Source organism: Pseudomonas fulva NBRC 16637 = DSM 17717 (assembly GCF_000730565.1).
Classification (GTDB): domain Bacteria; phylum Pseudomonadota; class Gammaproteobacteria; order Pseudomonadales; family Pseudomonadaceae; genus Aquipseudomonas; species Aquipseudomonas fulva.
Genome location: NZ_BBIQ01000007.1, coordinates 173,015 through 216,223, shown reverse-complemented (window position 1 = coordinate 216,223; position 43,209 = coordinate 173,015). Strand labels below are relative to the sequence as shown.

The following is a 43,209-nucleotide window of genomic DNA, read 5'->3' as shown; positions in this document are numbered from 1 at the left end:
GATCAAGATCAAGATCAAGATCAAGATCAAGATCAACAGCGTCTGTGGTGGGGATGATAACGTCTAAACTTGCCGCGATATATATCCCGTGTAGGAGCGACTTTGTGCCGCGATGGCCGCGAAGCGGCCCTAGTGTTTGAATCACAGCAAATAAACTGGGGCCGCTGCACGGCCATCGTGGCACCTCGCTCCTACAAGAAGTGGTGGCTCGCAAAGGTGTTCGAATGCAGCCACACCCTGATTAAAGAGACTGATCTATGGGGTGTAGAGTAATACCCATTGTCCACTCTCGCCAACACGTGACCCATCCAAGGGCACACCCCCCATCAATCCGCTAGCAACCCGCTCTGCCACAGGACGGCTGCTCCCCCGTATCGATACTGACCACCACCGACATACCCGGCCGCAGCCGCGCAGCCTCTGGCTGGCCGGCATCCACTGTGATACGCACCGGAATGCGCTGGGCGATCTTGACGAAGTTGCCGGTCGCATTGTCCGCCTGAAGTAACGCGAACTCCGAGCCAGTGGCAGGGGAAATCTGTTCGATGTGCCCGTACAGTTTGAGATGGTTCAAGGCATCCACCGTGAAACTGGCCGGCTGGCCGATGCGCACGTCGGCCATCTGCGTTTCCTTCATATTGGCGATGATCCACAAGGTATCGGGTACCAGCGCCATCAGCTGGGCACCGGAGTTGACATAGGCGCCCAGGCGCGTCCCGATCTGCCCCAACTGCCCGTCCCTTGGCGCGGTCACGCGGGTGTTGTCCAGGTCGATGCGGGCCAGGGCCACGGCGGCCTTGGCATTCTCGACCGCAGCCAGCAGCGCCGCGCGGTTGACGATCACCGACTCGCGATCCTGCCGGGCAATCTCCAGCGCAGCCTTGGCCTGCGCAAGGCTCGCCGCCGCCGCCGCCTCGCTGGCGCGGGTGACATCCAGTTCACGTCGTGACACAGATCCATCGGTGACCAGCGCCTGGTTGCGCGACAGATCGGCCTTCGCCTTGGTCAACTGCGCGGCAGCGTCATTGATGGCAGCCTGGCGCTGGGCGATGGTCGCCTCAGCGCTCTTGCGCTGCTGCGCATTGTTGGCCAGCGCCGCCTCTTGTTGCTGCTGCTGAGCGATGGCCTGAGCAAGGCGCTGGGTGTAGATCCGGTCATCGAGCTTGACCAGCAACTGGCCCGCCTTGACGTACTGGAAGTCCTGCACTGGCACCTCGACGATATAGCCGCTCAACTGCGGTCCGATGATCGTGACCTGCCCGCGCACCATGGCGTTTTCGGTACTTTCGATGGCGCTGCTGAAAGGGGGCAGGCGCCACGCATAAAGCACCACCAGTACGCCGACCAGGGCGACACAGCCGAAGGTGATGGCTGACAGTATGCGCACCTTGCGAGTGCGTCCGGGTGAAGTTGGCTCACTTGGTGGCGTAGTGCCCTCCGGCGCTTCGGCGATGGCAGTCGTGGTGGTGGTGCGGGATTGTTCGGTCATCGTGTCGGTGCGCCAAGGGATGAGTCGGTCAGGCGAGCCTGACGTTTGCTGTACCAGAGCCAGGTGCCGCGTATGCAGATCCAGATCATGGTGAGAATAGCGATAGCGCCAATGAGCATGAACACATCGTTGTAGGCCAGCACATTGGCTTCTCGGGTGGCCGCGCTAGCCAGTTGGCGCATGCCCACTTCAGTACGCAGGGCAGGGTCGGCGATCAGGCGCCCGACGCTTGCACCCCCACTTTGAACCCGGGCGGTGACCAGCGGTTCCACGCTGCTCAAGTGGTCCATCAGGTGACTTGAGTGAAATTTTTCCCGCCAGATCTGGAACGTGCCCAGCAGCGCTGCACCGATCAGACCACCGAGGTTGTTGCAGATGCCGAACAGCACCGAGAAGCTCACCAGGTTCTGCGGGTTGGCCCGCACATGGCCAATGCCCAGGGCCATGGAGGGGCCCAGGAAGAACGTACTGCCGAAGGCCAACAAAAACTGGCTCAGGTACATTTGCGCAGGCCGGGTCAGGTTGCTCGACGTGCTGTCCATGAAGGCGCCTACTGCCATGGCCAGCAGGGAGATCAGCAGCGGTAGGATCAAGTGGTTAGGGTTGATGGTCAAGGCGCTGGTCGCCAACCCGGCGACCGCACCGAGCAGCATGATCCAGTACAGCGAACGCATCTGTTCACTGGACATGTTGAGCATCTGCAGGAAGCCGACTGCGCCGGTGGATTGCTCGGAGGTGACCATACGGATGAGGATCACGCACAGCCCCAGGCGGATGATGGCGCCGCTGCCCAGCCACCGCGTCATCAGCAGGGGGTTCTCCCGGTTGTGCTCGATCGCCAGCCCGCTCAGGATCAGGACGATCGAGCCTGCCAGCGCCATGCCGATCCACGGCGCATCCAGCCACCAGTCGATGCGCCCAAGCGACAAGGCCGCGCAGAGCAGCGCCGTGCCGCTGGCCATCAGGGCGAAGGTGAGAAAATCCAGAGGCTCGAAGGTCTTGAAGCGGTCACCGGGCGGTAGTTTGAGCAGAAGTACACAGCCCAGGGCTGTCAGCGCCAGCCCCAGTTCGAACAAGTAAAGCCCCCGCCACTCGGCGATCAACAGCAGGTCTTCAGAAAATATCCGTGCCAGCGGCAAGGCCAGCTGGGAAGCGCCAAGGCCCAGGACCATTGCCTTGAGCCGCCACTGTGCCGGGAACGCCTGGATCATGTAGTACAGGCCAAGCGAGGTCAACGCGGCGCCCACCATGCCGTGGGCGGCCCGCACGGCAATGGCCGAATTGAGGTCGTTGACCAGCAGGTGGGCGAAGGTCACCAGGGCATAGAGCACCAGAAACACTTCGGTAAAGGCACGCAGGCCGAATTGCTGGCGAAACTTGACCAGCAACAGGTTCATGGACACGTTGGTCATCACGTAGGCAGCCGGCAACCAGGCCATTTCCGCAGTGGTCGCGCCCAGTGCACCTTGCAGGAACACAAGGTTTGCGGTCACCAGCGCGTTGCCCAGCCCGCCGGTGATGGCGACCAGCAAACCAACCAGACCATAGGCCAGGCGCTTGGCTGGGCTGTGCAGGGGCGTGGACGGCGAACCTGGCAGGGTCGGTTTCTCGTGAGGTAACCACTGGCGGGGTGCGTACTTGTCCATGAAACAGCCTGTCTAAGGTGTTGGATGCAGCCGTTGTGTGGCCGCTTGCGCCTGCGTCGATGTTATCCAGCGCTGCTACAAGGCCCGTGCCAGGAAGGCGGCTGTGCGGCTGTGCTTGGCCTTGGCCACCTGACCGGGGTTGCCGCTGGCGACCACCTTGCCGCCGGCATCGCCAGCCCCAGGGCCGATGTCGATCACCCAATCGCACTGGGCGACTACGCGCATGTCATGTTCGACCACCACCACGCTGTGGCCGTTATCCACCAGGCGGTTGAGCTGCACCAGCAACCGGTCGACATCTTGTGGGTGCAGGCCGTTGGTGGGCTCATCGAGCACATACAAGGTGGCGCCGCGGGCCTGGCGTTGCAGTTCGGTGGCCAACTTGATCCGTTGTGCTTCGCCCCCTGACAGCTCCGTTGCCGGCTGGCCCAGACGCAGATAGCCCAAGCCTATGTCTTGCAGCACTTGAAGCGAACGCCGCGCCGAGGGCTGATCCTCAAACACGCTCAGCGCTTGTTCCACGGTCAGTTGCAGCACCTGGGCGATATTCATGCCTTGCCAGCTTACCGAAAGGGTCTCTGGATTGTAGCGGGCCCCGTGACAGGTCGGGCAAGGAGCGAACACGCTTGGCATGAACAGCAACTCGACACTGACGAATCCTTCGCCTTCGCACGTAGGGCATCGACCTTTCGCGACGTTGAATGAGAAACGCCCGGCATCGAAGCCCTGGGCCTTGGCCTGTTCGGTACTGGCGAATAATTTGCGCACATGATCGAACAAGCCGGTGTAGGTGGCCAGGTTGGACCGAGGCGTTCGGCCGATCGGTTTCTGGTCTACCTGCACCAGCCGCTTGATGTGCTCAAGGCCTGCGCTGACGCGGCCCGTGCTCACCTGCTCTGGCTCGTCTTCCAGGTCAGGCACCTGGGCATCCTGTGAAGCCTCGGCGTGACCCAGGTGTGTGCCTACCAAGTCCAGCAGGGCCTGGCTGACCAGGCTCGACTTGCCGGAGCCCGAAATGCCGGTCACCGCCGTGAAGCAGCCCAGCGGGAACGCTGCACTGAGGTTGTCGAGGTTGTTGCGGGTTATGCCCTCCAGGCGTAGCCAGGCCTGGGGCTCGCGATGTTGGCGGTGTGTCTTGTCCTGTGCCTGGAATAGATAGCGGGCCGTACACGATTGCTCGACCTGGGCCAGGCCGGCCGGAGGGCCACTGTAGAGAACCTTGCCCCCGTGCTCTCCGGCGGCCGGCCCCACGTCCACCAGCCAGTCCGCACGGCGCATGGTGTCCAGGTCGTGTTCGACCACGTACACCGAATTGCCCGCCTGCTTGAGGCGCTGCAGGGCATCGAACAAGGCTTCGCTGTCGGCCGGGTGCAGGCCGGCGGAGGGTTCGTCCAGCACATAGACCACGCCAAACAGCTGCGAATTGAGCTGCGTAGCCAGGCGCAGGCGCTGCAGCTCGCCCGAAGACAGGGTAGGGGTGCTGCGTTCGAGTGCCAGGTAACCCAGGCCGAGCTCAAGCAGCGTGTCGATGCGCACCAGCAGCTCACTGGCAATGCGTTGCGCGGCCAGGCGTTTTTCAACTGTCAGGTCATCGTCCTGAATCAGGTACTCGGCTGCCGCCACCTTGCGCAATACCTCAGCCAAGGCCTGCAGGGGCAGTTGCGAAAGCGCTGCGATATCCAGGCCTGCGAAGGTGACACTCAATGCCTCGCGCTTGAGACGTTTGCCTTGGCACGTGGGGCAGGGGCTCGGGCGCATGTAACGGGAAACGCGCTTGCGCATCTGTGCACTTTGCGAGTGCATGAACGTATGCAGCACATAGCGCCGAGCGCCGGTGAACGTGCCTTGGTAGCTGGGTTCTGCCTTGCGTTTGAGGGCGGCACGTGCCTGGGCCGGCGTAAGGCCCGCGTAGACCGGCACGGTGGGTGTTTCTTCGGTGTAGAGAATCCAGTCACGCTGCTTCTGGGGCAGATCGCGCCAAGGCACATCCACGTCGTAGCCCAGGGTGACCAGAATGTCCCGCAGGTTTTGCCCTTGCCACGCCATGGGCCAGGCAGCCACTGCGCGCTCCCGGATGCTCAATGAGGGGTCCGGGACCATGGTCGCCTCGGTGACCTCGTAGACCCGGCCGAGCCCATGGCACGCGGGGCAGGCGCCTTGCGGCGTGTTGGCCGAGAAATCCTCGGCATACAGCATTGGCTGGTCCGCGGGGTAATGGCCTGCACGCGAGTACAGCATGCGGATGGAGCTCGATAGCGTGGTGACGCTGCCTACCGAAGACCGCGCACTGGGGCTGCCACGCTGCTGCTGCAGCGCCACCGCGGGAGGCAAGCCTTCGATGGCGTCCACGTCCGGTACACCCACTTGGTCGATCAGCCGCCGAGCGTAGGGCGCAACCGATTCGAAGTAGCGGCGCTGGGCCTCGGCGTACAGTGTCGAAAAAGCCAAGGAAGACTTGCCGGAACCCGACACTCCGGTAAACACCACCAATGCGTCGCGCGGTACCTCTACATCGACATTCTTGAGGTTGTGCTCGCGCGCACCCCGTACACGAATGAAACCGCTGAAGGCGGGTTTGTCGCTTGGCATGTTGCTGTCCTTGCTTGGCAGTCGGGTCGAGGAGACATAGCAGGCCAGCGATCACGTATGGCCTGCGGTCGAATAGGAATAGCTGTAGGACGCTCCAAGCGGCCAGGAGGTTCTACCGGGCAGCCTGCGAGCCGAGTGGAGCGTGGCCATCCACCTGGACGCACACCGTCCGGTCACCCACCGTTTTGCAGGGCCAATGATCATTGATGTAAGCATCCGGGGTAAAACACACCCGGTCATCATTGACCCAGAACATGTGCCCGCGCGATCCGGAAATGCGCAGTTTGGTGCAGGGCCGATAGTCCTTGATCAGGAGCGTGGCCGTGCTGACTGCAATCATCACCGGGGCCGCGATGCATATCGCCATGAGTGTGACCTGAAAAGAGCGAAGCTGGAATCGAGCAAGCCAGGACCCCCTCGGCGGGTCGAACTTGCGCCCGGTAAAAAAGCCGGTCATGGCAGCGGCGATTACAATGGGCGTCAACGAAATCACCCCGATCAAGAAGAAAGCTCCAAATGAAGTCTCGACCACCGGAGCACCGCGGTACAGGCGCCCGAAGACTGGTAGCACATCCACCCAGATGGCATACAACGCCAGGCTGCACACGGCGACCATGCCCAGCCCAATACCCAACGCTACGAAGCGAAACAGCAAGGGGCTGCGCAGGTGAAGCTCAGCGTGCTGTGTCATCGCTTCCCGCCGGTGCCCTGTCCGCGCCCAATAACGCCCACAGGCGCGCATCTTCGAAGTTGTCGATGACCAGGCGCGCACCTGCCTCGATCAAACGTTGTGGCGTCTGGGTAGTGGCAAGGCCGACCGTGAAGATCCCGGCAGCGCTGGCTGCCCGAACGCCCGGTAGCGAGTCTTCGAAAGCCAACGCCTGGTCAGCATGGGCATCCAGTCGCTGCAGGCCGGTCAGGTAGGGAAGCGGGTCGGGCTTGGGCTTGGCCAGTTCATCGGCAATCACCACGTGGTCGAACCTGTCGCTCAGCTTCAGGCCTGCGAGCATGTGTTCGGCATTGAGCCGCGGGGCGTTGGTCACTACGCACATGCCAAAGCCGTGGGTGCTGGCGTGATCGAGCAAACGGATCAGCCCAGGCAGGGGCTCGAGCTTTGGTGACATTTCACGAAAAAGCGCTTCCTTGCGTTCGGCAAGTGCCTGGCACTGCAAGGCAGTGGCACCCTCGAACAACTCGGCGAACAGTTCGCCATTGGCCCGGCCGCTGATCTGAGCATCGAACTGGCCCTGGCTCAATGCTCGGCCGTCGTATTCACGCAAGAGCTGGCGAAACGCCTGTAAATGGAGGGTATCGGTGTCGGTGAGGGTGCCATCTAGGTCGAACAGCAATGCATTGAGCATGGGGATTTCCAAAGCAGGTACAGGGTGGCCATAGGATCATAACCAATGACGACGACGAAGGGGGCTGGTCAGCGTGCTCCGGAAAGAGTACAAATGTGCTCCATGGATAATCTAACCCCCAAGCGCCGCGCCATTTTCGATTTCATTCGCGAGCGCATCACCGAACAAGGCCAGCCCCCCAGCCTGGCCGATATCGCCACGCGCTTTGGCTTTGCCTCACGCAGCGTGGCCCGCAAGCACATCACCGCGCTGTGCCAGGCAGGCTACATCGACGTCACCCCCAATCAGGCCCGCAGTATTCGCCTGGCAAGGCCGCTACGCCGGCCTGAAATGCTCGAACTGCCGGTGCTCGGACAGGTGGCCGCGGGTGCGCCGATCGGGCCGGACCTCGACATCCACGAGCAATTGATGCTCGACCCCAGCCTGTTTCGCCGTACCCCCGATTACCTGCTCAAGGTGCGCGGGGACTCGATGATAGGTGACGGCATCCTCGACGGTGACCTGGTCGGCATCCGCCAGCAGGGCGATGTACGGGAAGGGCAGATCGTGGTCGCTCGGCTGGACGGCGAGGTGACCATCAAGCGCCTCCAGCGCCACGGCGAGGGCTATCGGCTGGTGCCGCGCAATCCGGCGTACGCACCAATTGACGTAGGGCCGGATCAGGAGCTGTTCATCGAAGGCATCTTCTGTGGCCTGGTGCGGCGCGACTGATGGGCGCGGTCATTGATCTGGACAGGCTGCTCGACCAGCGTCGGGTATGGCGTGGCCGTCAAGCCCAGGCCCGGCCACAGGGTCTGCAACCGACCGGGCATGCCAGCCTGGACGAACGCCTGCCCGAAGGCGGCTGGCCGGCGGCGGCGCTCAGCGAATTGTTGCTCGTGCGGCCTGGTAGCGGCGAACTGCAATTGCTTTGGCCCACGCTGGCGCGCCTGAGCGGCGAGGGCGGACGCGTGGTGTTGGTATCACCTCCCTTCATTCCTTTTGCGCCAGCCTGGCAGGCGGCGGGTATCGACCTGCGCTGGCTGTTCCAGGTCGACGCGGGCACTACCGACACCCTGTGGGCCGCCGAACAGTGCCTGCGTTCGGGCAGTTGTGCCGCGGTGGTATGTTGGCCAGAACGCGCCGATGACCGCGCCTTGCGCCGCTTGCAGGTCGCGGCGGAAACCGGGCAGGCCCTGGCGTTCGCCTGCCGTGGGCAAGCGGCCATGCATAACCCGTCGCCTGCGGCATTGCGCATCGCCATCGACGCACGCCCACCCCAGTGGCGGGTACTCAAATGCCGTGGCGGCATGCCGCCGGCCTTACCGATCGCGTGTTCAAGGCAGGGATGATGGAACATGTTGTGGGCCTGCATTCTATTTCCGCAGTTGGCGCTGGACAGCCTGCTGCGCGAGCGCGACGACCGTGACGCACCGCTGGTGCTGCTGGGTGGTCCCAGTCAGCGCCGGGTCCTGCAATCGGTCAACCCTGCGGCAGCCGCTCTGGGGCTTCGCGCCGGCCAAACCCTGACGGCCGCCCGTGCGCTGGCCGATGGCTTCTCCTGCCTCGAAGTCGATCCCAAGCGCATCGATGCTTTGCAGCAGTTGCTGGCCGCCTGGGCATATCGCTTCAGTGCCCAGGTCAGCTTGCACTATCCGCGAACCTTGTTGCTGGAAGTAGGGTCGAGCCTGCAGCTGTTCGGGCCATGGCCGGTACTGGAGGCGCGCTTGCGCCAGGAACTGTCTGCGCTGGGCTTGCGTCAACGCATCGTCCTGGCCAGCAATCCGGTGGCTGCGCGCATGCTGGCCAATACTCACGACGGGTTGGCGTTGGAGGATGCCGCTTCGACTCGTGCGGCACTGGCCGAAATGCCCATCGACCGGATCGGCCTGCGCCCGGAGGATGCCCAGGCCTTCGGCCGCATGGGGTTGCGCCAGCTGAAACATGTACTGGCGCTACCGCGCGACGCATTGGCAAGGCGCTTTGCTGCCCAGGTGCAGTTGCACCTGGACCAGTTACTGGGCATGCGCAACCTGGGCCTTGCATTCTTCGAACCGCCGGACCGTTTCGAGGCGCGGTTGGAGCTGAACTTCGATGTGGAGTCGCACCAGGCGCTATTGTTCCCATTACGTCGCATGCTGACAGACCTGGCCGCTTTCCTGGCTGGGCGCGACTGTGGCGTCCAGCGATTCAAGGTGTACATGGAGCACGCGCAGGGCCATGACACCCAGCTTGACGTTGGATTGCTGGCCGCAGAACGCGACTCAGCCATGTTGCTTGAACTGGCCCGTGGCAGGCTGGAATTGGTGCGTCTGAAGGCGCCGGTGCGCAACCTGCGCCTGGTGGCCGAGGACTTGCCGCCGTTCGTGCCTCAGCACAAGGCGTTGTTCGATCCACGCGCCCAGCAGGCCCAACCGTGGGAACAACTGCGCGAACGCTTGCGTGCACGCCTGGGTGACCAGGCCGTGACGGGGCTCAGCGCCGTGGCCGATCACCGTCCTGAACAGGCATGGCAGGCCAATGAAGTCGGCCAGTGGTCCAGCCTGTGCGTCACACCGGGCAGCCGTCCTGGCTGGCTGCTGGCCACCCCCACGGTGCTCGACGAACAGGCCTATCAGGTTCACGGGCAGGCCGAGCGCATCGAGTCCGGTTGGTGGGACGGCGCGGACGTACGCCGTGATTACTACCGCATCGAAACCCGTGAGGGCCTGCGTGGGTGGGCCTACCGTGACCTCGGCCAAGGCGGGCCGCTATGGTTGCAGGGCTGGTTTTCATGAGCGGCTTTGGCTACGCGGAGTTGCATTGCCTGAGCAATTTCAGCTTCCAGCGCGGAGCGTCAAGCGCGGATGAGTTGTTCCGCCGGGCTCGCGAGCAAGGCTACCAAGCCCTGGCCATTACCGACGAATGCACCTTGGCTGGCATTGTGCGCGCCTGGCAAGCGGCGAAAGAGCAGGGTGTACGGCTGATCGTCGGCAGCGAAGTGCAACTGCAGGATGGGCCCAAGCTGGTGCTGCTGGTGCAAGACCTGCAGGGCTACCAGAACCTTTGCGCCCTGATCACCCGTGCGCGGCGTCGGGCGCCCAAAGGGGACTACCAGCTGTTGCGCGAGGACCTGCCTGCGCACAGCAAGGGCCTGTTGGCATTATGGGTGCCTGATGATGTTGCCGATCAAGCTGTGGGCGACTGGTTGAGGGAGGTCTTCGCGGCCCGCCTCTGGCTGGCCGTGCATTTGCACCGCGGTGTCGGTGACGACCAGCGCCTGGAGCGTCTGCGCGCATTGGCGGCAACCTTGGGTGTGAATGCGGTGGCGTGCGGGGATGTTCACATGCACGTGCGCGGTCGGCGCGCCCTGCAAGACTGCATGACGGCAATTGGCCGGCGCTGCCAAGTGGCTGAAGCAGGGCGCTTTCTGTACGCCAACGGCGAGCGTCATTTGCGTACCCCTGCCCAATTGGCCGAGTTGTATCCCGCCGACCTGCTAGCCCAGACCTTGGTGATTGCCGAGCATTGCCGTTTCGACCTTGGTGAGCTGCGCTATCGATACCCCGAAGAACTGGTGCCCGCTGGGCATACCGCTGCCAGTTGGTTGCGTGAGCTGTGCGAACAAGGGTTGCCGCTGCGCTGGCCCCAAGGCCCGAGCGATCAAGTTCGCCAAGCCCTTGATCGGGAGCTGGCCCTGATCAGCGAGCTAAGCTACGAGAGTTACTTCCTCACCGTTCACGACATCGTGGCCTTTGCCCGCGAGCAGCACATCCTGTGCCAGGGGCGCGGCTCTGCCGCCAACTCGGTGGTGTGCTTCGTGCTGGGGATCACCGAGCTGGACCCCATGAAACATCGGTTGCTGTTCGAGCGCTTTCTGTCACGCGAGCGCAACGAGCCGCCGGACATCGATGTGGACTTCGAGCACGACCGGCGCGAGGAAGTCATCCAGTACGTGTTCAGGCGCTATGGTCGACACCGCGCGGCGTTGACGGCGGTCGTCAACACCTATCACGCCAGCGGGGCGGTACGCGATGTCGCTCGCGCATTGGGCCTGCCGGCCGACCAGGTGGACGCCCTGGCCAAATGCTGCGGCCGTTGGAGCGACCGCATCCCCGATGCACAGCGTTTGGCCGAGGCGGGGTTCGATGCAGGCAACCTGATGTTGCGGCGTATCCTGGTGCTAGCCGGTGAGCTGATCGGTTTTCCCCGGCACCTGTCACAACACCCAGGTGGCTTCGTCATCTCGCAACAACCCCTCGACCAGCTGGTGCCCGTGGAAAACGCGGCCATGGCCGAACGCACCGTGATCCAATGGGACAAGGATGACCTGGACATGGTCGGCCTGCTCAAGGTCGATGTGCTGGCGCTGGGCATGCTTAGTGCACTGCGTCGCTGCTTCGCGCTGGTGCAGCAGCACCGTGGGCGACATTTGACGCTGGCCACCGTCCCTGCCGAAGACCCGGCCACCTATGCCATGATCAGCCGCGCCGAGACCATGGGCGTATTCCAGATCGAGTCCAGGGCGCAAATGGCCATGTTGCCGCGCCTGCAGCCCAGAACCTTCTACGACCTGGTCATCGAGGTCGCCATCGTGCGCCCTGGCCCCATCCAGGGCGACATGGTCCATCCCTATTTGCGCAGGCGGCTCAAGCAGGAACCGGTGACCTATCCATCGCCCAAGCTGAAAGCGGTGTTCGAGCGTACCCTTGGCGTTCCGCTGTTCCAGGAGCAGGTGATGGAGTTGGCCATGGTGGCGGCTGACTACAGCCCCGGTGAGGCCGACCAGCTGCGTCGCAGCATGGCCGCCTGGAAACGCCACGGCGGGCTGGAGCCGCACCGCAAGCGCTTGCTCGAAGGGATGCAGCGCAATGGCTACGAACTGGCGTTCGCCGAACGCATCTTCGAACAGATCAAGGGCTTTGGCAGCTACGGATTTCCCGAATCCCACGCCGCCAGTTTCGCACTGCTGTGTTATGCCAGCAGTTGGTTGAAATGCCACGAGCCGGCCATCTTCACCTGCGCGCTTGTCAATAGCTGGCCGATGGGGTTCTACAGCCCCGACCAACTGCTCCAGGAGGCCCGCCGCCAGGGTATCGAGGTAAGGCCGGTGGACGTGTGTCACAGCCAGTGGGACTGCACGCTCGAGCCTGGGCCCGGGGGAGAACTGGCCATTCGCATGGGCTTGCGCTTGGTCCGCGGCCTGGCCGAAGCCGATGTGCGCCGGCTCGAACAGGCAAGGGCGGTGCAGCCGTGGCGGGACGTCGAGGACCTGTGCCTGCGCTCGGCCCTGGATGAGCGCGCCCGGGCTCGTCTGGCGGACGCAGGGGCCCTGGTCGCGCTGGCCAGGCACCGGCACCAGGCGCGCTGGGAGGTGGCGGCGGTGCAGGCGCAATTGCCTTTGTTCGCCGACGTGCAGGCGCCCCCGGAGGAACGCGTCGACCTGCCGGCACCCACCGTCGGCGAAGACTTGGTGGCCGACTATCATGCCATGGGCACGACCTTGGGGCCCCACCCATTGACCTTGCTCCGATCCCGTCTGCGTGCCCTGGGCTGTCGCAGTTCCGGTGAACTGCACGGCGTCGAACATGGCGACGCCATTGCCATGGCAGGGCTGGTGGTGGGCAGGCAGCGGCCACAGACCGCCAGTGGCGTGACCTTCGTAACGCTCGAGGACGAGTTCGGCATGGTCAACGTGGTCGTATGGCGGGACCTCGCCGAACGGCAGCGGCGCGCGTTGGTCGGCGCTCGGCTGATGAAGGTCAGTGGCCGCCTGGAACAGGAAAATGGCGTACGCCATTTGGTGGCCAGGCGGCTGGAGGATGTCAGCGTGCTGCTGCAGGGGCTGGACGTACGCAGCCGGGATTTCCACTGAACCCCTGCAGCACGGCTTTGCTTACACCATCGCTAGGCGCTGCTTGCGGGTGGGTGCTTCGAATGCCTGGTCGATGGCGTTCAGGTCATCGGCGGTCAAGTTCAAACGCGCTGCCTCGGCATTGAGCCTGACATGCTCGGGTGTCACGGCTTTTGGAATCGCGATCATGCCATTGTGCCGCGTGACCCAAGCCAGGCAGACCTGGGCCGGGGTAGCACCATGGTCGTGGGCGATCTGCTTGAGCACTGGGTGTTGCAGCAAACGCCCTGCCTGAGCAAGGGGGCAGTAGGCCATGATGGGCAGTCCCTGCTGTATCGACCAGGGCAGCAGGTCGAATTCGATACCTCGTTGCGCAGGGTTGTAGAGCACCTGGTTGGTTGCACAATCGGGGTTGTCCAGTTCTTGAAGGTCATCCACGTCGAAGTTGGACACGCCCCAACGCTTGATCTTGCCTGCCTCGCGCAGGCGCTCGAAAGCGTCCACGGTTTCCTGCAATGGGTACTGACCGCGCCAGTGCAGCAGGTACAGATCAATGCAGTCGGTACCCAGGCGCTTGAGGCTGCGCTCGCAGGCGGCCTGCGTGCCGCGCTGGCTGGCGTTGTGCGGGTAGACCTTGCTCACCAAAAATACCTCGTCCCGACGCCCGGCGATGGCCTGGCCCACCACCTGTTCCGCACCGCCCTCGGCATACATCTCGGCGGTGTCGATCAGGCGCATGCCCAGGTCGATGCCTTGTTGCAAGGCAGCGACTTCGGCCGCCCGACGGCTCGGGTCTTCGCCCATGTACCATGTGCCCTGGCCGATGATCGGCACGTTGGCGCCTGCCAATTTCACGTCACGCATGTCACCTCCGGTGGATGGGTATTATTCAGTAGAACATCCAGCAGCGCCTGGGCTGCCGTTGACAACGTATGCTCGCGCAGGGCCATTACGCCAATGCGCCGCTCGACGGCAGGTTCGACCAGGGGGATGCAGCGGGCCCCCAGCTCCTGCATTTGCGTGATACACAGCGCCGGCACCGCGCTGACGCCCAGACCACTGGCGACCATGCGGCCTACGGTTGCAAGCTGATGGCTTTCGAAAGCCACCGCCAGCTTGCCGTGCTGCACCGCCACGTTCTGCTCGAGCAACAGGCGCACGGCAGAAGGACGCTGCAGTGCCACGAAATCCTCGGCCAGAAGCTGCGCCCAACTGATTTGCGCGAGCCGGGCCAAGGGCGAGTCAACCGGCACGACCGCAACGAACCGGTCAAGGTACAGCGGGTGAAAGTGCAAGCCCTCGACATTGTCTGGCTCAAAGCCGATGCCCAGTTCGACGCGCCTGTGCCTGACCAGTTCCTGCACCTGTTCATTGATGACGTCGTGCACGGTCACGTTGACCTTGGGGTAGCACTGGCGAAAAAGCTTGAGGGCACCTGGCAACAGGTTGCCAGCAAAAGAGGGCATTGCCGCAATGGCCACCCGGCCCAGTTGCAGGGTGAAGCGCTGGCGCAGCACTTCTTCGGTGTCGTCCCAGTCAGCCAACAGGCGACGTGCCAAGGGCAGCAGTACCTCACCTTCGGCAGTCAGGCTGACGCTACGCGTGGTACGGCTGAGCAGTGCGCCGCCCAAGTTCTCCTCCAGCGCCTTGATGGTCAGGCTCAGGGCGGGCTGCGAGATGTGCAGGTGCTCACCGGCCTGGGCAAAGCTCTGGAACTTGGCCACGGCGACGAAGGCGCGCAGTTGCTTCACATTCATGGGACCCGCCTATGCTTTGATTTGGAGTGCTTATCAATCGATCATAAAAACAAAATTAACAAATCAGTGAGCAAGCGAGAAGATACCCCCACACGCTCACCGACGCCCCGTCGGCTCAACAACTACAAAAGGCGAACCAGCATGGCCGGATTGGACAAACGCGTAGCTACGTACGAACAGGCCCTGGAAGGGCTGACCGACGGCATGACCGTACTGGCCGGAGGGTTCGGCCTGTGCGGCATACCTGAAAACCTGATCGCCGAGATCAAGCGTCGCGGCGTCAAGGGCCTGACCGTGGTCTCCAATAACTGCGGCGTCGATGGCTTCGGCCTTGGCGTACTGCTCGAGGACCATCAGATTCGCAAGATGGTCGCGTCCTACGTGGGGGAAAACGCTGAATTCGAACGCCAGCTGCTCAGCGGTGAGCTTGAGGTCGAACTCACGCCCCAGGGTACCCTGGCCGAAAAGATGCGCGCTGGCGGAGCGGGCATTCCCGCCTTCTTCACTGCCACCGGCTATGGCACCCCGGTGGCCGAGGGCAAGGAAGTGCGTGAATTCAAGGGTCGCAAGTACATCCTCGAAGAGGCCATTACCGGCGACTTTGCCATCGTCAAGGGCTGGAAGGCTGATCATTACGGCAATGTGATCTACCGCAACACTGCCCAGAACTTCAATCCGCTGGCCGCCACCGCCGGCAAGATCACCGTGGTCGAAGTCGAGGAAATCGTCGAACCTGGCGTGCTGCTGCCCAGCGAAATCCATACCCCTGGCATCTTCGTGGACCGCGTCATCGTCGGCACCTTCGAAAAGCGCATCGAAAAACGCACCGTCAAGGCCTGAGCGCCCCCACAGAACAACAAAGAGACTCTCACCATGGCACTGACCCGCGAACAGATGGCCCAACGCGTTGCACGTGAACTCAAGGACGGCTACTACGTCAACTTGGGTATCGGTATTCCCACCCTGGTGGCCAACTATGTGCCGGCCGACATGGACGTGATGCTCCAGTCGGAAAACGGCCTGTTGGGCATGGGGGAATTCCCCACCGAAGCGACCCTTGACGCTGACATGATCAACGCAGGCAAACAGACCGTTACCGCCCGCATCGGCGCATCGATCTTCGACTCGGCACAGTCGTTCGCCATGATCCGTGGCGGTCACGTCGACCTGACCGTGCTCGGTGCCTTCGAAGTGGACGTGCAGGGCAACATCGCCTCCTGGATGATCCCTGGCAAGCTGGTCAAGGGCATGGGGGGCGCCATGGACCTGGTGGCCGGTGCGGAAAACATCATCGTCACCATGACCCACGCCTCCAAGGACGGGGAGTCCAAGCTGCTGCCCCAGTGCAGCCTTCCTTTGACCGGCGCGGGCTGCATCCGCAAGGTACTAACCGACCTGGCTTATCTTGAGATCGAGGATGGCGCGTTCATCCTGCGCGAAACCGCCCCCGGTGTGAGCGTCGAAGAAATCATCGCCAAGACAGCCGGCAAGCTCATCGTGGCCGACGATGTGAAGGAAATGACCTTCTAACCCACATGCACTTTCGCCCTGCTGCGGCGAACCCGCCCGTTCAGGTAGCCGTTTTCACCACGGCATCTGGGCGGGCGGGTTCGTTGGCGCAGGGTTCGCGCATTTCTGCGCAGCCTTTCATCTACCTATAAAACCAATAAAAGGACGCTTCCGTGGCCGCTGAACTACAAGACAGCCGCTCTGCACGCTTTGCCCTGCGCTGCTCCAACTGGGCAGAGCGCTGGTTCCCCGATTCCTGGGTATTCGCCGCTTTGGCGGTGCTGCTGGTGTGCTTGGGCGCGTTGGCCATGGGCGCCAAGCCACTGGACACCGCAAAGGCCTTCGGGGATGGATTCTGGAGCTTGATCCCCTTCACCATGCAGATGGCGTTCGTGGTCATCGGCGGCTATGTGGTCGCCAGTTCGCCGCCTGCCGCGCGGCTGATCGATCGCCTGGCCCGCATTCCCCGCAACGGTCGCTCGGCCGTTGCATGGGTAGCCCTGATCTCGATGCTGGCGTCATTGCTCAACTGGGGCTTGTCCCTGGTCTTTGGTGGCCTGCTGGTGCGTGCATTGGCGCGTCGTACCGACCTCAAGATGGACTACAGGGCTGCCGGTGCGGCGGCCTACCTGGGCCTGGGCGCAGTGTGGGCGCTGGGGCTGTCCTCATCGGCGGCTCAGTTGCAGGCCAATCCGGCCAGCCTTCCACCCTCGATTCTGTCGATCACTGGCGTGATTCCTTTCACCGAAACCATCTTTCTCTGGCAGTCAGGCGTGATGTTGGCAGCCTTGGTCGTGGTATCGCTGGTCATCGCCTATGCTACAGCCCCCGGCCCCAACAGTGCGCGCAGCGCTCAAGCGTGTGGCGTGGACCCAAGCTTCAGCGCTCCGCCGGCACCTGCGCGTACACGCCCGGGGGAGTGGCTCGAGCACAGCCCTGTGCTGATCCTGCTGCTCGTTGCGCTGGCCGCAGGCTGGCTGTATCAGGAGTTCGCGAGTAAACCCGCCATCACGGCCATCTCTGGCCTGAACACCTACAACCTGCTGTTCATCATGCTCGGCGCGCTGCTGCACTGGCGGCCGCGCAGCTTCCTCGACGCTGTGGCCCGGGCCGTGCCCACTACCACTGGCGTGCTGATCCAGTTCCCGTTGTACGGCTCCATCGCCGCAATCCTCACCCAGGTCAAAGGGGTCGACGAACAGACGCTTGCCCATCACATCTCGCTGTTCTTCACCCAAATTGCCACCCACGATACCTATGCCCTGTTGATGGGTGTGTATTCGGCGGTACTGGGCTTCTTCATTCCGTCAGGTGGCGGCAAGTGGATCATCGAGGCGCCCTATGTGATGCTGGTGGCCAATGACCTGCAATACCACCTCGGCTGGGCTGTGCAGATCTACAACGCAGCCGAAGCGTTGCCCAACCTGATCAACCCGTTCTACATGTTGCCGCTGCTGGGCGTGCTGGGCCTGAAGGCGCGGGACCTGATCGGGTTTTCCTTCGTGCAGTTGCTCGTGCACGTTCCTCTGGTGCTGTTCCTGTTGTGGGCCTTGGGCACCACGTTGCAATACACGCCACCGGTCATGCCGTAGCGGCTGCTCCTGGCTACAGAACTGTGCCTTGCCTTGGGGTGAGGTGCAGGTCTGTGAGTCAGTGTGCTTTCTGCGCCGACCTCAGGGTGAAGAAGGCAACTTGCTCGTGACATCCAGACTCGCCCAGCCACGTAAATTTCCCTTCCGCATAATTTATGCGACGGTATTTTGACTTATTACGGCTAAGCCCATTGATATTTATTATGGTGTCGGTTCATTGACGTAGTGTCAGAGTGCCCATAAGCTCAAGTCAATACCGCAACACACCCCGCATCATCGCGCCACTTACTCATTGATTATCCTGGTTGAAAGGACGGCGTATGCGCTCGACTCTGATTGTGAAATCGATCTTTTTGTTGGTGCTGTTGAGCGGTGCTGCCCGTGCGGCTGACTCGTATATCAATCAGACCAGTATCATTCCCGTTGCAACCGCGGGTTGGTTCTTCGCATTTGCGGTCGTGGGTTTTGTCGCCGTGGCCAATCGCAGAAAGATTTGAAATACCGCAGTTACAGTCACTCAGGCTAGACCGCTTGAGTTGGCTTGTGAATTCGTCAACCGTTGCTATATTGCCATTACCTTCTCGAAGCCTGGTCAGCAGGGTTCGACGTGCCGCTCAGGCGGCCGGCAGAGCATGGCGCTCGCGGTGGTGACAGCGAAGTGGAGCGAGAGTTGGTGTGTTGTTCTCTTCAGTGCTCTAGTCGGGCCATCTGGCCGGAGGGACCCTCATGGTGCGTTCATTGTTCGCCGTCGTTGGCCTGGTTGCAATGTGGTCGGGTCATTGCGCTGCCGCGCCCTCGGAACCGGCCTACCGCCTCAATCCCGGCGATGTGGTGATGGTCTCGGTGTGGCAGGAAGACAGCCTCAAGCAGGAGGCCACCGTGCTCCCCGATGGCAGCATCACGTTCCCTCTGGCCGGTCGCATAGACGTGGCAGGGCTGGATGTTGCCTCGGTTGAAAAACAAGTGGCCAGCAAACTGGAAAAGTTTCTGCCTGACCCGAACGTCAGCGTGGTAGTCAAGAGTAACGCGGGCAACTTGGTGTATGTCCAAGGCAAGGTCATAAAGCCCGGCCCCGTACAAATGTCAGGCCCTACGGCGGTGCTGCAGGCGTTGAGCATGTCGGGTGGCCTGGACAAGTTTGCCGATGAAAGCGAAATAATGGTCGTGCGTGGCACCGGCACGTCCCAGAGAATCCTGCCCGTGCGATACAAGGACTTGGTGACGGGCCGCGACATGTCGACCAATATTCAACTTCAGGCCGGTGACACGCTGGTCGTTCCTTGATCATGCCTTTTAATAAGTAGACTTGATGCCTCTTCCAAGAACAACTCGCATTGCCGCGGCAATTGTGGCCTTGCCGCTTGCGCACTCAACCCAGGCCGCTACCTGGCAGTCGACGGTGGTGGTACCGACGTCGGTCGAACACGACAGCAACCCGCTGTTGCTATCGTCGGGCGAAAAAGGCGTGACACGTACCCTGATTGCACCTGACTACACCCTGATCGGCAGTTTCGGCCGAGATGAACTGCGGTTAGGTCTGGGCCTGGATATTCTGCGCTCCTCCGACACCAACGTCGTCGATGACCGCGAAGACCCAGACATCAGCCTGGGCTGGCAACGCACCACCGAACGCGGGCAGTTCGGGCTGCTGGCACGCTACAACGAAACCTCTACGCTGTCGGGTACCGTGCTCGATACCGGCGTTGTTACTACCGATGGGACGCAGAAGCTGTACACCTTGACGGGTAACTGGCGCCAGGCGATCACCGAACGCAGCACCCTGAGCAACGAAACCACCTACAACCGCGCCCGTTACGATATCAACAGCCTGACTGGCTACGACGAGCTGGCCAATACCCTGACCTGGACCTACGCCTTGAGCGAGCGCGCCGATGCCTATACCCGCTTTGGTGCTCGGCGTTATGAACCCGAGGACGACCTGACCGCCACGGCCTCCAACAGCTACAGCCCGGCGGTGGGGATCAAGTACCAGTTCTCAGAGTCATTCAGCGCCGATGCGCACCTGGGCGTCAACAAGGTATCGGGCAGCCAGGGAGGGCGGCGCGGGGAGGGCGGCGTGGCGCTGCTGTACACCGGCGCACGCAGCGATGCCAGCCTGACGGTCGAGCGCAGTACGGTAGCCAGTGCCCAAGGCGGGTTCGCCCAGCTCGATCAGGTGCGTGGGGTCTGGAGTTATGCGCTCGACCCCTTGACCCGGGTCGGCGCCGACGCCGCCTGGCAGGACAGCAAGGGCCAGATACCCAATACCTTGCAGATCTACAGCCTCTGGGCCAGCCGCCAATTGTCCCCCTACTGGGACCTGCGCCTGGCGCTGACGTACAAGGAGCGCAAGCAGGACCTCGACGGCGATGCGACCGCCACGATCGTTGGCTTGACCCTGACATACCGCTATCCCGACATCTGAACCGCTTGCAGGTGGCCCCATGAAGTCCGATTACGAGCTCTCTCTCAGAGATTACATCGCCATTATCAAGGACCGGGCCGTGGTGTTGGGGGTCAGCGCAGCCGTTATCCTGGCTGCCACCGTCGCCGTGGCGCTGACGGTGCCACCGATCTATCAGTCCACCGGCACGATCCTGGTGGAGTCGCAGCAGATATCTCCCGAGCTGGTGTCGACCAACACCACCAGCTTTGCCGACGAGCGCATCGAGGTCATTCGCCAGCGGGTGATGACGCGCGAGAACCTGCTGCGCATCATCGACAAGTACGGACTGTTTGCCGACAAGCGCTTGAGCGAAAGCGACAAGATCGACCAAATGCGCAACGCCATCGCGGTCCAGACGCTGACCACCTTCGTGCGTGGGCGCGGCGAGGCGACGGTCGCCTTCAACGTGTCTTTCGAGCATCGTCAGGCAGAGGTGGCCAAAGAAGTCGCCGATGAACTGGTCACGCTGTTTCTCAACGAAAACCTCAAGCAGCGCACCGAACGGGCCAACGAGACTACCGAGTTTCTGACCCAGGAGGCGAACAAGCTGGGGGCAGAACTGGCCAGCCTGGAGAACCAGTTGGCCGACTTCAAGCAGGCCCATGCCAATGCGTTGCCTGAGCATCAGACGCTGCGCATGAACATGCTTTCGCGGGCTGAGCTCGAGTTCCGGGAGGTCGACCGCGATTACAAGGCGGCCCAGGAGGAACTGCGCTACCTGGAGCTTGAACTGTCCGCCGCCAATGCCGGCCTAGGTACCAAAACCGGCGAGGGCGCGCGCCCAGCGGGCGCCGACCAGCCCCAGGACCTGGCGAGCCTGAAGGCCGAATATGCCCGCTTGCTGACCCGCTACAAAGAAGCGCACCCCGACGTGGCGGCGGTCAAACGCAAGATTCAAGCGCTGGAGGCCAGTGGCCAGACCGGTAGCGTGGCCTCGACGGTGAGCCTGGATGCGGCACGCGTACGGGCCAAGATGAGCGCGGCACAGGTACGCATTGCCTCGCTGGCCGAGCAGAAGCGCGAGCTGACCCGCAAGATGGAAGGTTACGAAGCCGAGATTCTCGAAGCGCCGCAGGTCGAGCGCGGCCTGGTTACGCTGATGCGCGACCATGACAACGCGCGCAAGAAGTACGAGGAAATCCGGGCCAAGGAAATGGGCGCCAAGATTACCGAGAGCCTTGAGCAGGAAAACAAGGCCGAGCGTTTCGTGCTGCTCGAACCGCCCTTGATGCCTGAGAAGCCGATCAAGCCCAACCGCAAGAAAATCGCGGCACTGGGCCTGGTGCTGGCGCCGGCAGGTGGTGGGGCACTGGTCATGTTGCTGGAGATGCTCAACCAGCGCGTGCGTGGCGTTGGCGCCCTGGAGAACCTGCTTGGCAGGCGCGTGCTGGTGGCGCTGCCTTATATCGACACCCGCGCCGACGTGGCCAGGCGCAAGCGCTGGCGCAACGGGCTGATCCTGGCAGCGTTGTGCCTGGTGGCTATCCTGGTAGGGCTGGTACACCTCTTCTACATGCCGCTGGATGTGCTGTTGCTCAAGCTCACCTCCAGGTTTGCATAGGAAAGCAGTGATGGACAGGAATACACCGGCTCATGGCAATACCCTTCACCCGGTCACTCCAGGTACGCCCCAGGCCGTGAACCCGGCACCGGGTACCGCGCTTGCGGAGGTCCCGGGGCAGTTCGACTACGTCAATACCAAGGTGGTGGCGCTCAAGGCCGATCATCTGGAACGTCACCGCATTGTCGCCTACAACAAGAACTCCAGCATGAACGGGCCCATTGACCTGTTGCGCACCCAGGTGCTCAGGACCATGGAGGAAAACGGCTGGCGTACCCTGGCCATTACCTCCCCCACGCCCGAAGCGGGCAAGACGGTACTGGCCATCAACCTGGCCATGAGCATTGCCCACTACACCACCCGCACCGCCTTGCTGGTGGACTTCGACCTGCGCCGTCCTCGCGTCGGCAGGAGCCTGGGGCTGCCCATGGACTGCTCGCTGAACGAGTTTCTCGATGATCAGGCGCCGCTGCAGGAATGCCTGGTGAACCCCACATTGCCTCGTTTCGTCGTACTGCCGACGCGGGTGCCGGTACCCATGTCGACCGAAGTGTTGTGCTCACCCAAGGTCACTCACCTGGTCAGCGACCTGCGTAATCGCTATGCCTCGCGCATCTGCATCTTCGACCTGCCACCGCTGCTTAGCTCCGACGATGCGATCACCGTGCTACCCACGTTCGACTGCGTGCTGTTGGTGGTGGCCAACGGCATGAACACCAAGAAAGAGATCGAGGACTGCCTGCACCACCTGGGCACGGCGAACCTGATTGGCACCGTACTGAATAAGGCCGACGAAAAACCGCAGCCCTATTATTGAGCGTTTTCAAGGGGCGCCGTCGGGCAGCCCCGATGGACGCTCAACGCCATGTCATTGCCGGCCATGGGTACTGCCGCTCCCATTGCCAAGCGTGCGCCACGATCACTTCCAGGTCTGCGTGCACAGGCCGCCAGCCCAGCACCTGCATGGCCTTGCTGGCGTCGGCCACCAATCGGGGCGGATCGCCTGCGCGGCGCGGTGCGTCCAGCACGGTGATGGGTTGGCCCGTCACGGACCTGGCCGCATCGATGACCTCCTGCACCGAGAAGCCCAGGCCATTGCCCAGGTTGAACACTGCACGCTCGCCGCCGTCGAGCAGGTAGTCCACGGCCAGCGCATGGGCGCAGGCCAGATCGGTCACATGTACGTAATCGCGGATGCACGTGCCGTCGGGGGTGGGGTAGTCCCGGCCGAATACCGTCACTGCCTCGCGCCGGCCAGAGGCGGCCTGGAGAATGAGCGGAATCAGATGTGTCTCCGGCTCATGACGCTCGCCGAGCAACCCCGCCGGGTCGGCGCCTGCGGCATTGAAATAGCGCAGGCATACCGACTTGAGCCCGTAAGCCCGATCGAAATCCTCAAGGATCTGTTCCACCATCCACTTGCTCAACCCATACGGGTTGATCGGCGCCTTGGGATGGGCCTCGTCGATAGGCACGTACTGCGGATCCCCATACACAGCCGCCGTGGAGGAGAAAATCAGGCACTTGATTCTTGCGCTGACCATCGCCTGGAGCAGCGACAGGGTAGCGGCGACGTTGTTCTGGTAATACTTGCCCGGAGCGCTGACCGATTCGCCCACCTGGATGAACGAGGCAAAATGAAATACCGCGTCGAACGTGCACATGCCGAACAGCACGTTGAGCGCGGCTTCATCGGCGATGTCCAACCTGGCCCACTGAATGCCCGGCCCTGGAGATACCAGGTCCGCTACCACCACTTCATGCCCGGCAGCCAACAGATAGCCGACCATGTGCGAGCCAATATAGCCCGAGCCCCCCACCACCAGGTACCTCATCCACACCTCCACGAAGCCGCTGTCGACAGACACCGTGAACCGTCCCTGGGACATGCAGGCGGGATGCTCGGCTAACAGGTGCCATGAGCGTAGATGGCCATCTGCCCTATTTCAAGAACAGCCAATTGGACATGTAGGTGCCATCCAGGGTGATGTGATAACGCCCATCACGGTAGCTGGCGGGCAGGGGCTTGAGCTGCGCCTGGGCATCGCGGGCGAACAGCTTCAACCCGGCAGGCGCCTTGATGCTCAGCTGGGCCTTGAGCGGTTCGACATGAAAGCGCGTGTTTTCCTCAGGCTGGGGCACCGCTCGCGTGCCCAGGGAGACCAGCAGGCTGCGCGACTGGCCCAGTACCACACCGTCGAGACTCTGCACGGCGATACTGGCGTAGGGTGTGCTCGCCTGAACCTGGACATCCCCCAGGGTGACCGTACGCCCGCCCAGCCAGCCCGTTGCCGCTTGGGTGAGGGGCGTGTCGATGGTGTAGAGGCCTGACTGCCAGTTGCGCTTGAGCTCGCCGGTATCGCTCACCGACTCGGTCGCGTCTGCCGGCAGCAACGCCTGGGCAGGGTCGCGCAGCACGGTAGCCCCGTCAGCAATGGCCGCAGGTTTGAGCCATGGCAGCTGGGGCGTGACAGGCAAGGCGATCTGAAGTTGGCCCAGGCCCACCGCCGTGCGCAGCAGCGCCGAGGTACGTGGGGTGATGTCCTGGTTGTACAGGGTTTCGGGGCTCGGCGCGAACACGTAGCGGGTACTGGCGGGTTGAACGTCCCCACGCCTGTACATCAGTGCGGCAGCCGGCATCGTGGCAAGCAATGCCGGATCATTGTAGGCATGCCAGTTGTCTGCCGTGCGCCAGCCGGGGTTGAACGCCTGTTGACTGTAGGCGTACTGCAGCATGGCGTCCCAACCTTGGTGGCTGGCGGTTCCGGCGATGTACAACGGCAGGGAATGCCGGTCAGGCAACGGGAAAGGCTCGGCGTTCCATTCGCTGACCGTCAACGGTTTGCCCACGACCTGAGCGGCGGCCAGCCAGTCGATCAAGCCGTCGCTGGTCAACGGGTTCTTCTCCAGCTGGCCACTGGCGCCGTAGCTGTGGGCATCGATGACATCACCCACCGTGAGGGCGGGCAGGGCACTCAGGCCGTTGCCGCCCCAGGTGCTGGTGGTGGCGATCGGCACCCGTACCCCCAGGGCGCGCAGGTGCGCGATCATGTCGGCATTGAAGCGCTGCTCCAGGTCGTTGAGAAACAGCTTGGAGGGCCCAGGTTGCCAGGCCCGCCAGGTCAGGTCCGCTGGCAGGTCGTGCTGGCTGGCGAACGCCTTGGCAGCGGCCATGTAACGCTGACTGTGACGGGGGACGTCCTTGTCCGGCAGCAGGGCGTTGCCGTAGTGCTGGGTGATGTCGTTCTCGTTGGTGAGCAGGATGGCCGCGATGGCGGGGTCATCTTTGTAGGCCAGGCCTGTCAGAGGGTTTACATGGCCCAGGTACTGAGCGGCGAAGTTTTTCATCGCCTGCTGGATGCTGGCGTTGACGTAGGCGTAACCCTTGAGGTCGACCCGCGCTTGGCCCTTGGCCAGTTCGCCAAAGTCATCGATACCGTCCTGGGCGGTCAGAGCGCGCTGCACATGCAAGTCCAGCCAGATGTAGATGCCCTCGTCCTTGAGCGCCTTGATCCAGAGGTCAAGCTTGCGCATGGACTCGGCGTCCAACTGCTGGGTGTCGCGAACCTGCGTGCCGTCACCAAACACATTGGGGCTCACCCAGGGGGAGTCGTGATGGTGCAGCCGTACAAGGTTGAAGCCCAGCGCCGACAGGCGTTTTGCCTGCTGGGCAATCTCCTCGTCAGGGCTCTTGAACAGGGCGTAAGCCGACAGGTTGGTGCCCCAGAAACGCACGGGGGTATTGTCCTCGAACACCAGTTGTTCCCCGCGCGCCTGCACAAAGCCGTGCTTGCCGGCGGGCTTTTGCCGCGCATTGAGAAACGAAAGGTCAACGGGGGATGTGCGCCAGTCCAACTGGTCCTCTGGCCAGGCAGTAGGGTCCACCAGACCGAAGCGCTCGGTAGGGGTGGGCGCGAGTGCGATGTCCCCGGTTACGTTCAGCACCGCCTTGACCTGTTGCTTGCCGGCAGCGATGGCGTCCTTGTAGAAGAAGGCGCGCAGCTCCGAAGGATTGCCGCGCTCGAAGTAGACCTTGGCCAAGGGTGGGTCGAAACGCATTTCTACACGCCTGCCCTGCTCGGTACCGCCCCAGGACCACCCGCGGTTGTCGGCCAACAGTTGCGGGGCACCCATGGCCCCCGCGATCTGCGCAGGATCGAACTGGAACACCATGCCGCCGCCAATCACATCGCGCTGGCGGCTATGGGCGTCAAGGTCGAAGTCCCACGCCAGGGTTTGCGGTTGCACCTGGGTGATCGCCGCCTTCAGCTCGAAATCCAGGGCCTTGTTCAGCCCCTGCAAGGTGTAGCGCCCGGGGCCATCGACGCTCAGGGCGGTCTGGAAACCCGTCCAGCTCCAGTCCTGCGCCCAGAAGTCGAACTTGGCGCTCATCACTGGCCCGCCGCCCTGCGTCACCACCGGCAGGCCGTTTTGCTCATCGATGCTGACCTGCCACGCCTCGGACCGAACGCTCGTGGGTAAGCCCAGGGAGCAAAGGGCGGTCAGGCACAGCACGGCACGCAAGGCAGACAGGGTCATGAAAGGCTCCTGGGTTGCGCAGAGGGGATGTCGTAAGAGGGCGTAGCGAGCGAGTGCTGCCGGCGGACCATGTGGGTATAGGCCACCCCTAACCCTGCGATGGACCAGTACACCACCGGGATGAACGTGATGCTGCTGACGGTGAAGATGATCACCAGGATGCCGATCAATGTCGCCAGCAGCACCCGGCCAAGCTGACGACGTTCGTCGTCCTTGTCGTCGAAGCTGCGCATGGCCTTGTAGATGCCGCGCAGTACCATGGCGAAGAAGGCCACGAACAGCCCGAGCCCGACCAAGCCGACGTGCAGGGCCAGGTTGATGTAGGAGTTGACGATATCGATGATGCCTTCGCCCTGGATCATCGACTGCATTTCGGGCGTGTTGCGAAAATCGAACGAGCCGAACAGCGGATTGCGCTGGATGACGATCCACGCATTGTCCATGAGCCGCTCGCGGTAAGTGATGTTCTCTTTTTCAAGGTTGCCAATGAACGGCAGCAGGTCCAGCACCTTATCGCCACCCGGTATCACACCGAGCAGCGGCAGGGCGAGCACCCCCGCCGTTGCCAGCAGGGCCAGGCGCCGCACGGCCCCCCTGCCCAGCGCCACGAACACCACCACGATCACCGCAGCGCCAATCCAGGGCCCGCGTGAGAGCGGCGCGAACAGACCGGCAGCCAGCAAAAGCGCGCCCATCCAGCGATGCAACGGCCGGCGCAGATAGCCTTGCACGAACAGGAACAGGCCGATGGCGACACTCATGACATAACCCAGCACGATGGCCTGGCCCGTGGTGACGCTGGCCCGCAGGGCGCCGCCCCGGCTCAGGTAGCCCGACAAGCTCCACGGCACACCCATGGCGTCGATCAGGGCGCTGTACAGCAACCAGTGGCGTACATACTCGGCGACCCCGATCAACGCCAGCAGGAAGCCGACCAGGACGAAGGCCAGCATGGCGTCCTTGAAGTCGCTGACCTGGCGCAACCCACGGCTGGCCACGTAGTAGGGCAGAAATACATCGACATACAGGTACAGGGCCTGGCGCAGGGTATCGGTGGGCGTGGTTTCGCGCAGATAGAGCACACTCATCAGCACCAGGCTTGCCGCCAGCAGGCGATCTGGCCAGGTGCGGCCAAAGCGCAGCGTGTCCGGCTGCCGACGCAAGGCCAGGGCGGCTGGTAGCAGCACGCACAGTGTCAACAGGCGGATGTGGTTGAGGTCGACCAGGTAGTTGACCACACCGAACCCCGGCACCTGCGCCGCCGCCGGTGGGATCAGAAACAACAGCAGGTAGAACAGCGCCATGGGGTTGTGTTCACGACGCCCGGCCAGGTACAGGATGAGCCCGCCTGCCGCCAGGTACAGCCAGAAACTGTGGGAGACGAATGCCAGCACCGTCAGCAGGAACCAGAGGTTGCGCCGGCGCTTGAAATCGCGCAGCGGGATCAGGTCGGTGGCAGGACGCCGAGCCAGCACGAATACCACGCTGGCCAGGAACAGGATGACGATCAACGCGCGAAAATGTTCAGGCATCAGCTATTTACACCTTCCTTTCGGTGGACCACGGCTAGCATCATGGCTGATTGAAACTATAGTGACTTTTAGCCATCTAGTCAGAGATAGAACCCATGCCGTCGATTGAGGTGTCAGCCACCGCAAGCTTGCGCTCGCGGGCCTTGCGGGCGGGGTCATGGAACCTGGTCTCGCAAGTGGCTTCCCAACTGATGCGCCTGGGCGGCAACCTGATCATGGCGCGTATCCTGGTCCCCGAGATGTTCGGGGTCATGGTCATCGCCACCACGGTTTCGGTACTGCTTCACTTGCTCTCCGATGTTGGCTTACGCCAGAACATCATCCAGAGCCATCGAGGTGACGACCCCGTTTTCCTCAACACGGCCTGGACTGTCCAGATCATTCGCGGCTTCATCCTGTTCGCCTTGACCTTGCTGCTGGCCCTGGGCGCGTGGCTGGCGCAGGTGGCTGAGCTGTGGCCTGCGGACGCGACCTACGCGGCCCCGGTTTTGCCGGCGGTACTGGCCATCACCGGCCTGTCTGCCGTGATCTGGGGTTTTCAGTCCACCAAGATAGACGTGGCAGTGCGAACCTTCCAACAAAAGCGCGTGGTGCTGGTCGACCTGGCGTCGCAAGTCGCGGGCCTGCTGGTGATGCTCGTGGTGGGCTACCTGACCCATTCCATCTGGGCGCTGGTCAGCGCTGGCCTGGTGTCTGCCCTGGCCTGGACGGTACTGGGCCACACTGCGCTGGAGGGCCCTGGCAATCGTCTGCACTGGGACCGCGCCGCCCTGAACGAGCTGATCGTGTTCGGGCGCTGGATCCTGCTGTCTTCGATGGTCGGGGTCCTGGCCATGTATGGCGACCGCATCTGGTTCGGTGCCAGCATGACGGCGGCGCAGCTGGGCGTGTACTCCATCGCCGTGCTGATTCTGGGGGCAGTGCAGATGGCCATCATGAAGGTGGTCGGCGCCGTTGCGCTGCCGGCGTTCAGCGAAGCGGCTCGTGCTGATGATCGCGAGCGTCTGGTAGCCCTGTATCACCGTTTTCGGCTATTGGTGGACCTGCTGGTGCTGTTCATCTGCGGAGGGTTTCTGACCGCCAGCCCGCTGCTCATTGGCTGGATGTACGACGAGCGGTACCGTGAAGCAGGGCCGATGCTCGCAATTCTCTCGCTGTCATTCCTTACATTGCGCTATACATTGGCCCATCAGGTCTGGATCGCCTTGGGGCTGACCAAGTACCAGGCCATGGACAACATCATTCGCCTGGTCTCGTTGTGGGGGTTACTGCCGGTACTGCTGTATTTCGGTGGGGTGGACTGGGCGATCTGGGGCGTTGCCCTGCACACGCTGCCCACACTGGTGTTGATCGTTTACGTGAACAGCAAATTGGGAATGTTCAGCCTCAAGCGCGAGCTTGTAGTGCTGCCGGCCCTGTTGGCCGGGGCGCTGTGCGGGGCTGGATTGACCGCTTTATTCGAGTGGATCTGAGCGCGACCTGTAGGAATTTCGTGAGGATGGCCAGGTAATCATGGGCAAGCAGAGCGTGTGTGCGTCACGAGTAGGGCGTAGGGGCTTTCTGAAGGGGTGCGCGGTGATGGGGGCGGCAGGCGCTGTGCTGGGCCCAGTGACAGCGGTCGCCGGCCAAACGCTGCCCCGGCCCACCGCCGAGGCCAATGAGGCGTTCGTGGTCATCAATGGCTGGGTATTGCCGTCTCAGTATTTCAAGAGCCCGTCGGCATGATCACCGATTTCCAGGAACACAAGACGCTGCGCGACAGTTACGACGTGTGCATCATCGGCGCCGGCCCGGCCGGCATCACGCTGGGGCTGCGCCTGGCGGCCGCAGGCTGGAGCGTGCTGCTGGCCGAGGGGGGCGGCCATGACTACGCACCTCGCTCTCAGGAGCTGTATGCCTGCACCTCCAGCGGGCTGCAGCTGTATGCCGAGCAGACCCGGCTACGTTATTTAGGCGGCACTTCAAACCATTGGGCAGGCCGGTGCCGACCCTTCAGCCCGTCCGACTTTTCCATCGCACCGCCAGGTGACCTGCCGGGCTGGCCCATTGAGTACGCCGAAATCGCGCGCTACCTGCCCGCCGCCATGGACATCGTCGACCTGCCCGCCGGTGCCGACTTTCATGCCATCAACACGGGCCTGGACGGCGACGAGTTCGAACCGGACCGCTTCCTGCTCAGCACCCCAACCCGATTTGCCCAGAAGTACGCCACCGCCTTGGAACAAACCCCAGGGCTGGACGTGTTCATCAACTGCAACTGCGTAGACCTCGAATTCGACCCCGCCTCTGGCCGGCTGGCGGCAGTGCTGTTGTCGGACTACGCTGGCAACCGCCAGCGTCAGGTCGCACGGCATTTCATCCTCGCCGCAGGCGCCATCGAGAACGCCCGGCAACTGCTCAACAGCAGCTCCCTGGCAGCGGCCGGTGTGATCAGCCAGGACGGCTTGGTGGGCCGTTGTTTCATGGAGCACCTGAACATCGACATGGGCACGTTCATCCTCAAGTCGGGGCTGGATCCCGACCCGCGCGAGTACTACACCACCGATGCCTTCATCGAGCATTTCAAGATCGGCAAGGGCAATGTGCGCGCGGCCCTGCTGGCCGACGTGCAAACCTACGGCCGTACCGCCGAGGTCAAGTACTTCCTGGAAACCCTGGCCTGTGACATGGGCGTGGCCAGCAAGGTGGCCTTCGTCGCCAGCTTCAGCTGCCCGGGCGATGGCATCATCAGCACCATGATCGAACAATTCCCAAGCCTGCACAGCCGGATCTCGTTGCTCGACGAGAAGGATGCGCTGGGCGTGGCCAAGGTCAACGTCAACTGGGTACTCGACGAGCAGGACCGGCATACGATCAAGTGCATCGGCACCGAACTTGCGACCCAGTGGGCCAAGGAGAACCTTGGGTTCGTCAAACTCAACGACTTCGTCTACGACACCTCGATACCGCTCAGGCTGTCGCCGCACGCCCACCACATGGGCACCACGCGCATGGCCGCCGACGCCCGTCATGGGGTGGTGGACCGCGACTGCAAAGTGTTCGGCACCGACAACCTGTATGCAGCCGGCAGCAGCATCTTCGCCACCGGCGGTGCCTCCAACCCGACCATGCCACTGTTGCAATTCGCCGTGCGCCTGGCTGAACACCTCGATGCCCGCATGAGCGCCCAGAGGAGCGCCGCGGCGTGATTCACCGGCTTTAGGACAAGGGGTGCGGCGGTCAGCACACACAAGAACGAGACCGGCGCCGCCCAGGGATAACTCAGGTTGCATCGATTGCGAGGCCAGGCAGCATGATGGGATGGATACGCAGAGCCGTAATGCAGTATGCCCACCGCACGGGACGGGCACGCGGTTTGTACAAGAAAATGTGCAACCCAGCGGGGCTGGAATGGGGCACCTACCTGGCCCGTTGGGGCGGTTTTCACTCGGTGGGCACCAACGTCTACATCAACCAGGGTTGCAACGTGACCGACCCATCGCTGGTGCGCATTGGCAACAGCGTGGGCCTGTCCGATTGCACCCTCATCGGCCATGACGGCGTCGTGCTGCTGATCGAGCACCGCTTCGGCAAGCACCTGGACTCGGTCGGCTTCATCGACATCAAGGACAACTGCTTCATCGGTCACGGCGCAATCGTCATGCCGCGCGTGACCATCGGGCCGGACTCCGTCGTGGCCGCCGGGGCCGTGGTGACCAAGGACGTGCCGCCCGGCACCGTCTATGGCGGTAACCCGGCGGCCTTCATCTGCACCACCGATGCGCTGATCAAACGGGTGGAAGCCCGCTGCGAAGCCTATCCCTGGATCGACATCGTCAAGCAGCGCAAGGGCGCTTTTGACCCCCAGGTGGAGCCCATGCTGATGGCCCAGCGGCGCCAGTACTTCTTCGGGGACAGCGACAATGGCTAAGCCGGTGGACGTGATGGTGGTCAATTTCAATACGGCCGGTTTGCTGCAGCCCATGTTCGATGCCTTGCGCAGCGCCGACAGCGAGCACCTGGCGCGCTACCTGGTGGTGGACAACGCTTCGGCCGACGACTCACTTGCCCGCTTGACCCAGGTCTGCCCTCAGGCGCTGGTGCTGAGCAATCGGCAGAACGTAGGGTTTGGCCGTGCCAACAATCAGTTGCTGACCCACCTGCAAGGTCAATACGCCCTGCTGCTCAACACCGACGCTTTCGTGGCCCAGGACGCGTTGCACAAGACCCTGGACTACATGCAGGCGCACCCGGAGTGTGGCGTGCTGGGTGTTCGGCTCGAAGGTCGCGATGGCAGCCTGCAACCGAGCTGCCGGTATTTTCCGACACCGCTCAACGTGTTTCTTGCCCGCACCGGCCTGGAACGCTTCGTCCCCGGCGTACAGCGCGTTGATGACATGAGCTGGGACCATGGGTCGGTGCGCGAATGCGATTGGCTGCCTGGGTGTTTCTACCTGGTGCGCCGTGAGGTCCTCGACCAGGTCGGGCTGTTCGACCCCCGTTTCTTTTTGTATTACGAAGAAGTCGACCACTGCAAGCGCGTCAAGGCAGCGGGCTGGAAGGTGGTGTTCTACCCGCACACCACGGTGGTGCACATCGGCGGCGAGAGCTCCAAGTCGGTGGCCCAGCTCGAAGCCGCGAGCCGGCAGATATCCGCTTACCAGATAGAAAGCGAGCTGCTGTACTTTCGCAAGCACCACGGTCGTGCCGGCCTTGCCCTGCATATGCTGCTGGTGAGCCTGGGTGACCTGATACTGGCGCTCAAGGCCTTGATCAAGCGGCGCGGGCGGGCGGCCTTGCGGGCCTGCTGGCTACACAGCCGCACCACGTGGGCATTGCTGTTCAAAACCCGCTATGCCACCCAGCCGACAAGGTAGTGCGCACCATGTTCGAGAATATTCGTGCCGATTTGCGGGCCCATGGGGGCGATTGGGGAGCCCAGGGGTTCTGGGTGATGCTGGTCTACCGATTTGGCCGCTGGCGCTATGGCGTGAGGCCCGCCCCGCTGCGCAAGCTCTGTTCGCTGGTCTACAAGGTGTTGTTCAAGCTGGTACAGATCCTGACCGGGGTCGAACTGCCCTGCGAGGCGGTAGTGGGCCGGCATTTCGTCATCGATCATTTCGGCGGCATCATCGTCAGCGGCTATGCCCGGTTCGGTGACGACTGCCGCATTCGCAACGGTGTGGTGGTGGGGCTCAAGCAGGTCGATCGGCCTGTGGCGCCCGTGTTCGGCAACAATGTCGACATTGGCACCGGCGCCAAGATCCTGGGCGATATACGCATTGGTAACAATGTGGTGATCGGCGCCAATGCGGTCGTGCTGGTGGATGTGCCGGACAACTGCATTGCGGTCGGCGTGCCGGCCGTGATCAAGCCCAGGCACAGCCCCGCGACGCAGGTGATGCCGTGAGCACACAACTGGAGGCGGTCGGCGTCGTGGTGATCGGTCGCAACGAGGGCCAGCGCCTGGAGCGCTGCCTGCGTGCGCTGGTGGCCCGTGTCGATACGGTGGTGTACGTGGATTCCGGTTCGACCGATGGCTCGGTTCAGCTCGCGCATCAGTTGGATGTGCACGTCCTGGCCTTGGACTTGAGCATTCCATTCACCGCCGCCCGCGCGCGCAACGAAGGTTTCGCCCGGCTGCACCAGCTGCAGCCTGGCCTGAACATGGTGCAGTTCGTTGATGGCGACTGCGAGATCGACCCCCAGTGGTTGCCCACTGCCCACGCCTTCCTGCAACGGCACGCGCAGGTGGCGGTGGTCTGTGGGCGGCGGCGCGAGCGGTTTGCCCAGCAAAGCGTGTACAACCAGTTGTGCGACCTGGAGTGGGACACCCCGGTTGGACAAGCCAAGGCCTGTGGCGGTGACGCGTTGATGCGCGCCCAGGCGTTCGCCAGCGTAGGGGGCTTCCGGACGGGGCTGATTGCCGGCGAAGAGCCGGAACTGTGCGTGCGTTTGCGAGCCGCGGGCTGGAAAGTCTGGCGCCTGGACGCCGAAATGACCCTGCACGATGCGGCCATGACGCGCTTCAGCCAATGGTGGCGACGCAGCATGCGCGCCGGCTACGCCTATGCCGAAGGCGCTTGGTTGCACGGTGCTGCACCCGAGCGGCACTGGGTGCGTGAGTCCCGCCGTGCCTGGGTCTGGGGGCTGGGGATTCCGCTGCTGACACTGTTGGCTTGTCTGATGTTCGGGGCAGGGGGGCTGGCGCTCTTGCTGCTGTACCCACTGCAAATCCTGCGGTTGGCCAGGCGTGGCGCCCTGGCGCCCCGGCAACGCAGGTTGCAGGCCTTGTTTCTGGTGCTGGGCAAGTTCCCAGAGGCAGTGGGCCAACTCAAATTCTGGCGCCAGCGGCTGTTGCCCGGCAAATCAGCGCTGATCGAGTACAAGTGAGATGACCCCATGATGCTTGTCCGCCTCGTGACCCGCGTATCGACGTTGCAACCCGGTTTCACCCCGCGCGCCGTGAAGAGCAAGTGCGCGCTGGCCCTGCTGATGATGAGCCATCGCCACGCGCTTGTGCGCTTCATGGGACGCATGACGACTGCACTGGGCCCACAATGGCGCCAGCGCATGGGCGACGACGCGCTGGGCATGGTGCAATGGCCCTACATCAGTAGTGCCTGGAGCGTGGCCCAACGGTTAGATGCCGTGGCCTCGCATTTCGAAGTGGTGACTGCACAAGCGCCGGGGCTTCTGGTCACAGGCCGCGATGAACGCCGTGTGTTGTGCGACCTGGGGGATCATTCACCCGCTTGCAGCCTGGTACTGGACCGGCCGATCTGGTTCAAACGCGAAGGCGAGTTGGTCCTGAACCTGTTTCAGGGCGACCTGCGGGTCGCGTCACTCGCCTTCACCCTGTGCAGGGACGCAAACACGTTGACGCTGTTCATTGGCGCGGTGCAAGGCATCCACAAAGGCATCGACAGCGAAACATCCCTGTCCATCTATCGCGACCTGACCAAGCATTTCGAAGGCCTGCGCCCGCGCAGCCTGGTGCTCGAAGCGCTCAAATGCCTGGCGCGCTCGCTTTCGGTCGATCGCATACTGGCCGTCAGCGACCGTTGCAGGCACCACCGTCATCCTTATTTTGGCGCCGACACCGCCCGGGAACTGGCGGCCGACTACGATGCTATCTGGCAGGAGCACGGCGGCCAACCGACGCCCGGCAACGGTTTCTTCGAGCTGCCCCTGGTGGCTGCACAGCGCGCCGATTCGGATATTCCCGCCAAGAAACGGGCCATGTACCGCCGCCGGCAGGCGTTGCTCGACGATGTTTTCACGCGCATGCACGAGGCTTTGGCAGGCGCTGCCGGGAACCATGAACTACAAGAACTACAAGGGGATGCATGCGCTGGGCATGCATCGGCAGTGGACGCTCCGCCCCTGACAGAAGGCCGTTCATAAGGCTTGTCGGGCGCGGGGGGTCATCAAGCGGGTTTGGATCTGGATTTGTATGCGTATTGCTTACTTCGTCAATCAGTACCCGAAAGTGAGTCACAGTTTCATACGGCGCGAAATCCTGGCGCTTGAACGCCTGGGCATTACGGTACAGCGCATTGCCCTGCGCGGATGGGACGCCGAGGTGCAGGATCCCGAGGACGACTGCGAGAAAGCCAAAACGGTTTATGTGCTGCAGCAAGGGCTGTCGGGTTTGCTCAAACCCCTCTGGCACGTGCTGCGGGCACAGCCACGGCGGTTCCTGCACACCCTGAACCTGGCCTTGCGCATGGGATACAGGGCGGACCGCACCTGGCCGTATCATTTGGTGTACCTGGCCGAAGCCTGTCAGGTACTGCTCTGGCTGCAGCAAAGCGGGGCCTCCCACGTCCATGCCCACTTTGGCACCAACTCCGCTGAGGTCGTCATGCTCGTCCATGCACTGGGTGGGCCGCCTTTCAGCTTCACTGTTCACGGACCGGAGGAGTTCGACAAACCGCAGTTCCTGCACCTAGGCGAAAAGGTCGACCGAGCCGCTTTCGTGGCAGCGGTCAGTGCCTACGGACGCAGTCAGCTGTATCGCTGGGTGGCGCACGCCCACTGGCCAAAGGTCAAGGTAGTGCATTGCGGTCTGGAGCGTGCGTTTCATGAAGTGCCTAGCGTGGCGATACCCCAGGCGCCGAGACTGGTTTGCGTGGGTCGCCTGTGCGAGCAGAAAGGCCAGTTGCTGTTGCTCGAAGCTGCCTCCCGTTTGGCGGCGCGTGCCATCGCCTTCGAACTGGTGCTGGCCGGTGATGGCGAGCTGCGTGGGGAGATAGAACGGTTGATCGCCCATCATGGCTTGCAGCACCAGGTGCGCATCACTGGCTGGATTGGCAGTGCGCAAGTGCGCGAGCACATCCTGGCGGCGCGTGCCCTGGTGCTGCCCAGTTTTGCCGAAGGGCTACCCGTGGTCTTGATGGAAGCCATGGCGCTGCGCCGTCCAGTGCTGAGCACCTACGTGGCAGGTATCCCCGAGCTGGTGCGCCCCGGCGAGAACGGCTGGCTGGTGCCGGCGGGCGACGTCGAACAATTGACCGAAGCCATCGCCGAGTGCCTCCAGCAGCCCGTCGAGGCGCTGCAGCGCATGGGCGCAGCCGGCCATGCTCGGGTATTGGAACGGCATGATGTCGACACTGAGGCGGCCCGGTTGGCCGAGTATTTCAAGGCAACGGCATGATCACTGTATTGACGTTCTTGCTGGGGGCACTGGCGTTCCTGGTATCGGTTCCGGTGCTGGTACTGCTGGGGCAGGTGTTGCTGGCGTACCTGCCCGCTCGTGCACAACCTGCCGCTGCCCAGGCGCGCCCGCAGGTGGCCGTGCTGGTGCCGGCCCATGACGAGGCGAGCATCATCGGCGCAACGCTCGCGAGCCTCGTGCCGCAACTGCAAGCCGGTGACCGCCTGCTGGTTGTGGCCGACAACTGCAGCGACGACACGGCGCGGCGGGCCGAGGAGGGCGGCGCCGAGGTGGTCGTGCGTCAGGATGCCTTGCGCCGGGGCAAAGGCTATGCGCTGGACTTCGGCATGCGTCACCTGGCCGCCGACCCACGCCAGGTGGTGATCATCGTCGATGCCGATTGCCGTGCAGAGAAAGGTGCGCTCGAGCAGTTGGCCCGTCGCTGCGCACAGAGCGGCCGACCCGTGCAGGCGCTGTACCTCATGAGGGCGCCGGCAGGTGCCGGTCTCAAGGTGCAGGTGGCCGAGTTCGCCTGGCGGGTCAAGAACCTGGTCCGGCCCCGTGGCTGGGCACGGGTGGGCCTGCCGTGCCAGTTGATGGGCTCGGGCATGGCGTTCCCTTGGCAGGACTTGGCCGCCGTGGACTTGGCCAACGGGCATCTGGTCGAAGATGTGAAGTTGGGCCTGGACCTCTGCCAGCGGGGCACGCCGCCATTGTTTTGCCCGCAGGCGCTGGTCACCAGTCAGTTCCCCACTAGCGAGCAGGGCCTGAACAGCCAACGCACGCGTTGGGAGCACGGGCACCTGGGGCTGATGCTGGCCGATGCGCCCCGTCGCGCCTGGGCTGCCGTGCGCCAGCGCAACCTGGCCTTGGCCGGTTTGACGCTGGACGTGCTGGTGCCTCCGCTGGCCTTGCTGGTCCTGATGCTGTTGGGGCTCAACGCCCTTACCTGGTTGGCCTACGCCGTGGCAGGCATTGCGATACCTGCCTGGATGGCGCTAAGTGCGTTGCTGTTACTGGCGCTTGCGGTGCTGCTGGCCTGGGCGCGGTTCTGCCGCGACGTGATTCCGTTCTCGGTGCTGCTTTACGCGCCGTTCTACGCCTTGCGCAAGGTCCCGGTGTACGTGGGTTTTCTGATCAAACGCCAGGTGGAGTGGGTGCGCTCCCGCCGGGAGGAGGATTGATGGCCGGTGAGCAGTGGCGAGCACGATGGCACGCGGTCATCGACCAGTTGCAGGTGATCCAGGACGACGAGGCTGCCGAGCGCCTGCTGCAAGGCTTGGCTGCCCCTGTAGCCCCGACCGTGCTGGGCTTCGTCAATGCCCATGCCATGAACCTGATCGTTAGCGATGACGCCTATGGTGAGGCGCTGCTGGGGGCCGATGTGCTGCTGCGCGATGGCTCGGGCATGGCGATGCTGTACCGGCAGCTTGGGTTGGCGCCAGGGTTGAACATGAATGGGACCGATTTCATTCCTCGGTTGGTGCACGCCTATGGTGGGCGCCGCGTGGCCTTCTGGGGCACCCGCCAGCCCTTCCTGGAGCAGGCTGTTCAGTGCTGCGTTGCCACCTATGGCGTCACGCCGGTTTCGGTGCATGACGGCTTCGCCGACGTGCCGACCTACCTGCGCCTGGCGACCAAGCACCGGCCGGATCTCATCGTGCTGGGCATGGGCATGCCCAAGCAGGAGGCGGTGGCGGCTGCGCTCAAACGCACCGGCCTGGCGTGCACGATCGTTTGCGGCGGCGCCGTGCTGGATTTCATGGGCGGCAAGGTCCATCGCGCACCGGCCTGGATCAGGCGCCTGGGTGCGGAATGGTTGTACCGCCTGTTGTGCGAGCCACGGCGGCTGTTCATGCGCTACGTGGTTGGCAATCCGCTATTTCTGTTACGCGCGCGGCGGTTCGCCCAGGCAGAGCGAGCGCCGCACCCTGGCGACTGACGACATGGCGCGGTTGCCCAAAGGCACCGCGCACCCAAGGACGGGCTGCTACAGTGATATCACGGCTACACACACCCGAGCGCGCCTGCTGCTTTACCGGCTTCGCCAACGCTGTTCTTCAGTATCAAGGGGCGATCACAGGCCCTGGCCATGCACCCATCGATGAGGTCTGAAATGGTGTTCGAACCCCGAAGCAGCCGGTCTTTGCTTCAGCGCAGAAGCAGTGTCAGCAACGCCGTGCAAGCCGGTCTGGATGGCGTAGCGGTGACCGGCATCGCCTGGTACCTGATCTACGACCAGTTCGGCTACATCACATCCGACTACGTCATCATGCTGTTGCTGCTGATCGGGGCGCTGGCGGTCATTTACGATCACTACGCCATCTATCGCACCAACGTCGGGCTGTCGATCAAGGCGTTCCGGCTGTTCAAGGCGTGGTCAGCGACGTTCTGCTTCCTGGTGGTCATGGCCTTTCTGACCAAGCAGAGCGAAACCTACTCACGGTTGCTGGTGGTGGAACTGTTCGTCATCGGCTACATCGCCCAGCTGTTCCTGCATTTTGCCGTGCGTGAACTGCAAAAACGCTTTACCGCCCACGCTCGCCTGGAGAACGCCCTGATCATCGGCGACGGGGACCTGGCCAATTTTCTCTATCAGAAAATCAGCAGCAACCCCTGGTTCGGGGAACGGGTGGTGGGCTGCGTGTTGACTGCAGAGGCCGCGCCGCATGGCGACGACGTTGAGCAAGGCAAGCAGCGCCTGCCGGTGCTCGGGCATATCGGTGATCTGGACGGCATCGTCGCCCAGCATGGCATTCGCACGGTCTACCTGGTAACGCCCCTTGGAGGCTCGCAAGTCATCAGCGACGTCTATTTCAAATTGCTCGACAAGTGCATCGCGGTCAACTGGGTGCCCGACATTTTCTCCCTGCGCCTGATCAATCACAGCGTGCGCGAAATCGCCGGCATTCCCGTTCTGACCTTGTCCGAAACCCCTTTGACTGGCATGAGCCTGTTCCTGAAGAACCTCGAGGATCGCATCCTGGCGGCACTGATTCTGCTGTGTGCATCGCCCGTGTTACTGGCCGTGGCCCTGGCAATCAAGCTCGACAGCCCAGGCCCGGTGTTCTTCCGGCAGGAACGCACGGGCTGGACCGGGGAGTCGTTTCGGATCTGGAAGTTTCGCAGCATGCATGTTCACCAGCCCGAAGCCGGGCAGATCAAGCAGGCGCAGAAGAACGACCCGCGCTTGACCCGGGTCGGCGCGTTCATCAGGCGCACCAGCCTCGATGAGCTGCCACAGTTGTTCAACGTGCTGACGGGCGAGATGTCACTGGTTGGCCCAAGGCCCCATGCGTTGCAGCATGACACGTTGTACTCCCAGGACATCGTCGACTATTTTGCGCGCCACAACATCAAGCCGGGCATGACCGGCCTTGCCCAGGTGCGAGGCTTCAGGGGTGAAACCAAGGACATCGAGCAGATGATCCAGCGCGTCGATTCGGACATCGAGTACATCAACAACTGGTCCCTGTGGCTGGATTTCGTGATCCTGGTGCGCACCCTCAACGCTTTTACCGGCAAGCAGGCGTATTAGCGACCCTAACCGCTTCCAAGCATCCTCGGTGCTCTGCGCTAGAGGTCTTGCGGTGCGCCAGACAGAGGATGCAATTCACGAAATGCTTGCGCTTCTGCCACCAGCCAGTCGTGTACCGCACGCGCGCCGGGCTGGTTCAACCCGCCGGGTGGGTAGTGCACCACGTAGCGCTTGTGGTTGGGGATGGCGACCCCGAATGGCACGATCAGCGCGCCGCGCTCCAGTTCGTCGTTGAGCAGAGTACGCCGGGCAATGGCCACGCCAAGGCCCGCAATGGCCGCCTCGATGGTCAAGTGGTTGCGGTTGAAGGTGTGGCCACGCCGAACGGGTTGCGCCGACGCGCCGATGCCCTCCAGGTAGAACTCCCATTCGGCATATTCCGAGCTGCCTCGCCACGCCGTGATGTCGTGCAGCAACGGGTAATGCACCAGGTCCGCTGGCCCGTGCAGCGGGGGGCGCCCACGCAGCAGGGCCGGGGAGCAGACCGGGAAGATCTGCTCGGCCAGCAGCGGCGTCGACAGCATGCCCGGGTAGCTGCCGTCATTCAGGTCGATCGCAAGGTCGAAATCCCCAGGCGTCAGTGCCTGTGCGCTGTCCTCGGCCACCAGCCGCAGCTCGATGTCGGGATAGCGCTGCTGGAAACGTGACAGCCGCGGCGTCAGCCATTTGGCCAGAAACGATGGGATCGAGCGCACCCGTACGGTGCCGCGAATTTCACCTGCATCCAGGCGCAGCAGTTCGGCCTCGATGCTGCCATAGGCATCGGCCACCGTCTGTGCCAGGCGCTGGCCTTCGGCACTCAGTTCCACGCCACGGGCGCGGCGCAGGAACAGCCGATAACCCAGCCGTTCCTCCAGCTGGCGCATCTGCTGGCTCACGGCCCCCGGGGTGATATGCAGCTCTTCGGCGCAGCGGGTGAACGACAGGTGGCGGGCAGCACAGGCGAACACGTGCAGCCAGACGAAGGATTGCCCTGTCAGTTGACGTCTCATGGTTTAGTCCTGCTAAAGGCTGGCTTAGGAAGTTTCGTTGGTCATTTGTAGCACAGGCGCGCAGTATCTCGCGAAACGGGCCTGTGCGCCCTGGGTTTCCAAGCGTTGGGTGTTTTGGCAGCAGCAACCGCCCGTCAGGTATTAGCATGGCTATCAGTGTTTTCGACCTTTTCAAGATAGGTATCGGCCCCTCCAGTTCGCACACGGTTGGACCGATGCGCGCCGCCGCCACATTTGCCCAAGCGCTGCGCGAGCAGGGCCTGCTCCGAAGCACCCAGCGTGTCGAAGTACGCCTGTACGGCTCGCTCTCGGCCACTGGCGTGGGCCATGCGACCGACCGGGCCTGCCTTCTGGGCCTGATGGGACAGTGGCCGGACCGCATCGATCCTGCCAGCATCGACTCGCGCATCGGCCAGGTACTGCAGGAGCACTGCCTGATGGTCGACGGCAGCCATCCCGTGGCGTTCGACTACGCCCGCGACCTGCTGTTGCTCGATGAAAACCTGCCTTATCACCCCAACGCCATGCGCCTGGAGGCGTTCGACGCGCAGACCAGCCTGCTGCACCAGACCTACTATTCGGTGGGCGGCGGCTTCATTGTCGAGGAGGCCGAGCTGACCGCGCCCGCGGGGCTGGCGCCAACCGTCACGCTGCCCTACGAGTTCGACAGCGCAGCCGAGCTGCTGGCGCTGTGCGGCCAGCATGGCCTGAGCGTGGCCCAGATGATGATGGCCAACGAATGCGCCTGGCGACCCGAAGCGCAGGTGCGGGACGGGCTGCTGCGCATCTGGGCTGCCATGCGCGAGTGCGTCGACAATGGGCTGCGCAACGAGGGCGTATTGCCAGGCGGCTTGCAGGTCAAGCGCCGGGCGGCCAAGTTGCACCGCAGCTTGCAAGAGCTGGGCAAGCCCAATGTCATCGGTTCTACCTTGAGCGCCATGGAGTGGGTCAACCTATTCGCCCTGGCTGTCAATGAAGAGAATGCCGCCGGTGGTCGCATGGTCACCGCACCCACCAATGGCGCAGCTGGCATCATCCCGGCCGTGTTGCACTACTTCATGAAATTCAACCCCGGCGCCTGCGATGACGACGTGGTGGATTTCCTCCTGGCGGCTGCGGCGGTGGGCATCCTGTGCAAGAAGAACGCGTCGATTTCCGGCGCCGAGGTGGGCTGCCAGGGCGAGGTGGGCTCGGCGTGCTCGATGGCAGCCGCAGGCCTGGCGCAGCTGCTGGGCGCGACACCGGCGCAACTGGAAAACGCCGCTGAAATCGCCCTGGAGCACAACCTGGGCCTGACCTGTGACCCGGTCGGCGGCCTGGTACAGGTACCTTGCATCGAGCGCAATGCCATCGCCGCGGTCAAGGCGATCAATGCCGTGCAGATGGCGCTGCGCGGTGATGGAGAGCACTTCATTTCCCTGGACCGCGTCATCCGCACCATGCGCGACACCGGGGCGGACATGCACGCCAACTACAAGGAAACCTCTCGCGGCGGCTTGGCCGTTGCGTTCGTCGAGTGTTGAGCACCCTGCGCTTCAGCGCACGGCAGTCGAACCCGTGTTGCTGTGCAGGGCCTGCTTGAATAGGCCCTTGAGTTGTTCGTTGCCCGCGTCGATCAAGTGGTTGTCATCGAAATACAGCGGCCTCCCGTCCTTGGAACCCATGCACCTGCCGTCCGGACACAGGTAGGGCACCGGGTCGACGATACCTGCGTGGCAGCGTTCGGCCGCCGTCTCGATGGCTTCCAGGGCCAGGCGGTTGCGGGCCTGGTACTCGCTGACAGGCGTAACGATGTCGCTGTTCATGCCCAGTAGCCGATGCTGCAGGGTCAGGCCCTTGTACACACTGAACGGCATTTCCGGCACTGGCTTGACGATATACACCGGGCGATTGCGTGCCAGCATGCAGACCGTTTGGGTGTAGGTCTGGATGAACTGCCGTTCGAATGCCGGGCCGCTTTGGTGCTTGTCGCCGTTGAAATAGACGCTGTAGCCACTGTGCCGACGCTGGTCGGTATACAGCGCTGCCCGGCTGAACAGGAACAGGGGGACGCCGGGGTAGTCCGTAGCCAGTTTGGCGAACTTGTCGGCGTTGAAAGCTTTGCAGTGCTGCTCGACGTCCTTGTCGCCCATTTCGAAGTCGATCAGGGTAGGGCAGCCGGCCCGGGCCCAGCCCATGGCCGCGCCGGGGTTTTCCAGCATCAAGGCC

The 43,209-nt window shown here is 63.1% G+C and carries 37 protein-coding genes (1 of these 37 running past the window's edge); 25 read left to right on the top strand and 12 right to left on the bottom strand.

All coding sequences use genetic code 11. The features are described 5' to 3' along the window. Positions 1-334: 334 nt before the first annotated feature. From PFU01S_RS09870 to PFU01S_RS09850, 5 genes are all read right to left on the bottom strand, one after another. Positions 335-1,489, bottom strand: a complete 1,155-nt coding sequence (locus PFU01S_RS09870; RefSeq protein ID WP_028687774.1) for an HlyD family secretion protein — start codon at positions 1,487-1,489, stop codon at positions 335-337. Then, positions 1,486-3,135 (bottom strand): MFS transporter, encoded by a 1,650-nt coding sequence (locus PFU01S_RS09865; protein ID WP_027916362.1) that lies wholly within the window; start codon positions 3,133-3,135, stop codon positions 1,486-1,488. The genes PFU01S_RS09870 and PFU01S_RS09865 overlap by 4 nt, the downstream gene beginning before the upstream one ends. A gap of 75 nt (positions 3,136-3,210) precedes the next feature. Next, entirely contained in the window at positions 3,211-5,724 is a 2,514-nt protein-coding gene (gene uvrA, locus PFU01S_RS09860) for an excinuclease ABC subunit UvrA (RefSeq protein ID WP_028687775.1), read from the bottom strand. 112 nt (positions 5,725-5,836) lie between these two features. Continuing rightward, entirely contained in the window at positions 5,837-6,415 is a 579-nt protein-coding gene (locus tag PFU01S_RS09855; RefSeq protein WP_028687776.1) for a hypothetical protein, read from the bottom strand. Beyond that, a complete protein-coding gene (locus PFU01S_RS09850) occupies positions 6,399-7,085 on the bottom strand; it encodes an HAD family hydrolase (protein ID WP_028687777.1) in 687 nt (228 codons plus the stop codon). Before PFU01S_RS09850 ends, PFU01S_RS09855 begins: the two co-directional genes overlap by 17 nt. A 102-nt stretch (positions 7,086-7,187) precedes the next feature. Here PFU01S_RS09850 and lexA point away from each other — a divergent pair, with 102 nt between their 5' ends. From lexA to PFU01S_RS09830, 4 genes are read left to right on the top strand one after another with little or no spacing between them, the layout of a single operon-like run. After that, complete coding sequence (lexA, locus tag PFU01S_RS09845; RefSeq protein WP_088523740.1) at positions 7,188-7,796, top strand: transcriptional repressor LexA; 609 nt, start codon at positions 7,188-7,190, stop codon at positions 7,794-7,796. Further along, positions 7,796-8,416, top strand: coding sequence for a translesion DNA synthesis-associated protein ImuA (gene imuA / locus PFU01S_RS09840; protein WP_027916357.1), 621 nt, complete (start codon positions 7,796-7,798; stop codon positions 8,414-8,416). The genes lexA and imuA overlap by 1 nt, the downstream gene beginning before the upstream one ends. A 6-nt stretch (positions 8,417-8,422) precedes the next feature. Next, positions 8,423-9,841, top strand: coding sequence for a Y-family DNA polymerase (locus PFU01S_RS09835; RefSeq protein ID WP_028687778.1), 1,419 nt, complete (start codon positions 8,423-8,425; stop codon positions 9,839-9,841). After that, positions 9,838-12,918, top strand: a complete 3,081-nt coding sequence (locus PFU01S_RS09830) for an error-prone DNA polymerase (RefSeq protein WP_028687779.1) — start codon at positions 9,838-9,840, stop codon at positions 12,916-12,918. The genes PFU01S_RS09835 and PFU01S_RS09830 overlap by 4 nt, the downstream gene beginning before the upstream one ends. A 21-nt stretch (positions 12,919-12,939) precedes the next feature. On the opposite strand, the gene PFU01S_RS09825 is transcribed toward PFU01S_RS09830, so the two are convergent. Both PFU01S_RS09825 and PFU01S_RS09820 read right to left on the bottom strand, forming a co-directional pair. Beyond that, a complete protein-coding gene (locus PFU01S_RS09825; protein ID WP_028687780.1) occupies positions 12,940-13,761 on the bottom strand; it encodes an aldo/keto reductase in 822 nt (273 codons plus the stop codon). After that, complete coding sequence (locus PFU01S_RS09820; protein ID WP_028687781.1) at positions 13,749-14,654, bottom strand: LysR family transcriptional regulator; 906 nt, start codon at positions 14,652-14,654, stop codon at positions 13,749-13,751. Before PFU01S_RS09820 ends, PFU01S_RS09825 begins: the two co-directional genes overlap by 13 nt. Before the next feature lie 141 nt (positions 14,655-14,795). On the opposite strand from PFU01S_RS09820, the gene PFU01S_RS09815 reads away from it, so the two are divergent. The 8 genes from PFU01S_RS09815 to PFU01S_RS09785 all read left to right on the top strand — a co-directional run bounded on the left by PFU01S_RS09815 (position 14,796) and on the right by PFU01S_RS09785 (position 22,579). Next, a complete protein-coding gene (locus tag PFU01S_RS09815) occupies positions 14,796-15,494 on the top strand; it encodes a CoA transferase subunit A (RefSeq protein WP_023535422.1) in 699 nt (232 codons plus the stop codon). 33 nt (positions 15,495-15,527) lie between these two features. After that, positions 15,528-16,184, top strand: a complete 657-nt coding sequence (locus PFU01S_RS09810; RefSeq protein WP_027916352.1) for a CoA transferase subunit B — start codon at positions 15,528-15,530, stop codon at positions 16,182-16,184. A gap of 152 nt (positions 16,185-16,336) precedes the next feature. Continuing rightward, the gene (locus PFU01S_RS09805) at positions 16,337-17,755 is read left to right on the top strand and encodes a short-chain fatty acid transporter (protein ID WP_023535446.1); all 1,419 of its coding nucleotides are present in this window, start codon (positions 16,337-16,339) and stop codon (positions 17,753-17,755) included. Positions 17,756-18,075: 320 nt separating this feature from the next. Next, entirely contained in the window at positions 18,076-18,252 is a 177-nt protein-coding gene (gene eppA / locus PFU01S_RS22365) for an EPS-associated small membrane protein EppA (protein ID WP_165919238.1), read from the top strand. Positions 18,253-18,481: 229 nt separating this feature from the next. Beyond that, the gene (locus tag PFU01S_RS09800) at positions 18,482-19,039 is read left to right on the top strand and encodes a polysaccharide biosynthesis/export family protein (protein ID WP_027916351.1); all 558 of its coding nucleotides are present in this window, start codon (positions 18,482-18,484) and stop codon (positions 19,037-19,039) included. A 25-nt stretch (positions 19,040-19,064) separates the two neighbouring features. Next, on the top strand, positions 19,065-20,180 hold the full coding sequence (locus PFU01S_RS09795; RefSeq protein WP_027916350.1) for a hypothetical protein: 1,116 nt from the start codon (positions 19,065-19,067) through the stop codon (positions 20,178-20,180). Between the two features lie 19 nt (positions 20,181-20,199). Continuing rightward, complete coding sequence (locus PFU01S_RS09790; protein ID WP_028687782.1) at positions 20,200-21,762, top strand: GumC family protein; 1,563 nt, start codon at positions 20,200-20,202, stop codon at positions 21,760-21,762. 10 nt (positions 21,763-21,772) lie between these two features. Beyond that, a complete protein-coding gene (locus PFU01S_RS09785; protein ID WP_027916348.1) occupies positions 21,773-22,579 on the top strand; it encodes a CpsD/CapB family tyrosine-protein kinase in 807 nt (268 codons plus the stop codon). 40 nt (positions 22,580-22,619) lie between these two features. Here the strand turns inward: PFU01S_RS09785 and galE are convergent, their stop codons facing one another. From galE to PFU01S_RS09770, 3 genes are all read right to left on the bottom strand, one after another. Then, a complete protein-coding gene (gene galE, locus PFU01S_RS09780) occupies positions 22,620-23,597 on the bottom strand; it encodes a UDP-glucose 4-epimerase GalE (RefSeq protein ID WP_028687783.1) in 978 nt (325 codons plus the stop codon). A 106-nt stretch (positions 23,598-23,703) separates the two neighbouring features. After that, the gene (locus PFU01S_RS09775) at positions 23,704-26,301 is read right to left on the bottom strand and encodes a cellulase family glycosylhydrolase (RefSeq protein ID WP_028687784.1); all 2,598 of its coding nucleotides are present in this window, start codon (positions 26,299-26,301) and stop codon (positions 23,704-23,706) included. Beyond that, complete coding sequence (locus PFU01S_RS09770) at positions 26,298-27,833, bottom strand: O-antigen ligase family protein (RefSeq protein WP_042139422.1); 1,536 nt, start codon at positions 27,831-27,833, stop codon at positions 26,298-26,300. The genes PFU01S_RS09775 and PFU01S_RS09770 overlap by 4 nt, the downstream gene beginning before the upstream one ends. Before the next feature lie 95 nt (positions 27,834-27,928). Between PFU01S_RS09770 and PFU01S_RS09765 the strand changes: the two genes are divergently transcribed. The 12 genes from PFU01S_RS09765 (at position 27,929) to PFU01S_RS09710 (ending at position 40,009) form a co-directional block, all read left to right on the top strand. Continuing rightward, positions 27,929-29,305 (top strand): oligosaccharide flippase family protein, encoded by a 1,377-nt coding sequence (locus PFU01S_RS09765; RefSeq protein ID WP_028687785.1) that lies wholly within the window; start codon positions 27,929-27,931, stop codon positions 29,303-29,305. Between the two features lie 40 nt (positions 29,306-29,345). Next, complete coding sequence (locus PFU01S_RS09760) at positions 29,346-29,558, top strand: twin-arginine translocation signal domain-containing protein (protein WP_028687786.1); 213 nt, start codon at positions 29,346-29,348, stop codon at positions 29,556-29,558. Next, the gene (locus PFU01S_RS09755) at positions 29,555-31,021 is read left to right on the top strand and encodes an FAD-dependent oxidoreductase (protein ID WP_027916343.1); all 1,467 of its coding nucleotides are present in this window, start codon (positions 29,555-29,557) and stop codon (positions 31,019-31,021) included. Before PFU01S_RS09760 ends, PFU01S_RS09755 begins: the two co-directional genes overlap by 4 nt. A 104-nt stretch (positions 31,022-31,125) precedes the next feature. Next, complete coding sequence (locus tag PFU01S_RS09750; RefSeq protein WP_027916342.1) at positions 31,126-31,743, top strand: acyltransferase; 618 nt, start codon at positions 31,126-31,128, stop codon at positions 31,741-31,743. Continuing rightward, on the top strand, positions 31,736-32,689 hold the full coding sequence (locus PFU01S_RS09745; RefSeq protein WP_033695182.1) for a glycosyltransferase family 2 protein: 954 nt from the start codon (positions 31,736-31,738) through the stop codon (positions 32,687-32,689). The genes PFU01S_RS09750 and PFU01S_RS09745 overlap by 8 nt, the downstream gene beginning before the upstream one ends. Before the next feature lie 8 nt (positions 32,690-32,697). Beyond that, the gene (locus PFU01S_RS09740; RefSeq protein ID WP_027916340.1) at positions 32,698-33,222 is read left to right on the top strand and encodes a serine O-acetyltransferase; all 525 of its coding nucleotides are present in this window, start codon (positions 32,698-32,700) and stop codon (positions 33,220-33,222) included. After that, on the top strand, positions 33,219-34,205 hold the full coding sequence (locus PFU01S_RS09735) for a glycosyltransferase family 2 protein (RefSeq protein WP_028687787.1): 987 nt from the start codon (positions 33,219-33,221) through the stop codon (positions 34,203-34,205). The genes PFU01S_RS09740 and PFU01S_RS09735 overlap by 4 nt, the downstream gene beginning before the upstream one ends. Before the next feature lie 9 nt (positions 34,206-34,214). Further along, on the top strand, positions 34,215-35,219 hold the full coding sequence (locus PFU01S_RS09730) for a DUF535 family protein (RefSeq protein WP_028687788.1): 1,005 nt from the start codon (positions 34,215-34,217) through the stop codon (positions 35,217-35,219). Between the two features lie 49 nt (positions 35,220-35,268). Then, positions 35,269-36,471, top strand: coding sequence for a glycosyltransferase (locus tag PFU01S_RS09725; protein WP_028687789.1), 1,203 nt, complete (start codon positions 35,269-35,271; stop codon positions 36,469-36,471). Then, positions 36,468-37,655 (top strand): glycosyltransferase family 2 protein, encoded by a 1,188-nt coding sequence (locus tag PFU01S_RS09720; protein ID WP_028687790.1) that lies wholly within the window; start codon positions 36,468-36,470, stop codon positions 37,653-37,655. The genes PFU01S_RS09725 and PFU01S_RS09720 overlap by 4 nt, the downstream gene beginning before the upstream one ends. Continuing rightward, positions 37,655-38,413, top strand: coding sequence for a WecB/TagA/CpsF family glycosyltransferase (locus PFU01S_RS09715; protein ID WP_028687791.1), 759 nt, complete (start codon positions 37,655-37,657; stop codon positions 38,411-38,413). The genes PFU01S_RS09720 and PFU01S_RS09715 overlap by 1 nt, the downstream gene beginning before the upstream one ends. Positions 38,414-38,587: 174 nt before the next feature. Beyond that, on the top strand, positions 38,588-40,009 hold the full coding sequence (locus PFU01S_RS09710) for an undecaprenyl-phosphate glucose phosphotransferase (protein ID WP_027916334.1): 1,422 nt from the start codon (positions 38,588-38,590) through the stop codon (positions 40,007-40,009). 38 nt (positions 40,010-40,047) lie between these two features. Here the strand turns inward: PFU01S_RS09710 and PFU01S_RS09705 are convergent, their stop codons facing one another. Next, a complete protein-coding gene (locus PFU01S_RS09705; protein WP_027916333.1) occupies positions 40,048-41,001 on the bottom strand; it encodes a LysR substrate-binding domain-containing protein in 954 nt (317 codons plus the stop codon). Between the two features lie 146 nt (positions 41,002-41,147). On the opposite strand from PFU01S_RS09705, the gene PFU01S_RS09700 reads away from it, so the two are divergent. Beyond that, a complete protein-coding gene (locus PFU01S_RS09700; protein ID WP_028687792.1) occupies positions 41,148-42,524 on the top strand; it encodes an L-serine ammonia-lyase in 1,377 nt (458 codons plus the stop codon). Between the two features lie 12 nt (positions 42,525-42,536). Here the strand turns inward: PFU01S_RS09700 and PFU01S_RS09695 are convergent, their stop codons facing one another. Continuing rightward, positions 42,537-43,209, bottom strand: the 3' portion of a protein-coding gene (locus PFU01S_RS09695) for an acyltransferase family protein (RefSeq protein WP_033737093.1). The gene runs 1,247 nt beyond the window's last position; the window shows 673 of its 1,920 coding nt (coding positions 1,248-1,920); its start codon lies beyond the right edge, outside the window; the stop codon is at positions 42,537-42,539.

Bases quoted from the DNA above. Each gene is read 5' to 3' on its own strand.
- PFU01S_RS09730 (WP_028687788.1), top strand. From the start codon at position 34,215: ATGATGCTTGTCCGCCTCGTGACCCGCGTATCGACGTTGCAACCCGGT.
- PFU01S_RS09775 (WP_028687784.1), bottom strand. From the start codon at position 26,301: ATGACCCTGTCTGCCTTGCGTGCCGTGCTGTGCCTGACCGCCCTTTGC.
- PFU01S_RS09850 (WP_028687777.1), bottom strand. From the start codon at position 7,085: ATGCTCAATGCATTGCTGTTCGACCTAGATGGCACCCTCACCGACACC.
- PFU01S_RS09830 (WP_028687779.1), top strand. From the start codon at position 9,838: ATGAGCGGCTTTGGCTACGCGGAGTTGCATTGCCTGAGCAATTTCAGC.
- PFU01S_RS09760 (WP_028687786.1), top strand. From the start codon at position 29,346: ATGGGCAAGCAGAGCGTGTGTGCGTCACGAGTAGGGCGTAGGGGCTTT.
- PFU01S_RS09725 (WP_028687789.1), top strand. From the start codon at position 35,269: ATGCGTATTGCTTACTTCGTCAATCAGTACCCGAAAGTGAGTCACAGT.
- PFU01S_RS09865 (WP_027916362.1), bottom strand. From the start codon at position 3,135: ATGGACAAGTACGCACCCCGCCAGTGGTTACCTCACGAGAAACCGACC.
- uvrA (WP_028687775.1), bottom strand. From the start codon at position 5,724: ATGCCAAGCGACAAACCCGCCTTCAGCGGTTTCATTCGTGTACGGGGT.
- PFU01S_RS09810 (WP_027916352.1), top strand. From the start codon at position 15,528: ATGGCACTGACCCGCGAACAGATGGCCCAACGCGTTGCACGTGAACTC.
- PFU01S_RS09720 (WP_028687790.1), top strand. From the start codon at position 36,468: ATGATCACTGTATTGACGTTCTTGCTGGGGGCACTGGCGTTCCTGGTA.
- PFU01S_RS09820 (WP_028687781.1), bottom strand. From the start codon at position 14,654: ATGAATGTGAAGCAACTGCGCGCCTTCGTCGCCGTGGCCAAGTTCCAG.
- PFU01S_RS09815 (WP_023535422.1), top strand. From the start codon at position 14,796: ATGGCCGGATTGGACAAACGCGTAGCTACGTACGAACAGGCCCTGGAA.
- PFU01S_RS09790 (WP_028687782.1), top strand. From the start codon at position 20,200: ATGAAGTCCGATTACGAGCTCTCTCTCAGAGATTACATCGCCATTATC.
- galE (WP_028687783.1), bottom strand. From the start codon at position 23,597: ATGAGGTACCTGGTGGTGGGGGGCTCGGGCTATATTGGCTCGCACATG.
- PFU01S_RS09700 (WP_028687792.1), top strand. From the start codon at position 41,148: ATGGCTATCAGTGTTTTCGACCTTTTCAAGATAGGTATCGGCCCCTCC.
- PFU01S_RS09800 (WP_027916351.1), top strand. From the start codon at position 18,482: ATGGTGCGTTCATTGTTCGCCGTCGTTGGCCTGGTTGCAATGTGGTCG.
- PFU01S_RS09710 (WP_027916334.1), top strand. From the start codon at position 38,588: ATGGTGTTCGAACCCCGAAGCAGCCGGTCTTTGCTTCAGCGCAGAAGC.
- PFU01S_RS09795 (WP_027916350.1), top strand. From the start codon at position 19,065: ATGCCTCTTCCAAGAACAACTCGCATTGCCGCGGCAATTGTGGCCTTG.
- PFU01S_RS09715 (WP_028687791.1), top strand. From the start codon at position 37,655: ATGGCCGGTGAGCAGTGGCGAGCACGATGGCACGCGGTCATCGACCAG.
- PFU01S_RS09740 (WP_027916340.1), top strand. From the start codon at position 32,698: ATGTTCGAGAATATTCGTGCCGATTTGCGGGCCCATGGGGGCGATTGG.
- PFU01S_RS09870 (WP_028687774.1), bottom strand. From the start codon at position 1,489: ATGACCGAACAATCCCGCACCACCACCACGACTGCCATCGCCGAAGCG.
- eppA (WP_165919238.1), top strand. From the start codon at position 18,076: ATGCGCTCGACTCTGATTGTGAAATCGATCTTTTTGTTGGTGCTGTTG.
- PFU01S_RS09745 (WP_033695182.1), top strand. From the start codon at position 31,736: ATGGCTAAGCCGGTGGACGTGATGGTGGTCAATTTCAATACGGCCGGT.
- PFU01S_RS09825 (WP_028687780.1), bottom strand. From the start codon at position 13,761: ATGCGTGACGTGAAATTGGCAGGCGCCAACGTGCCGATCATCGGCCAG.
- PFU01S_RS09770 (WP_042139422.1), bottom strand. From the start codon at position 27,833: ATGCCTGAACATTTTCGCGCGTTGATCGTCATCCTGTTCCTGGCCAGC.
- PFU01S_RS09705 (WP_027916333.1), bottom strand. From the start codon at position 41,001: ATGAGACGTCAACTGACAGGGCAATCCTTCGTCTGGCTGCACGTGTTC.
- PFU01S_RS09855 (WP_028687776.1), bottom strand. From the start codon at position 6,415: ATGACACAGCACGCTGAGCTTCACCTGCGCAGCCCCTTGCTGTTTCGC.
- PFU01S_RS09765 (WP_028687785.1), top strand. From the start codon at position 27,929: ATGCCGTCGATTGAGGTGTCAGCCACCGCAAGCTTGCGCTCGCGGGCC.
- imuA (WP_027916357.1), top strand. From the start codon at position 7,796: ATGGGCGCGGTCATTGATCTGGACAGGCTGCTCGACCAGCGTCGGGTA.
- PFU01S_RS09785 (WP_027916348.1), top strand. From the start codon at position 21,773: ATGGACAGGAATACACCGGCTCATGGCAATACCCTTCACCCGGTCACT.
- PFU01S_RS09755 (WP_027916343.1), top strand. From the start codon at position 29,555: ATGATCACCGATTTCCAGGAACACAAGACGCTGCGCGACAGTTACGAC.
- lexA (WP_088523740.1), top strand. From the start codon at position 7,188: ATGGATAATCTAACCCCCAAGCGCCGCGCCATTTTCGATTTCATTCGC.
- PFU01S_RS09835 (WP_028687778.1), top strand. From the start codon at position 8,423: ATGTTGTGGGCCTGCATTCTATTTCCGCAGTTGGCGCTGGACAGCCTG.
- PFU01S_RS09750 (WP_027916342.1), top strand. From the start codon at position 31,126: ATGATGGGATGGATACGCAGAGCCGTAATGCAGTATGCCCACCGCACG.